Raw genomic sequence first — 57,671 nt, forward strand, 5'->3', positions numbered from 1 at the left:
GTAATACCGACGTACACGGTATCATCTTCGTAGCCCACCTCAATATCTGCATCCAGTTGATCCAGCGGCAGGCCACTGGCCGGGTCCTGCAACTGACCAAGGCACTCTGCCAGACGCTCCAGTTCGGCCTGCACTTCCTTTGATAACTCTTCATGATCGTGGTGGTGATCGCTCACGGTATCTCCCTCTAGGTGCTTCTTGTCAGAACCGCATTGTGTCGGATGAAGCGGCCCAGCGCCAGCGACGGGCTCAATCCCGACCGCTTTATACACGAGCATGGCCCACACCTCCCCGGCATAGTACAAATCTGCTATATTTCGCCGTCTTTTGACGATCTCCGGCCACTCCAGCGGAGCCTCCGGCCGCAACCCCACAGCGATGGAAAAACCGATGCCCGATACGCGCAAAATCCTAGTCACCAGCGCACTCCCTTACGCCAACGGCTCCCTGCACCTGGGCCACATACTCGAATATATACAGACCGATATCTGGGCGCGTTTTCAACGCTCCCGCGGTAACGACTGCCTGTACATTTGCGCCGATGATGCGCACGGCACCGCAATCATGCTCAAAGCTGAGCAGCTGGGTCTGACACCGGAGCAACATATCGCCAATATGCAGGCGGAGCACGAGCGGGATTTCGCCGACTTCCTAATCGGCGTGGACAACTACCACTCCACCCACTCGGAGGAGAACCGCGAGCTGTCCGCTATGATCTATCGCCGCCTCAGTGAAAATGGCCACATCGCTTCGCGCACCATCACTCAGGCCTTCGATCCGGAGAAACAACTCTTCTTGGCGGATCGCTATATCAAGGGCACCTGCCCCCGTTGTAGCACTCCCGATCAGTACGGTGACAACTGTGAGGCCTGTGGTGCCACTTACAGCCCCACGGAGTTGATTGATCCAGTGTCCGCCATCTCTGGCGCCACGCCGGTGGAAAAAGAGTCAGAACACTTCTTCTTCACTCTCCCCGCCTTTACCGAGTTCCTGCGCAACTGGACCCGCTCCGGAACCCTGCAGGATGAAGTAGCCAATAAGCTGGCTGAGTGGCTCGAAGAGGGATTGCAGGAGTGGGACATCTCTCGCGATGCGCCTTACTTCGGTTTTGAAATCCCCGATGCGCCGGGCAAATACTTTTACGTATGGCTGGACGCCCCCATCGGCTATATGGCCAGCCTGAAAAATTACTGTGATAAGAATGGCAGCGACTGGCTCGATTACTGGAAAAAAGACAGCGATGCCGAGGTATATCACTTTATCGGCAAGGATATCGTCAATTTCCACGCCCTGTTCTGGCCGGCCATGCTGGACTCCGCCGATTTCCGCACCCCCAATAAAGTGTGCGTACACGGCTTCCTCACCGTTAACGGCAAGAAAATGTCCAAGTCCCGTGGCACCTTTATTAATGCCCGCAACTACCTGGACCATCTGAGCCCGGAATATCTGCGCTATTACTTCGCCGCCAAACTCACTGCGGGCGTGGATGACCTGGACCTCAACCTCGACGATTTTATTGCCAAGGTAAATTCCGATCTGGTGGGCAAAGTGGTCAATATCGCTTCGCGCACCGCCAAGTTTGTCAGTAAGGCCGGCGGCAAGCTCGCCACCGAACTGGCCGATGAACAGCTGTGGAATCAATTTGTCGAGGCCGCACCGCGTATTGCCGATTACTACGAGCAGCGCGAATACGCACGCGCCATGCGCGACATAATGGCCCTGGCCGATGCCGCCAATGCCTGGATCGCCGACAAGGCACCCTGGTCCCTTGCCAAACAGGAAGGCACTGAAGCCGAAGTACTGGCGATTTGCTCTCAAGGCGTAAATATGTTCCGCGCCCTGATCACCTGGCTGGCACCGGTACTACCCAATACCGCGCAAAAGGCAGCGGAATTCCTCAACAGTGAGCTGGATTGGACCCAGGCCACCACACCGCTAGCGGACCACGAGATCAAAAAATTTAAACCGCTGCTACAACGGGTGGAAAAAACCCAGGTAGATGCGGTGATGGAAGCCGCACAGGAATCACTGGCCCAGCTACAGGCTGAAGTCAAAGCGGCCAGTGGCCCGCTGGCAGAAGACCCTATCGCCGAGCAGATCCAGTTCGACGATTTTGCCAAAGTGGACTTGCGTATCGCCCTGATCGCCGAGGCGGAACACGTCGAGGGCGCCGGCAAACTGCTGCGTTTGACATTGGACCTGGGCGGAGAGACCCGCCAGGTATTCGCCGGTATCAAGAGTGCCTATGCGCCGGAAGACCTGGTGGGCAAGCACACCGTTATGGTAGCAAACCTGGCTCCGCGCAAAATGCGTTTTGGTGTGAGTGAAGGCATGGTGCTGGCCGCCGGTCCAGGCGGTAAAGACCTGTGGATTCTCGAACCCCACACAGGCGCCAAGCCCGGTATGCGCGTAATGTAATTTATTTTGGAGGTGGACACTGTCCACCTTAGCGCAGCGATACCGCAATTAAACCGGCGCACACCAGCCCTACGCCTAACAGCTGGGGTCTGTGTGCCGGTTCTCCCAACAGCCAAATAGCAAATCCCACTCCCAATGGAATACTGAGCTGGCGTAAAGCGACCACGTAGCTCACATTTTCCGTCATCGTCATCGCCAGCAGCACCAGTCCATAAGTCGCTCCCATCATCAGGCCGGTCAAGATACCAACCTTCAAATCCCGCAGATTTTCTAATAATTGTCCACGCCCCACTCGACTCATACAGCCACACAGTAACCAGACTCCACTGACAAAAAACTGCAAGCCCAAGTAGCTATACGCCACCACCGCAGGTGTTACCGCGTCGCCAAGCGCCTCTTCCAAATAAAGCAGTGCGCCCTTATCCGCCAATGAATATCCCACCGTACCCAGTGCCGCTACCAGAGCCCAGGCGCAGTCCGCTCTCCAGTACACGCTCCAGTGCCATTGACGAAAATACACCAGCGGCACCAGCAAACAGCCGATCGTCACCAACAACATGCCCAGCCAGGCTTGCCAGGGCAGAATCTGTCCTAACAACACCGTTGCCAGTGCCACAAGGAGTACCGGCAGAGCCCGTGCGATGGGGTAAACCAGGCTGATATCGGCGCGCTGATAGGCCAATGCCAGCCCCCCCATATAAATCATCTGAAAAAAACCGCTGGCCAGTAACAACAACCAGAAAGCACGCGGCAGTGAATGAGCCTGTGACAGGACCCAGAGACCAAGGGGGAGAAGTAGTAAACCCACACTAAGGGTGGCGATACAGAAAAAAGCTGGGGAGGGGGTGCGGGATTTTCCCAGTAAATTCCAGCCCGCGTGAAGAAATGCCGAGATTAAAACCAATGATGCTGCAGTTATCGATATTCCCATAAAGGCCCTCTTCATTTGTGACAGAAAGGCCCGTAAACAAACCGTAGCCAACCCTACAAGATCTGCAGCCGTCCTATAAAAGCCATTGCATTCGACCTCTGCTGACGTAGCATGCCGCTATCTCACACAGGAAATTGAGGAGATTCCATGCGCGGAGTATTTCTGGACGCAATGACCATGAAACTTGGGGAGTTGAATATACAGTCCCTAAAAAACAGTCTAGATCATTGGGATTTCTATGAGACCACCTCAGCCAAGCAAACCGCCGAACGTATCGCCGATGCGGACGTAGTTATTACTAATAAAGTGGTTTTGGACCGCACGCTTCTGGAGCAGGCCCGCTCTCTCAAGCTGATCTGTGTGTGCGCTACAGGCACGAATAATATTGACCTGCAAGCCGCACAGGACTTGGGCATTCCCGTGCGCAACGTGCAGGGATACGCCGGCGCTTCGGTACCACAGCACACCCTGGCACTAATTCTCGCCCTCGCTTCCCGCTGGCATCACTACCATCAGGACGTCATGACCGGCCGCTGGAGTCAGTCGGAAATTTTCTGTTTACTCGATCATCCTGTCGTAGAACTAGCTGGTAAAACCCTGGGAATAATCGGTTATGGTGAATTAGGGCAAAGGGTCGCCAAACTGGGGGAAGCCCTGGATATGCAGATTTTGGTGGCGGAATCCTTCAGTGGAGAAAAACGCGCTGACCGGGCACCATTGGCGCAGCTTACAAAGGAATCTGATGTAATCAGTCTGCACTGCCCCCTCACGAAGCAGACGGAGAAATTGATCGATCGCGATTTTATCGCCAACATGAAACCCGGCGCACTGTTGATCAATACCGCACGGGGCGGCTTGGTGGATGAGGAGGCCGTGGCCGACGCACTGCGCAGTGGAAAGCTCGGCGGCGCCGCACTGGATGTTTTGAGTGAAGAGCCCCCACCGGCGAGTCACCCCCTACTGGCCACTGATATTCCCAACCTGATTGTCACGCCTCACAACGCTTGGATCAGCCGTGAGAGCCGCCAGCGCTTACTCGATGGTGTGGTAAACAATATTGAGGCCTGGAAACGGACACTCACACCATAAATGCCATCAGCCCCCTGTAGAGACACCGATCAATAGCGATATAACTAAATTCACCAAAACAGTTCGGAGTTATTTTTTATTACCCTAAATAAAGAGCCAATGCTTCTGTGAATTGATTGCTGCGACTATAGAATTCTGCGGCAATCATCCCCTGAAAAGGAGCAACCCGATGGCAACTGCAAGATCTCCACATAACTCCAGCAGGGATAAGCTGCAACAGGCCTATAATCTCGCAGGAGAGGCCGCTTCTGATGCTGCTGAAAACCTGAGACAGAGAGCGAGATCTTCTGTCCAGCAACAGAGGCAACGCGCTTCAGAGGTTATGGAAAAAGCGGAGTCTTCCCTGCGGGAAAGACCGATCCTCGCAGTCGGCTGTGCTTTTGTGGTCGGCTGGGCAATCGCCAAGCTTTTTAAATAAAGCCAAAGCGTTTGCCGTTTTAACCGGTAAGGAAACCGCCGATGGGCAATGGAGAAAAACGCCAGGGAACTGACCAGAATTCCGACCCGACCGCGCAACAGCGCGGGCGGGACGGTTCCGCTGAAGGCAGCGGTAACGGTTATAGTAGCGACACTGGCGGCAGTTTAGAGGAGACTATGGCTCGTGTTGAAGCCACTCTCACTCTTATAACTGCATGGATGGGTAATATTCAGCGCTTATTTCAGCTAGAGCTGGAGAGAACCCTAACAGCCGGGAAAAGACTGATTATTCTGCAGTTGATGCTGGTACCCCTGGGAACCGCACTACTCGTCAGCCTTTGCGGTGGCATTGGTTTGATTGCCTACTATTTTAGCCAATCGATCTATATCGGTTTCCTTGTATTTGTACTGATACAAATTGCCCTTTTCCTCGGTGTGTTGCTTTATCAGCAAAAGCTGCGCCCTCTGCTGGGATTTGAAGAAACCAAACGGCAGGTAAAAGAGGCCCTACAAGATGTCGCTGAGACAATTAAATAGAGAAATTACACAATGCCGTGTGGACGCTGAAAAACAGCGCCGCAGTGCGTTGCGTTTGTTTGATCAACAGCAAAGGCAAGTCAACCAGCAGCTGGGCAAAATTCCTATAGTGGCCATTCTCGGCTTCGCTTTTGCCGCCGGCTTTATTACCGAAAAACTCTGGCAGCTGCCACACACCTCACAAATCATTCAATTCGCACTCTCTATGCGCGCCCTATAAGCTATTTCGCTAAAGCTAAATAAGCAGAGAGACAACCATCTCACCCTGGGCGTGCAATAGAAAAAACTGCCATTCAATACTGCTCAGCTGTCTTTTTGCGCCATTTTGTCCTGGGTTTTTTCCTCAAAATCACTGGCGTCATGGCGTTCATGGAGCTGCTTACTGGGATCCCCCCAGGTGCGGTTCACCATACGCCCACGCTGTACCGCCGGTCGCTGTGCAATTTCATCAGACCAGCGCACAAGGTGTTTGTAACTCTCGGTCTGCAGGAATTCGCTGGCATCATAGGCCTCATTACGGATCAGGGCTCCGTACCAGGGCCAGATGGCGATATCTGCAATGGTGTATTCACGCCCAGCGATAAACTGGTGCTTAGCCAGTTGCCGGTCCAACACATCCATCTGACGCTTTACCTCCATGGCGAAACGATTGATGGGGTACTCCAGTTTCTCGGGCGCATAGGCATAAAAATGCCCAAAGCCTCCACCGAGATAGGGCGCCGCCCCCATCTGCCAAAACAGCCAATTGAGAGTCTCGGTACGCTGCTCCGGTGTATGCGGCAGAAAGGCGCCAAATTTCTCTCCCAGATACAGAAGAATTGATCCGCTTTCAAAAACCCGAATTGGTGGTGTCGTACTGTGGTCCACCAGGGCTGGGATCTTTGAATTCGGATTGATATCCACAAAACCACTGCCGAATTGCTCGCCCTCAGTGATGCGAATCAAGTGGGCATCGTATTCCGCCCCTTCAACCCCCAGTGCCAGAAGCTCCTCCAGCATAATCGTAGCCTTGGCACCATTGGGGGTTCCCAGGGAGTACAGTTGCATCGGGTGCTTGCCCCGAGGTAATTCTTTATCATGGGTGGCTCCCGCTATGGGGCGGTTAATTTTGGCAAACTGCCCACCACTTTCCGCATCCCACTTCCAAACCTTGGGCGGAGTATAGGGTTGATCCGGCATTACAGAGCTCCAACTGGTGTTACGGGTTAATCCAATAGAGATAAGGGCATACTCCCCGAGAGTAAAGGGTCGCGCCAATAAATCCATGGAAACCTTAAATCGCCTCTCGCAAGCATCGCGCCCTAGCCCAGAGGTACCAACTATTCTCAAAGCCAGAACCTAGCTTGGCACCTTACGGGGGTCCTCTGCTGCCAGAAGATCCCCCTCTGAGTTGAAGGCCCCCCGCGACTCACCCATAATACCGGCCCTGCGCGACATTCGACGGAGCCCCAGGCCCTCTGCCTCTCACCGGGGCACCTCGACTCCGCCAAGGCGCTTGCATCATTTTGTTCCTGGGCTTCAACCGGACCTGATATGACCGAATTTGCAGTCATCCTGCTCAGCACCATCCTGGTCAACAACTATGTGTTGGTGCAGTTTCTTGGGCTATGTCCCTTTATGGGTGTCTCCAACAAACTGGAGACCGCCGTGGGTATGGCTGGCGCCACCACTTTTGTACTCACACTGGCCTCAATCTGCTCTTACCTGGTGAATACCTATTTGCTTGAGCCCTTTGGCATCGAATACCTGCGCACTATTTCCTTTATTCTGGTGATCGCGGTAGTGGTGCAATTCGCCCGTATGTTTATCGAAAAAACCAGCCCACTGATGTACAAGGTTTTGGGCGTTTTTCTGCCGCTAATTACCACTAACTGTGCCGTACTGGGCGTAGCGCTGCAAAACACCATGAAGGCCCACACATTTATACAGTCCACCCTGTATGGCTTTGGCGCCGCGGTAGGTTTCTCCTTGGTATTGATTCTTTTTTCCTCCATGCGCGAGCGATTGTTTGCCGCGGATGTACCGCTGCCATTTCGCGGCGCCGCTATTGGCATGGTCACCGCAGGGCTGATGTCCCTGGCATTTATGGGCTTTAGCGGTCTGGTATAGGGTTACGTGATGCTGGACTGGATTTCTGAAATTTCCTCCCCCCTGCTGGTACTCGGCGGTATGGCTCTGGTGTTTGGCGCCCTGCTGGGATTTGCCGCCATTCGCTTTAAGGTGGAGGGGGACCCTCTGGTAGAACAGGTCGATGCCCTGCTGCCGCAAACTCAGTGCGGGCAGTGTGGCTATCCCGGTTGCCGTCCCTATGCCGAAGCAATTGTGCATGGCGACGCCATCAACAAATGCCCCCCAGGCGGTCAAGCCACCATCAACGAGCTGGCCAACCTGCTGGATATGGAACCCATGCCCCTGGATGCAGAGCACGGGGTCGAAGATGTAAAAAGAGTGGCCTTTATTCGCGAAGCCGAATGTATTGGCTGCACCAAGTGCATTCAGGCCTGCCCTGTGGATGCCATCGCCGGCGCAGCCAAATATATGCACACCGTAATTGCCGACGAATGCACTGGATGCGATCTCTGCGTAGAGCCCTGCCCCGTGGATTGTATTGATATGGTGCCCGTAGATATGCCGCTACAAGATTGGCATCCACAAAAGCCCGAAGACGGTATCCAGCTGATTGCCACCGACCGTCGCCCGCAGCAAACAGATCAACGGGGAGGTGCAGTTTGAACCCCGAAAATGAAATCCGCACAGCGCTACAGGAAAAAAACCAGCGGCGCGAAGCGGTAGAGGAGCGTCGCGCCGCCCGCGAGGCACAGCTAATCGCCAGCGAAAAGGCGCGGGAACTGCGCCCCAATGATTTCCACGGCGGCGTACATCCACCGGAAAACAAGCAACAGAGTACCGGCGAACCCATTGGCAGCATTCCCCTGTCCGAGGATTTGATTGTGCCTCTGCTGCAACACAGTGGTGCCACTGCATTGCCCCTGGTCAAACTCGGCGATGACGTACTAAAAGGCCAAAAAATTGCCGAGGCGGATGGCCTGATCAGCAGCCCTGTGCACGCCCCCAGTTCCGGTAAAGTCGTGGCCATAGAGCCCTGCGCCGTCCCCCACCCTTCGGGGCTCGCCGAGGACAGTATTGTGATCCGTACTGACGGCGAGGAGCACTGGTGTGAACTGCAACCCTGTGAGGATTACACCCAGCTTTCACCTGTTGAGCTTCTGGAAAAAATTCGCGACTGCGGCATCGCCGGTATGGGCGGTGCGGGCTTCCCCACCGCGGTAAAGCTCGATCCCCACGGCGGGGCGGAAATCGACACACTGATCATTAACGGGACAGAGTGCGAGCCTTACATTACCGCCGACGATATGCTGATGCGCGAGCGCGCTGAAGAGATTATCGCCGGGATTGGCATCATCTCTTATATCCTTGATGAGCCCGAGCGCGTATTGATCGGGATTGAGGACAATAAGCCGCAGGCCATTGCCGCCATGCGCGAAGCCGCCAGAGATACCCGCTTTGATATCGTGGTGTTCCCCACCAAGTACCCCTCTGGTGGGGAAAAGCAACTTATCCAGATTCTCACCGGCCGCGAAGTACCCAATCAGGGCCTGCCGGCCAATGTCGGCATCGTCTGCCAGAACGTGGGTACCGCCAGGGCCATTTATCGCGCCGTTCGCTTTGGTGAACCTCTAATCAACCGGGTAACCACGGTTGTTGGGCAAGCCCTGGAGCGCCAGCGCAATATCGAAGTGCCCATCGGTACTCCCATTCACCATATTCTCAAACACCACGGTATCCACCGCAATCAGATGCAAAAGGTGATTATCGGCGGTCCCATGATGGGTTACACCATCGACGATGAGCGCGCCCCTGTAGTCAAAACCACCAACTGCCTATTGGTGCCCACCAACCAGGAGTTGCCACCAGCACCGGTAGCCAAGGCTTGTATTCGCTGCGGTTACTGCGCCGAGGCCTGCCCAGCTTCACTGCTGCCACAGCAGCTGTATTGGTATGCACGCGCCGATGAGCGCGAAAAGCTGCAAGCTTATAACCTGTTCGACTGCATCGAATGCGGCGCCTGCTCCTATGTCTGCCCCAGTACCATTCCGCTGGTGCAGTATTACCGCGCTGCCAAAGGGGCAATACGCTTGGCGGAGGAGGAGAAAGAAAAGTCCGACCGCGCCCGCGATCGTTTTGAATTCCGCAAGCTCCGTCTGGAAAAGGCCGAGAAAGAAAAAGAAGCCAAACGTGAGGCACGCCGCAAGGCAGCCGAACTGGCGCGCCAACAGCGCGAGCAGAGCCCCGAGTCCGAGGAAGCCAAAGAGAGCAAGCAACAAGCAGATATCGTCGCCGCTGCCCTGGCCCGGGTTAAATCCCGCCAGGAGGATCCCCAGCAGCTGCTCGCCCGTGCCCAGCGCACCTTCTCCAGCGCTGAAAGCCGCGTCGAACGCCTGCGCAATAAGGTGGAGGCCGCAGAAGAAGGTCAACGCGACCAGCTGGCAGCCCAACTCAAGGCTGCCGAGTTAAAACTGCAGGAAGCCGAACACAAGCTCACCCTGGCCAGGCGTCGCGCCGATCGCGATCCCGCCAGAGAGCCCAGTCAGGAAGAGACCAGTGCCGCCGTGCGCGCTATCACTAAGGCGCGTGCCTCGGCAGAAGCTCGCTCTCAAATGAGCGACGCCGAGCGACTCGCCGCAGATATCGAGGCCCTGCAGAAGCGTCTTGGCAAAGCCGAGGCAAGGTTGCAAAAAGCCAAAAATGAAAATGATGCCAACCTGGCGGCCTTTGAGACTGCCTTGGAAAAGCTGCAGAAAAAGTTGGAAGACAAGATGCGAGAGCAAAAAGCCGCACAGGATGGTCGCCAGTAATGTCCTTGATGCGAGCCACCTCCCCCCACGCCCGCTCCGGCGATAACACGGCCAAAGTGATGTTGCAGGTAGCGGCCGCCACCGCACCTGGTGTTCTGGCCATGGTGATTTATTTCGGCATCGGCGTGTTGATCAATATTGCCTTCTCTGTAATTACCGCTCTGCTGTGCGAAGCCGCAATCATGAAACTGCGGGACAGGCCCGTGGCTTTCTACCTGCGTGACTACAGTGCCATGGTCACGGCACTCTTACTGGGCATTGCTCTGCCTCCATACTGTGCCTGGTGGTTGCCGGTAGTCGGCAGCGCCGTGGCCATCGTATTGGCTAAACAGCTATATGGCGGCATGGGGTACAACCCTTTCAATCCGGCCATGGTGGGTTATGTGGTATTGCTGATCAGTTTCCCGGTGGATATGACCCGCTGGGTTGGCGCAGCGGATGTGATCGGTGGTGCACCGGATATTGGCGAGGCCATCTCCCTGGTCTTTGGCAGTTACAACGTGGATGGTTTCACCCGTGCCACCCCCCTGGAAATCGTGCGCCTCAACGAGTCAGTGTTGCTGTCACAACTCTACGAGATGGAACCGGTTTTCAGCCAGGGGACTTTTGCCGGGGCCGGCTGGGAAACCATCAGTTTCGGGTTCCTGTTGGGCGGACTTTTTCTATTGTTTCGCGGCATTATCACTTGGCACGCGCCAGTAGCCATGCTCGCAACCCTGACCCTGATCTCTCTGTTTTTCTACGACAGCGGCAGCTCTCTTTCCGAAGGCTCACCACTGCTGCACCTGTTCTCCGGCGCTACCATGTTCGGGGCCTTTTTCATCATCACAGATCCGGTCAGTGGCTGTACCAGTAATAAGGGGCGCCTGATCTTCGGTGCCGGTGTTGGACTCTTCACTTATATTATCCGCGCCTGGGGCAGCTACCCGGATGCCGTGGCCTTTGCGGTACTGCTGATGAACTTTGCCGCACCCACCATTGATAATTACACCCTGCCACGCACTTATGGCCACAAGCGGGCGCGTCGCGCTACTGACTTGGAGGAGCACTGATGCTCAAGCAGTCTATGGCCACCAATGCCGTTGTGCTGACCCTGTTTGCCCTGGTCACTGCAGGCACTCTGGCAGTGACCCAGATCACCACCCGAGAGCCCATTGAACGGGCGATACGCGCAGCCTCTGCCAAAGCCCTGCTGGAAATTATTCCTCTGGATCGCCACAGCAATGACCTACTTGTGGACACCTATCCAATTCCCAAGACCTACTGGAATCAACTAGGGCTCTCTCAGGGTGGCGATATCAACTTAGCGCGTGGCAAAGACGGTAAGATTTCAGCGGTCATTGTACCGGCGGTGGCACCAGACGGTTACTCGGGCCCAATCAAAATGCTGGTAGGCGTCAACCGCGATGGCACCATAGCTGGTGTACGGGTCACCAGCCACAGTGAAACGCCGGGCCTTGGTGATAAGGTCGAACTTAAAAAAAGTGATTGGATTCTTCAGTTCGATGGCCTCTCACTGAAAAACCCTCCCTCTAGTGAGTGGAGAGTTCAAAAAGATGGCGGGGTCTTCGACCAATTTACCGGTGCAACGATCACCCCCCGCGCAGTGGTTGCTGAAGTACATCAGGTGCTGGAGTTTGTCGCCAACAACCATCAGCAAATATTCAGTGCACCTGTGTCCAAGCGAGCCGTTGAGGTGGAAAATCCTGAAGCGGAAAATACTGATGAGGCTCAGCCCAATACGGAGCAGAATTAATGGCGACCCCCGGTTACGCAGAAATTACCCACAACGGACTCTGGAAAAATAACCCCGCCCTAGTTCAGCTTTTGGGGCTCTGCCCCTTATTGGCAGTTACCGGCTCAGTGGTCAACGCTATTGGTCTGGGGCTCGCCACCACTGGTGTACTCACCTGTTCCAACTTGGCAGTTTCCCTAGTACGGAAACAGATGCCCGACACCGTGCGTTTACCCGCCTCGGTAATGATCATCGCCACCTTCGTCACCTGTGTCGAACTCTTGATGAAGGCTTTCACTTATGAGCTCTACCTGGTGCTGGGAATTTTTATTCCATTGATTGTTACCAACTGCGCCATCCTCGGCCGCGCCGATGCCTTCGCCAGTAAAAATCCAGTGCTGCCGTCACTGGTCGATGGTTTTATGATGGGGGTTGGCTTTACCGCAGTGCTGATTGCTATCGGCGCCGTGCGGGAAATACTCGGCCAGGGCACTTTGTTTTCGGATATGGATTTGCTATTGGGGCCTATGGCCAAAGACTGGAGCCTAAACTTGCTGGGAAGTAATTATCCCGGTGTGCTGGTGGCGGTGTTACCGCCCGGTGCATTTCTGGTAGCCGGTCTACTGATTGCAGCGAAAAATGCTATTGATGCAGGTATTGAACGGCGCCGCAGTCAGCAAATCAGAATTGTACCTGGCTCCAAACGGGTGCGCGTTACTGGAAAAATCTCTTAAGATTGCCCCAAACAAGCCCTTATTCCCTACGACAATCGTTTAGTGTAGCGAAAGCTATTCGATTGTCGCTGACCTACTTGCCGAGTAATTGTCATATTCCGGTGAGAAAAAGACCTAGGATTGACGTCTAAATCTTTATTTTCTGATTCAATAAAAGCCCCCTACACAAAAGTGCACCATATTGAGGAGATTCACGTAGAAAAACCACAAGTGAAGCCTCTGACTTGTGCAATCTTCGTGTAATCGAATGTAATAGCTTTATTCTCTCTTTTTGAATTCGTTTGGCTAGAATGGCACGACCGAACAGCTTGCTAGAGCGATCGGAGCCAACACAAAAAGAACAGGGATACTGCTATGACTGTAGACAATGGAAAGTCTGATCTGGTCTATCACGGCCGCCGCGCACAGCGAGCCGACAGCCGCCTGCGCCGCAAGGCCATCCTAGAGGCCACCCTGCGACTAATCGTAAAAGAGGGGATTCGCGGTATCCGCCACCGCGCCGTAGCTCGCGAAGCGAATGTACCACTGGCCGCCACTACCTACTATTTTAAAGACCTCAACGATCTGATCAGTGATTCATTCACTTACTTCGTTGAGCAGGGATTAGAAAGCACACGCCAACTTCAAGAAGAAAGTTTCAATGCGGCTCGCAACCTCTCTTCACAAGAGCGCGCATCGAGTAGTAGTCACAAACTGTTGGTGCAGCAGCTCACCCGCTTCATCCTCACACATGTGCGCAACCAGGCTGAAGATCGTGACCGCCGTTTGGTTGAGTTGGCCTTCCGCAATGAGGCGCTGCGCAACGAGCAACTGACCAGGGCGGTACGCATGTCAAGCCATGCGAGAGAGTCCCTAATTCAGGAATTCTTCCACTTGCTGGGCGTTGTTGATCCAGAAGCCGCTGCGCAAATCGCTCATGGCACTATTCTCAAGTTGGAATATGAAATTTTGAGTGGCTCCATTGCACTGGATTCCCCATTGCTTGAGCGCACAGTCACCATGATGGTTCGCGGCTTAATTCCTACAACAGCTACCCAAGTTGCCGAGACCGCAGCATACGGCTGAAATATAAAGACTATCTCACAGGTTAGCGGCACGGTGCCCAAACACTGTGCCGCCTTCTTCCTTAAGTGGCCAGCCTGACATCACTCACTGCACTATGAGCAACTCCCCGACATAGCCGCCACCCACTGGCGTAGTAAGCTCACCCCCTCTTCATGTACCAAACTTCGCCCTAACTCCGGCATCATCGCGCCCGGATCGCTGGACTCTACACGGAAATTCAAAATTGAGTGATCCGGCTCTCCCGGTACTATGGCAAATACCCGCCCTCCACTGCCAGTACCCGCCGCTACTGGTGGTTTACACAAGCCCATCTTGCGCCAGTCTGTTTCACTGTGATGAAGCATCAGCCCCGATGTGTCAGCGGCACCGGCCGGGTTATGACAGTGACCGCAGTTGATATCGAGGTAGGCGCGAGCTCTATCTTCTAGCGATTTTGAAGTATCTGCATAACTAGCCTGGCTTGGTAGTGATATCAGCGCGGGAAGCCCTTTGAGATATCCCACTTTCTGCCAGTGGGATAACTGATTCTCTGTTCCACTAAGATAGGTAAAATCTCGATTTAAGTGTCTTGCTCTCGGGCCGAGTGGGGAAATCTTCTTTCCAGTAAAGTTGTCAGCATGGCAACCGGCGCATTGATTGGCATCGGGCACCACATAAGTAAATTCTGAGACATCCCCAGAGTCGTTCACCAGTTTAAAATGTGTGGTATCACCAGCGATTTCATAAACGGCTTCAGTTTGAGCCGCATTCCAAATATAGGGGATCGCCTGCCAGCCCCTCTGACGTTTTACTAACAGACGGGTCTCAATCAAACGCACAGCCCGCATATCCAAAGCTTCTCCACTGCGCCCCTCAAGGTAGTCCCGAGTAAAATTATCGGTGCGCAGAACTGTATTACCCTCTCCTCTTGGATAGTAAAAAGTCTTGGTAAGTACCGTGCCCACCGGATACTCAAACTGCTCCTCACCATACTCTGCCGAGGTGCCGGCGGGCATCCACACGGTTCGCAGTTTATGGGCGTAATCGGTAAAAAGCCCAGTATTTAAATCGTACGGCAGCACACCTGCGTTGGGGATCAAACCGTTATCAATAATATTGACCAGATTCCAGTCACTAAGCCTCTCAGGAATAGCATCTTCGGCAAATAGTTGAACTGGGGCTTGGGCTTTCTCGCAGCCACTGAGGGTGACCATTAATGTAGTAATAAGGAGAAGGAAAGAGCCCACCAAGTAATTCCACTTATTCATTCCCCCCCCTCCAAGACAGCCAAATGATCTCCCGCGCTTTTTTCTTCATCCGGCCGGTCAAATTTCAAAACGACCTCTGGTAGCTTTTTCAGACGGCACTGATGAGCAGAAATATCGGTGGAAATATTTTGATAGTTATTTTGGAAATCAATATTCAATATGCCCACATCCGTGTTATCGATGCATAGCCGAAGGTGGTCTGGCAGGGCGCCCTCAAACATTTTCTTGCTATCCACAACACCATCCCAAAGTACATCGGGCAAGCTTCCACCCAGTCCAAAACGCGCTAACTTTAGCGCCTTAAGTTCTAAGTGGTCTGGTGATGAACCACCTCCTGCAAAGTGATTGTTATAGATATAAATACCTTCCGGATATGGATCGAAGTCTGCCTGAGTCGACTTATCGCTGTAATAACCCGCAGTAAAGTAGCTACTCACAATAATATTGGCAGTATCATTATCCGCAATCTTGTTATCAAATATCTCAACCTGATCATTGGAATTAATCACGATACCCGATCCTGCAGGAACTGCAGCCACAGGGGTTCCTTCATGCCCAAAGTTTTTTACATTGTTTTTAAATATATCGTTATCATAAATACGCGTACTATGCCCAGGCTGAGGCAAATTTGGCATATTAAAAACCAGAATACCCCCCGTATTATTGGTTGCCACATTACCATACACATCAGCACCGATAGTATTTTCTATTTCGATACCCGCCACATTAAACTCAGCGCGATTGTTCCGCACAATCACATTGCGAGACTGACCGACATAAATGCCAGCATCTGAGGCGCCAATAGCTACTGAACCTTCCACCAAGGTGTTTCGTGTCTGCACCGGATAAATTCCATAGGCACCATTTTCTGTAGATGGACCATTAGTCCACTCAACACGAATATTACGAATAATAATGTTTTGCCCTTCATTAATTTTTAAGGCATCACCCACCGTATCCTCTATTGCCAAGTTTTCTATCGTGAAATCGTTGGCATTGACCAACAGTCCCTCAGCCCCTTGAATTTGACTCTTAAAGGAGAGGATAGATTTATCCATTCCCATACCACGAATAGTGACATCATCAACATTTAGAGAAAGACTACGATCAATCTGAAATTCCCCTTCAGGAACAATAATGACATCACCTGGCTTAGCAGCAATAAGTTGCCTCAACAGTTTTTTCTGAAAATCAACGTCATTAGTTGCAGGATTTGATTGAGGGGCTTTCTTCTCTCCGCAGGCGGAGACTAGTAATAACGTGAGAGCCACCCCGATGTAGGACAAGGTCTTCATGCTTCACCCTTTGTTTGAATTATTGTTTGTAGCTACTACATCTGGCTTTGGTAGGTACGAATGTACCAATTAAGTCGCGCAAAAAAACTTGCTAGGCAAGCTTCTGCATACTATCTGACCCCTAGATACCCTTCAAGACACTATTATTATTTGAAAGACTAGAAAACATGCAGGGCTACCAGCTTGGCGCTTCATGCAACCAATTATTGAAAGCACGTTTGCCCGTACCCCACATTCCCTAAGGAATCGCAATCAAGATGGAATTTCGCAAGTTGATTTTAATGCCATTTGCCTTTCTAAGTTTTCAGGTGCTTGCTCAACCGACTTTAAAAATTGAGATTACAACTCCAGAGGGATGGCAGTTTCATACTCGACAGATATTGAGTGAATTAACCCTAAGTAAGGAATCTAAGTCTACATCTGCCCAAACAGCGCCCTCAGAGTACCAGGCAATTCGCTGCGATGGCCCCTGGGGGGCTGTAAAATATACTATCCCCCTATTAAAGGGCCCCGGTATTAAAATCTTATATGGAACAGATAGTCTTTTTCTGCAAGTTATTGAATATTCTGTTGACAGTAAAGAAGGTGCCATTTATTCAATGAGTATTCAATGCATTGATGTCGAGCCCACACAGATAATCAATGCGATCACTGAAATTGAACTCTCTATTGGAAAAGAAGCTTCTGAGCAATTGGAGCTCAGCAATGGCTATATTCTTAAGTACCATTACAAGCCTGGCTGAAGAATTTACAATAATTTAGCTGTTCAGAAACCTACCTATTTTTTCATAAGCTTCTGCACAAATATCTTTGAGCAAATCTTCAACATTTAAAAATCCATGTATAACACCCTCAAAGTGTATATACTCAGCGTGTGCACCAGCCGACCTCACCCTCTCAAAGTAAAATTTACCCTCATCACACAAGGGACAAAACTCTGCTGTAATCACCAGAGTTTTTGGCAGCCTTTGAGTAAAATCCATATAAAGTGGAGATGCCGACTTTCTACACTGGCCATCCCGAAAATATTTTTCAAAGAACCAGTAACATTTCTCAGCTTCTAGAAAATATCCTTTCCCATATTTTTGGTAAGATTGACAGCCTGCCGTATAGTCAACACAAGGATAAATGAGAACCTGTTTGTCTATATAAATCCCAGTGTCAAATTGTGCTATATGCGACAAAGTTGCCGATAAAGAACCACCTGCAGAGTCTCCCGCTACTGAGAGTAACTTTTGATAGTCGATCTTGTGTCGGGCAAGACTCGTCCAGACTCCACGAGCTACAGCGCAAGTATCTTCAACATTGGCTGGATAGGGGTTTTCTGGAGCAAGCCGATATTCTGGTGCCACCACAATATGCTGTGTAGCTATCGCCATTTTACGACAAATAGGGTCATAGGCTTTAACACTATCCAGCATATGACCACCCCCGTGCAGATATAAAAGAACCGGTAGTGCCAAGCTCGAATTAGGGTTAAATATCCTCACGGGGACATTGTATCCACTGGTATAGATTTCATCATCTATCACCTGGTCAATGCCTGGGATGTCTGTAACATATTCCTGTATCATCCTTTCCGACCTCTCGCGAGAGTCGATAACACTAAAGGCATGACCTTTGGCTGTACGCTCTGATAACAACTCATTGCATACTCTGAGAAATTCAGAGAGGTGCGGATTTACTTTCCTCAAAAGAGACCTCCAAAGAGTAACAGCACCCATAGTGTTTTGGTGCAGAAAGGAATATTACAATTGAGTTGAGATAAAATAGATTCAAGACAAGCTGATAAATGAAGGGGGTAAGCCAGCCGGCTCAAGTAAAACCGACTGGCAGATAAACACAAAAATTCACAGGTAGTGATCTGTGAAAAATAAAATCAGTGGAAAACAGGAGCGGACACATAGCTCCAAAACAATACCGTGCCCACCATTATTATTACAGCGATAACCAGGGAAACAGTAATAATTGCACTGGCAAAAAGAAATCCTCGCTCCTCTGAGACACCCATAACAATAGGAATCCCCAGGTAAAGTAGATACACCGCATAAGCTACCGCCACAGTTGCCAACAGAATATCCAACCACAACACCGGATAGATTCCCGCAATACCTGCCAAAAATATTGGAGTTGCTGTAAACCCTGCCACGACTACACCTTTCATCGGGTGCGTTTCTGCACCATAGGTTCTCGCCATCCAGTGAATTAAGTAACCAATTGAGACAACCGCCAATACCATCGTACAATAGAAAACCGCTACCAATTCCAACGCACTCTGGCCGGTTATTCTTACCGGATTCCCATTGCCGATACTCCAACCCACCTGAGTAGTGCCAAAATACCAGGCGATTGCAGGGAATAGTGCCAAAATAATAACGTAGGAGATTTGTCGGCGAAGTTTTTTCTCGGGGAGGCAGCTAATCAACTCCCACTGCTTGCGAGGTTGGAGCATCAGGCCGAACATATGGGTCAACATTCTGTTTTCCTCAGGTTCTAGGGAACTCTGAGTGCGACCTATCTAGTCAAATTGATCTTGGAACTGCCGGTCAATATGAAGGTACTACCAAAAGGCCACCCCAAAAGCTCCAGTGCGTTTCTTCTTGTATCGAGTTACTTGTAGGAGCAACAGTCGTTCAAGTCAACCGTAGAAAAGAGATTGGCGGGAATGCTTACATGCACGTTTCTCGCGGAAACATTTTTAAAGCATGAGGTGATACCAAACAACCCCAGACTAAAGGGAAAGAGACAGAAGTAGAGAAAAATCAAATGCTGCCATGCTAATTTTGCTAATTAAAAAAAGTAACCAGCCACCAACCTACAGCCGGTTACTTTTAATTATTTAGCTAAGCTCAGAAGCTCGCAGGTTCAACAGTCTGCATCCAGCCAAAGCGATCCTCTGCCCGCCCCTCTTGAATATCCAGAAGCGCCTGACGTAAAGCTTCGGCCACAGGACCTGGAGCCTGCTGCAGCTCATAGCAATGCTCTGCATCACCAATAACGCTAATAGGGCTGATAATAGCAGCAGTACCGCAGGCAAAAGCCTCTGTGCAGCTGCCAGAAGCTATCTGGCTGAGTAATCGATCAACCGGAATAGACTCCTCTACGACCTGATAGCCCAGGCTTTCGGCCAGCTCCAATAGTGAATAACGGGTAATACCCTCCAGGATGGAGCCGGTCAGTGCTGGCGTATGTAATGTCCCTTCAATTACCGCAAAGAAATTCATGCCAGAGAGTTCATCTACGCTGTTTCGGTCAGACGGATTGAGCCATAGAGACTGATCGTAACCGCGCTCCTTGAGCCGCCCTACGCTCAACAGAGAGGCCGCGTAGTTACCGCCAACCTTGGCATCCCCGGTGCCACCCACTGCGGCGCGTGCATCTTCCCTCTCCACCCAAAGACGCATGCTACCGGAGTGATAAGCCTCTGAGGGACTGGCAATCACATAGAACTCATAAGAGCTGCTAGCAGATACGGTAAGGTCCGCCTGGGTGCCAATCAGAAACGGCCGCAAGTAGAGAGACTCGCCGCTATTACCGGGTACCAGGTTGGCACAATAGGAAGCAACAGTACGCACGGCATCGAGAAACAGGGGTTCTGGCACCGGGGGCATACACAAGCGTTTGGCAGAAAAGGCCATTCGCTCAGCATTTTTCTCGGGACGGAATAGAGCAATACCACCAGCCTGGGTCCGGTAGGCCTTCATTCCTTCAAAACACGATTGAGCGTAGTGCAGCACTTTTGCTGCAGGATCTATCGACAAGGGTGCATAGGGAATCAACTCACCCTGACTCCAACAACCGTCCTGATAGACTGCACGAAACATTATAGGGGCCATTGCCGTCCCGAAGCCCAGCCTCTCGGGTATTTCATATCCACGCAGGCTTGCGGCCACTTCGGGATCGATATAGATGCTCACCGGCACTCTCCTCTCATTCGAATCGGCTGATTATGGCGCCTGTCGGCCAGCAATCCAAATGTAGTGACCACAGACCCCATGGCTTTAGCCGTTTTCACCTAATCAAACCTATTCATATAGGATGAAAATCCAAATACTCCTGTTTTTACCCCTGCAGCGCAGAGCCATCGAGTAGTCACTTAAATTTACTCTAAAAATTTTTGGCACTTACTTGCCGACCTTCGGCACTGCTATTTCTCCCCAGCTGCTAAACCGAAAGAGTGCCCGCAGGCATCCCGGTAACCTATTCACCGGTTGGTTGAAGTCTCCGTCACAATCCCTCTGATGACAGACTGTGCTGGCTATACTGTTTAATACGCAGCCAGGAGCGCAAAAATAAGCCTCCGGATGCGGCTTCTCTGAGCGGCTATGAGTAAAAAGACGTGCCTTCAGAGTTGTAACAGAACCACATTTCAGGAGAGAGCTTCCACCGTATCTGTCGGTTTTCCGGCGATCGGGCGGAGACGAGATCCACACCCCTGCGTGATGGCTAAGGCCTATTGCACAGCTGTGGGCAAAGTAAACCGGAATGGAAGTGGTTCAATCGTGACACAGATAGATACCTGCAATCGCCTTGCTATCGGCTTGATGTTTACAGCCACAGCACTGCTGTGTAACGGCGCCATTGCCGCAGATGACGCCACTGCGAATCCAGATCCGAAAGGCCCTCCCCAGGCCTTTATTGAAGCCGCCTCCAAACCGCTGAAAAAAAACCGAAGACAACTGCGCCCCTCAGAGGCTGTCGAATATTACCGTGAACGCATTGAAGATCTTGAAGCTGAGTATGGTGCCTATGGTATCGGTATTGATGAGCAGCTGCTGGGCCTGGCCACTGCACTGCAGAAAGCTGGAGCCCATGAGGAAGCCGCCACCGAATTCCGCCGTGCAATGTTAGTTAATAGAGTGAATGAGGGCCTCTATTCCCTCAGCCAGATACCGATGATTGAACGCTTAATAGAAAGCCAGATTGCGTTGAATCAATGGGAAGAAGCCAACGACAACCAACAGTATCTCTACTGGTTGCACGAAAAAAATTACGGTAAAAAAGATCCTCGGATGTTGCCTGTAATCAATAACCTGAGTCGCTGGCACCTACAGTCTTATGTTGAGAAGAAAGGTGAGACTCTGGTCGAGCACCTAATCAACGCCACCAAGCTCTACACCCTCGCAGTCGATATCATCAGCAAAAATTTTGGCTCCAACGATCTGCGTCTTGTGGACGCACTACGCGGGCTGAAAGCAACGAATTACTATCTCGCCAATTACAAAGGAGAGGCCCAGGCGCCGCTCGTCGTCAATACCAGCTTTGGCGGCGGCCCCGATGTAAGTCAGCGCAGTATGGTAGACCACTATCGAATGAAGAGCTTCAATACTGGTAAAAAAGCGATTACCCGAATCGTTGATGTCTACCAGCGTAACCCTCAATCGCCCCCGGCCGCATCTGCAAAAGCAAAAGTCGAGTTGGGCGACTGGTATATGATGTTCAATAAATGGCATTCCGCGCGCCGCACTTATGGAGAGGCTTATAAATCTCTGTGGGACAATGGTGCCTCCAGCGATGAAATTGAGGATATTTTTGGTCGCCCGATCGCACTTCCTGCCCTGCCGATTTTGGAATCGGAAAGCAAAGCCCTGGCCAACTCACATATCACTGTTTCTTACGATGTCACTGCCTTTGGCAAAGCACGCAATATTAAAATCCTCAGAGCCTACCCATCCGATAAAGTACAGATTCGCTCCAAAGTCCGAAACATACTTAAACGCGCCAAATTCCGGCCGCGCTTTGAAGATGGTGAAGCGGTAGCAACACGCGGTATTGTTCAGCGCTTTGTTTTCGATTGAGTGATTCACTGAAAAGACACTGAGTGATGTGTTGTGGAGAGCGCGCAAATAATCAAATAACAACTACTTTTAAATTTCCACACCAGCCATTTTCCGGGCAGCCGGGGAGTCGCAGAATTGATCGCGCCCTCCCGGCATAACGCCAAGCCCTTCTAGGAGAAAAGAGATGACAACTCGGAAAGCGGTACGAAAAAGTCACCGCCAGGGCATTAGCTGGCACACTCTGTTCTCTGTCGTTGTACTGACTACAGTGATTACTGGATGTAAAAGCCAGCAAACCCAATCACAACCACCGGCGATGCCCTCTTCCAGCTCGCAATCTCAGTCTCAGAGCAGCGCCTCATCAAGCAGCAGTTCTAGCAGTAGTTCACAGAGCTCTAGCCAGTCACAGTCCAGTAGCAGTGGTGGGCAACCCAGTAGTCGTTCTTCGAGCCAACCCAGCGCGAATATGCCAACGGCACAGCGAGAGTCCCAACAAAAGTCCGGAACAGCTTCCAGTGAAAATCAACGTTCCTCCCGTGAACCCTCAGCAGGTGATAGCATGCCGGAGGCAGATTCCCGCAATCGCTCTCCATCATCCCCTGTCTACACTGATTCACAGCAATCTCCGGATGAAAGACGTACGCCTCCAGATCCCTCTTCTAGCCAGGACGGCACCCCGCCGGATGAGATCGACTTCTCCGAGGAGGAGCAAACAGCTTCGGCTTCAAGTAGCTCCCCATCAAGTAGCTCCTCATCAAGTAGTTCTTCCTCGAACAGCTCCTCGTCGAGTAGTTCGGCCTCAAGTAGCAGTGCGTCCACCAACGGTCAACCCAGTAATGGCTCTACTCGCGCTGGCAGTGCGCCCAATGAAGTTCCCAGTACAGCCGCGGAGAGAGTCGCAGAGCTTGAGGGCCGCTTCGAATCCACCATGGTGAGCTACGACGGCATGATCCTGCGTGAACGGGACTATGTCCGTAACAGGCCTGGTTCCGCTTCAAAAGAGGGCGAGGAAGAGGCAATGGATGAAGCGCCACCGGGAGAATCACTGGAAGATCTCATTGAATCTGCGGAAGCCGAAATCCCCCCTCCACCCGGAAGCGGAGCACCCAGCGGCGGGGGCCCACAGCAAAACAATTCCAGCGGCCAGGTAACAGGCCCCGGTTTACCCACTAAGGGGCGCCAAGGGGAGTACAACCACAGCGGCTCACAGCCAGTGGTGCCTGCAGATATTCCCAGTGGTACCGATGACGATGTAGTGGCAAGACAAATTCGTGAAGCCGCCACACGGGAGACCGATCCTGAATTACGGGAAAAGCTCTGGGAAGAGTATCGAAAATATAAAAATGCGACGAAGTAGTTACAGAGGACGCATAGATGGCACTTTTAACTCGAAAAAACTATCGCTGTTTATTTACAGCTCGGCTCGCATTGATAACTGCTGGGTTACTGCTAGCACTACTTAGCGGATGTACCACAACCGAAGTACGAACTACTGCATTTACTCCCCTCACCATTGAGGACAAAAATATTGCGGAAGAGCGCCTGCTGGACGTCGGCGTTATCCAGTTCGATCCCGGTATAGACACTGTTGAAGTTGACGAAGACACCCTGGTCTTTCCCGAATTACGCCAGGCTGAGTCCCGCTTTATGGCAGTTACCCTGGCTGACTCATTGCAGTCCAGCCTGGGTTGGGGGGCAGTGAGAGTTATCCCATCTGCCCGCACCAATATTGATGTAACAGTTTCTGGAAAGATAATCCAATCCGATGGTGAAATTCTCACCATGGAAGTGACCGTTACCGATTCCCGTGGTCAACGCTGGTTTACCAAGGAATATTCGGAATACGCTTCTCACTACGCCTATGATCGTAAGCACCCTACTGAAGGAGATGCCTTTCAGGGAATCTATAACCGGGTTTCCAATGACATGTTGAATTATCGACAAGGGCTATCCAATCAACAGATTGCTGAAATCCGCACTATCTCTGAGATGCGCTTCGCCAGGAGCTTTTCCCCCGAAGCCTTTACGCGCTATCTGCAGCAAAGCCAAGAAGGTATTTATTACCTGAGCGCTCTACCTGCAGAAAATGATCCTATGTTGCAGCGAGTACGAAAAATCCGTGAGCGCGATTATCTATTTGTGGACACACTCCAGGAATACTACGGCACTTTTGCCAAAACCATGGAAGTACCCTACCAGGAGTGGCGAGCACGGAGTTATGAGGAAGTTCGGCAAATGCGCGAACTCAAGCGTAAAGCCCGCAACCACACCATCATGGGGGCCGCGGCCATTATCGGCGGTATTGCCGCAGCCGGTGCAGGAGGAGGCAGTGCCCAGGCTGCTGGACAGGTAGGTATTGGTGCTGGCGGTTATTTAATTAAGAGCGGCTTTGATCGTCGTGCAGATGCCAAGATGCATCTGGAAGCTCTGCAGGAATTGGGAGACTCGATGGAGGCTGAAGTCGAACCACAAATTGTCGAACTGGAAGATCGCACCGTCACCCTGAGCGGCACAGTAGAGAACCAATATCGTCAGTGGCGGGAAATCTTGAAAGAAATTTATGAAGCCGAAACAGCGTCTTCCGAAACCAGTATATGAAGTGCAGACCTTATCGAGGTAAACCGGTCAGATTTTAACCCTTAGCAAGCACCCAAGATCTTCACTGGGTAACTTAATAAAACGGCGGAATCACTATGCAGCACCGCAATAACACCAAGGAAGATTCAACTCCGATCGAGCCCGCAGAGTTTAGCTTTGGCGGTGAGGAAGCTCGCATCCCCAAGAAAACCAGCCCTAAAACTGACAAGCCGGAAAGAGAAAATTCATACTGGCCTTTTTTGCTGGGGGCAGTAATGCTCAGTGGCTTGGTAGGGGTTTTCTGGGGACTTCCCCAAATTGTGCAAACTCCAAAATTACAAACCGATAAAATGGCTGTTGCCAAAACAATAAATACACCAGAGGAAGATCCGGCACAGGCATCCCCCTACTCCGATGCTGAAATCATGCAGCAACGCAGGGATGTGCAAAAAATTCTGCAAGATATTCTCGCCCTTAAAGAGGAGCTACAAGAACGTCAAGTTGAGTTATGGGCATTCGAAGATTACTACTCCGCTGAAGACCTAGCTCTAAAGGCTGATAGCCTTTATCGAAAAAGACAATTCATGCAAGCCCTGGAAAAGTACCGGGAATCCTTACAAGCACTAGAGACATTGCGTGACAGTATTCCCGAGCGAATTGAGTTACACCTTAGCGAGGGTAAACGTGCTTTGGATATAGGGGATAAGGATTCTGCACTAGATGCATTTAATCTAGTACTTACTATCTCTAAAGATCACCCAAGAGGTCTCAAGGGACTTGAGCGGACCGATAAATTACCCTCTGCCTGGTGGAGATATATTCAGGCAAAAGACGCCTACTCCGATTCCGACCTAGACCAAGCTAAGTCATCTCTTGAGCAATCACTCTCGGTTGACCCTGAGACTGTTGAAGCTCAAGCATTACTGGCAAGGGTTGAAATAGAAATTACTGAGAGAGACTATCAAAAGGCTATGTCTTCGGGCTACGCAGCGATTGCCGATAAAAATTACACATCCGCTAAACAATTCTTCAATCAAGCGCAAGCATTAAAGCCTACAGCTAAAGCACCGACCATTGGCTTACAACAGGCAAAAAATGGTATGGAGCGGGAGAAAATTAATAAACTACTGAGCTTGGCACGCTCACAGGAAAAAAAAGAAGATTGGCGTGATGCTCTTAAAAGTTATACGGCCTTGTTGAAAAAGGATAGTAGCCTGGTTGCTGCAGTTACGGGGAAGGCACGCTCTTCTGCCAGGGCCAAATTAGATGATCAGTTACAAGAATTACTCAAAGACCCCCTTACCCTTAGCGAAGGTAAGCGCAACCACTTTGCCCGCACTGTCTTAGCCGATGCACGTAAAGTAAATGGTCAAACACCACGCTTAGTTCAGCAAATAGAAGACCTAGAAAATGCGCTTACCCAAGCTCTGATACCTCTACCCGTTCGTTTCAAATCCGATCGTAGTACCAGTGTCACGATTTACCATGTTGGACGTCTGGGTAATTTTGACCAACGAGAAATCGCCTTAAAACCCGGTCGCTACACAGCCATTGGTACCCGCGATGGGTATCGGGATGTACGGCGTGAGTTCATTGTAAAACCCGGAAAACCTGTCACCGAAGTGGTCATTCAGTGCGCAGAGAAAGTAAACGGCGCTAATAATAGCTGAAGACAAGAACCCCTGAGCGAGATGAAAATCCAATAAAGAAGATATTCGCAAGGGGCAAATCCTGAGATGAATCAGAAGATTCATTCACAGGAAAAGAGGTGTTCTGTGACAAACGGCTCGCTGATCGCCAACCCTCCGGTGGCAGCGAGCTAAGCTTTATTTCACACAAAAAAACATCCAACCCAGCCTTGGTATCGGCTGCGCTTTAGCGTGTATTTCATCGGTGCCAGATTATTGCGATAACTCCATAACGACACAGCAATAGGGAAGTGTAAATGGCAGTGAAAGAGGCGGTCTCAGTTCGTGATAATGAGCCTGTAGTCGATGACTCACCTCTCATCGAACCTATAGGTTTCACACCGGTTCAAGTCAGCTCTAACCGTGCTCGCCTGTTCCTGTCCAAACGTGCACTGGTAGTAGCGGCCTGCCTGTTATTAAGTCTCTTGGCGCTGACCTACTTAGTCATCGCCCGCTCCCTCATATTTGAAACCGTGCCTAACAATGCAAAAGTCAATATTGATGGCTTTGCCCTGCCACTGGGAGATGGACATCTGGTGCTTCCCGGCAACTACAGTTACACCATCAGTGCAGATGGTTATTTATCCAAGAGTGGTGAAGTTGAAGTCGACAGCGATGGGCACAGCCGCCATGCAGTGACCCTGGATAAGCTGCCAGGCCATCTGCAAGTTGAAACAATCCCCCCGGTTCCAGTCAAAGTAATAATCAATGGCAGTGAAGTGCCCAATACAAACGGACTGGTGGAAAATATACGCCCAGGTTCCCTTCGGGTAACAATTCTCTCCGATCGTTATCTCCCCTATACCCAAGTAATCAAAGTCGAGGGGCTCGACAACACTCATCGCTTGCAAGCAAAACTTCGTCCAGCCTGGGCCAATATACGTATTAGTAGTAATCCCCCAGGTGCCACTGTCACCTCCAATGGAAAAATTCTTGGCACAACACCTCTCAATACAGAGCTGGTGCAAGGGGATAGGGTTGTCTCCATCTCCCTACCAGAACATAAAACTGTCGATGTCTCAATAGCCGTTACCGCCGGTGTGGACCAAGCCCTTCCCACGGTAAATCTGGGCCCAGCCGATGGACTGTTACGAGTTGTTTCAATTCCCGAAGGCGCCAGTGTAACTGTTGATGGGGAGTTCCGCGGACACACTCCTCTTGAACTTGAATTGTCATCAGGAGAAGCTCATCGATTACGCTTTTTTAAAGAAGGTTACGCCTCTGTAGTACACACCATAGACCTTTCCGCCGGAATGGAACGGGATCTCAGCGTTAACTTAAATGCCGTGTACGGTAGGGTATTTGTAACGAGTGTACCCACTGATGCAGAGGTTTATATTGATGGGCAATATGCGGGTAAAAGCGGACAGTCATTCAACCTCCCAACGAAAAGTCACAAAATTGAAGTGAGGAAGAATGGCTACCAAGCATTTGATACCAGAGTAATCCCAAGCGACAAGCTGGAGCAGACGGTACGCGCAGTATTGTTGACCAAAGAGCAGGCTCGCTGGCAGCAGGTTCCGGCATCCTATCAACATGGCGCGAATGGAACCATGAAGTTAATGCGCCCCAATGCTGTATTCACCATGGGATCCTCACGACGTGAACAAGGGCGCCGTGCCAATGAGGTGATGCGCCAAGTCGCTCTCAATCGTCCTTTTTATATCGGAGCCACCGAAGTCACTAATGGAGAATTCAGGCGCTTTAAACGTATGCATACCTCAAGGCATGTGAATGGAGTTAGTCTGGATAATGACAACCTGCCTGTCGTCAATGTCAGTTGGGCCGATGCGGCTTTATTTTGTAACTGGCTCAGTGAACGTGAAGGTCTAAACCCTGTATACCTAACCGAGCGCGGTAAAATAGTTGGGTTTGATTCAGCGGCAGATGGCTATCGCCTTCCCACAGAAGCCGAATGGGCCTGGTTAGCACGCTATGATAAGGGCATCATGCGTAAATACCCCTGGGGCAATGAACTACCTATCGGCGCCAACTCTGGTAACTATGCTGACAGCCACGCTGCCAAGCTGGTCCCGGCAGTATTACGCACCTATAGCGACCGCTATGCAGCCACCGCTCCCGTCGGCAGTTACAGTCCAAACCCTCTTGGTATATACGACTTGGGTGGCAATGTTTCTGAATGGATTCACGACCTCTATACCATTGGTACCGGACTCTCATCGCGCCTGGAAGAAAATCCGATTGGCCCACAGGATGGCGACTACCATGTAATTCGCGGCTCCAGCTGGCGTCATTCAGGGTTAACCGAACTGCGTTTATCTTACCGTGATTATGGCGAAGCTCCCCGCAATGATATTGGATTTAGGGTCGCGCGCTGGATTAATTAAAGAAGGAGTGAAGATGTTCAGGATCATTTTAATACTCATCATTCTTTTACCCTCTTACTTATTTGCCCAGGAGAAAGAAGATACCAATGAGATGACCGTTGCTCAGGCGAACAAGGAGAAAACAGAAAAAAACAAACGCAAGGGCAATCGTTCAGATGATTACAAGTCTTCAGAAGAAATTTCTGAAGACTTATCTGTTTCCTATCCTGTGGATATTTAAAAGAGAAGCCGCCAAGGGCACCACCATGAAATTCAAATCCTCAGACTTTGTGTTCCAGATATTTGCTCTGCTGGGATCCATTATCCTGGTTCACGCTATTTATGTTGCCATCATTCGCCCTAACGCAGATGCCTTGATAGAAGAACAGCTTGCACGGGAGGCAGCAGGAGAAACCTACGTTCAGCAACGTTCCATTTATATTGTGATGAAAGACTACGAGCAGGAAGCTTGCTTTGTACTGATGCTGTGGGCCATGGCAATCATGGGCCTAAAGGCACACCGCAGCATACGCGAGCGCAAACTGCTCGATAAAGCCCTTCTTAATATCAGCGAAGGCACACCTATATTACCCGAAGACACCCGCGACCTGTCCCGTCCCATACAAGCACTACCCGAAGAGGAACGCAGTTATCTCGTGCCAAGAGCACTGCTCACCGCGCTACAAAGATTCGGTTCTACCAAAAATGTGGCTGCGGTTTCCAATTCGGTGAAAGAAGTGTGCGAAACAGAGGGCGATCGGCTCGACTCGGAATTAGCAATGGTGCGCTATATCACTTGGGCAATTCCCTCGATCGGGTTTATCGGAACCGTGCGCGGCATCGGCGAGGCACTTTCTCAAGCCCATAAAGCAGTAGAGGGTGATATTGCCGGGGTTACCGTAAGCCTTGGGGTCGCCTTCAACTCAACCTTTATTGCCCTGGTGATCAGCATTGTCATTATGTTTTTTACCCACCAGTTACAGCTTATGCAAGAAAGACTGGTCTTGGATACACAGAACTATTGCGATAACCGCCTGCTGAGATTTCTCAAAATCAGCTAGCCGAACTCAAAATTATCATCTCGGATATTCGCCGCGAGGAATACTCCATGGGACAAGGTGTCCTTGAAATCAATGACTGTGGTTTAAGAGTTTTTATCGATACCACGGAAGTTCTGGAAAGCCCCGGTATTGCGGTAATTGAACCGGGACGTATTCACATAGGCACCGCAGCGCAAATGCGTGCCCGCAGTCACCCCACCCAAGTCAACAACCAGTTTTGGCGAAGGCTGAGTTTAGAATCCTTAAAATCAACCAACCAGCGCTGCCGCCACCATGCCGATCTTGCCTACTGCCACTTACAAGAAATATCTGAACACTGTGATCTTCCCGAAGAATTGGTGCTAGCAGTACCAGGCAATTTTACCCGCGAGCAATTAGCGCTGTTACTCGGGATTATTAAAGAAAGCAATATGAATGTGGTTGGCCTGGTTGACTCTGCCAGTGCTGCTATTGGTGACTTGGCCCCCGCTGGATTGCAAATGCATGTAGAACTGCAACTACATCAAACTCTCGTTTCCCGTATTTCGGTGGATAACCAAGCCACCGTAAAATCATCGGAGAGTGTTGCAGATGCAGGCCTATGTCATTTTCAAGAGGCCTGGGCAAGAGTTTTCACGGATGCTTTCGTTATGCAGTGCCGTTTTGATCCACTGCACTCTGCAGAATCCGAACAGCAACTCTATGATTTGATGCCCCAGTGGGTCAGCCGCGCAATGAGTCAGGGGGAAGTTCTTGCAGAGTTAGATGATCGTACGGCAAAAATATCTTTGCGCCAACTTCAGGACGCTACAGCTCCTATTCTTTCCCGTGTTCGGGCAATGATTGAAAACCTTGCAGATAGTGGCAGTGTGAGCTTTATATCCCATCGCTGGGCAGAAATTCCCGGTGGTCTGCAGATAGCCCAACGTATGCATCTTCTATCCAGGGACAGCACTGCCCAATCTATTAAGAATCGCTGGAAAGAGTTGCGCAGTCCTGACTCTGCTTTGCGATTAGTGAGCAGTGTCAGAGCCGCCCCAGAAAGTGAAATCAGCCTGCATTTAGAGGCACCTTCAGAAGCCGTAGCCACACATCTTTTATATGGCCATCGCGCCCTTGCCGCACAACAGCCACTATTTGTTTTCTGGCACGAAGATAAATTTCAGGTTACTCCCACCCCTCCTGAGCACCCAGCAGCAACGGTTACCAACCATGCGGGGCGTCTTGCATTAAGAGTAGATGCGGGAATTCGTCTGATGCTTAACGGTGAGGAAATTGCAGCACCGGTTAACCTAAACGCCGGAGATAAGATCGGAATTGCGGATCGCCATGACGTCATAACTGCAATCAGTGTGGAACGCTATGAGACGTAAACAGCGTCGCTTTTCTACCTTCAGCTTATCTTTTCTAGACATCATGTCCTGTGGATTTGGTGCGGTTGCACTGATTTTTCTAATTATCAAGCATGGCTCCGATCACGAAATCGAAGTAGAAACTGAGGACTTGAGCGCTGAAGTCAACCTGCTACAGGAAGAGGTTGAAATTGGGGAGGAGCACCTTGTATTGGCACGCAACACCTTGGATATCGTCAGCGATGAACTCGCAGAGGCACAAGGACTTGCACGTCGTATACTCGAACAAATAGAGGAGGTAAAAGGCAATATTGCCGAAGTGGACAGTATTGATGAAAAGGAAGACATAAAAAGATTACAAGACAAGCTCAAAAAATTAGAACAGGCCAAAAAGGACTTGGAGGAAGAAAATAAGAAGCTCGGTAACAATGTGCGCAAATATAGTGGAGATGGTGACCGTCAGTACCTTACAGGGCTGCGACTTGGTGGTAATCGCATCCTGATTTTACTTGATGCCTCTGCTTCAATGCTCGGTGATGAACTTATCAAAGTTATTCGCGCCCGCAATATGTCATCAAGGGTTAAACGTCAGACAGAAAAATGGCGTCGGGCCATCAATACCGTTTCCTGGCTCACCGCCCAGTTACCACCAGACAGTCAGTACCAGATCTATACTTTCAATACATCTTTTCGCGCCGCAATCACCGGGACGGAAGATAGCTGGCTCAATGTAGATGATCGTGACCAGTTGGATAAAGCAATCAAACAATTGGATGAAATCGTGCCAGAAAATGGCACTAGTTTAGAAAGGGTATTCAATGCCATTCACGCCATGACACCTTTACCCGATAACATTATTTTGATCACCGATGGCCTGCCTACACAAGGTATGAAGCCACCCAGAAGTGCCACTGTCTCAGGTAGGGAACGCCGTAATTTATTCAAACGTGCGGTTAAAGTGCTTCCCAAGAATGTTCCGATCAATATCATTCTCACTCCAATGGAAGGTGACCCTTTCGCGGCCAGTGAATACTGGAAACTGGCCATGCAAACTCAAGGATCTTTTCTCGCCCCATCAAGGGATTGGCCATGATTGGTTCTTCAAAGAAAAAGCGCCAAGAAGAATTCAGCATCTCCTTTCTCGATGTCATTTGCTGTGGATTTGGCGCTATTGTATTGCTGTTAATGATTGCCAAAACAGCCGAGCCCATTGTATTGGAAGAAGCTGAGATAGATCTGGAAGCTCAGGTTATAGAGCTTCAAGAACAAATCGCAGAAATTCGTGGTGAAACCACCGTCCTCAACCGGGACCTCAATGCTAAGCGCGAGCAGATTGACATTGAGCGCAAGCGCATTGCCAATCTACGTGGAGAACTTCAAGCTCTGCAGGCCGTCTACGCCAGTAAAACGGAAGGACAAAGCCAGGAAGGCAAGTTGAAGGGTGAATTGACTATCGCTCTTCAGACGATGACCGAAGAAATGCGTCGCCTACTCGGCGAAAACTACCAGCGTAAAAATAATGTCATAGGTGGTATACCAGTCGACAGTGAATACATTCTTTTCATTATCGACACCTCCGGCAGTATGTTTAACTATGGTTGGGACCGCATGATGGCGGAAATGGTCAATACTTTAGACCTGTATCCCAACGTCAAAGGTATTCAGGTAATGAATGACATGGGGGATTACATGTTTTTCAATTACCGCAACAAGTGGATCCCCGATACCCCTGGACGTCGCCAGGCGATCCTCCAACGATTAAAAACATGGAACCCTTTCAGTAACTCTAGTCCTGTAGAGGGCATACAAAAAGCCGTGCGTAGTTTCTACGATCCCAGTAAAAAAATTAGCATCTATGTATTAGGTGATGAATTTACAGGGAAATCAATTCGCAATGTCATGTTGGCTGTGGATCGAGTCAATGCCCAACATGGAGAGGGAAAACGCAATATTCGCATCCACGCAGTAGGGTTCCCAATACAGTTTTCCAGGCCTCCGCATTTGCAAACTACCGGATTACGTTTTGCCGCGCTGATGAGAGAACTAACCTATCGTAATGGTGGCACTTTTGTTGGACTTAATGATTTTCGCTAGCTGATTGTTATCAGGAGTCATGCATGAAGCACAGGATAAAGGAGACACCCACATTTCATCTGGCGATTGTGGTTTTTCTCTCTCTAATTGTTACGGCCTGCTCCCATACGGTTCAGGTTGAAGGAAACTATCCCGCCCCTGTAGGTCATCAATTTCCACTCTCAGTGGGTATCTATCTGAGCGAGGATTTCAAAAATTATACCTATCAGGAGGATAGTGAGGACCGAGAGGAATGGAAAATAAATACTGGCAGAGCACAGGGAAATCTATTTGAAACTGTTCTCCGCTCTATGTTTGTCAATACTATCTCACTTTCTGAATACCCTAAGGATGTCCCCGCTAATGTTGAGCTTGTTATAGTTCCGGAAGTCCGTGAACTTCAGTTCACCATGCCCAGAGAAACAAGAGTCAATATTTTTGAGGTGTGGATCAAATATGATATGAACGCCTATGACTCCCAGGGGAACCAAGTTGCCAACTGGGTGATAACTGCTTACGGTAAAACACCAACCGCCTTTTTACAGTCCCAAGAGCAGGCCTTAACCCAGGCAATCAATATTGCTCTTCGCGATGCAGGTGCAACCTTATATACAGGTTTCGAAAAGGTTCCCGAGCTACAGGCATTTCTCTCTGGCAGGATTAGATCTGCGTCATTACAGGAATTTAAAGTAAAGTCCCCACAGGCTGAATAGAGGGTTTCATCGTGTTCAAGCCATTAATTGTTATATCCCTGCTCATCCTTAGCGGATGCACCACTGTAGTTATTGATGAATACAGACGTAGCGATGGTGAACTTGCGGCTGGGGATTCCGTGGTGATATTAGGGCGTCGCCATTCCAGTGATTACGAAACGGAACCCAATCTTATCGACTGTGTCGGCAGAGAATTACACAATCCTGAGATGGGGGTTAATATTATTCCCGAAAAAGAGTTTGTCGATCTTATGTATCCCTGGTTCGAGCCAAGAACCGCCCCCATGCATGTACGTTCACTCGATCGCCTTATGGAAAACAAAGAGGTCCGTGAACGTATGGAGTCTTATGGAGTGAAATACATCGTCTGGATAGACGGCTCCACAGAAACCACTGCCAGTGCCGGCTCAATAAGCTGCACGATCAGTACTGGCGGAGCTGGTTGTTTCGGTTTCGGTACCTGGGATAAGGAATCTGACTATGAAGCATCAGTATGGGATTTTCGCGATCGAGAGCTGTCCGGAAAGCTGAGCGCAGATGCCAAAGGCACATCTTATATGCCCGCCATCGTAATACCAATCCCCCTGATCGCACGGGTACAAAACAATGCTTGTAAAGGGATGGCCGTGCAACTACAGCAATTTTTGGTACCCGCAGCAGGCACCAGTTCTTAAACAATAAATAAGCAGGGAGGCAGGGTTAATGCAAAATTTCTTTCGGTGGTACGTCTTTTTATTGGTCCTTGTATGTACTGCATGTGCTTTCAACCCGGCCACCAACCGACCCGATCTGGTCTTGATGTCCGAGGATAAAGAGATTTCTATCGGCAAAGAAATGCATGAAAAGCTGATCGAAAGCACCCCTATCTACCAGGATCCAGTACTCACCGCCTATGTTGACCACGTAGGGCAAAAAGTAGCGGCAGCCAGCGATAGGCCCGACATTAAGTATCACTTCACGATTATCGATAGCCAGGATATCAACGCTTTTGCCCTACCTGGAGGCTATGTATATATCAATCGCGGCCTGCTGACTTACCTTCACTCCGAAGCAGAAATGGCAGCTGTGCTCGCCCATGAGATAGGCCATATCACTGCACGCCATGCCGTTCGTCAAAAAACCGCTGCCACTGGTGCCAGTGCCGCATCAGTATTATCTGTATTGGTAACAGGCAGCCGCGTTGTTGGTGATGCAGCAAATCTCTGGAGTACTGCTGCGGTGAAAGGTTATGGGAGGGAAATGGAGTTGGAGGCAGACCGCTTTGGTGCGCAGTATATGTTCAAAGCCGGTTATGATCCCACCGCAATGCTCAATGTAATTGGCATACTAAAAGATCAGGAAATCTTCGCCCGCAGACGGGCGCGTGTGGAGGGTAAAAAGCCGCAGACATATCATGGCGTTTTTTCTACTCACCCACGCAACGATATTCGTCTACAGGAAGTAGTCAAGGCCGCAGGTACCCTACCTGAAGAGAGCAAGGATGTTAAAGTAGCCTATTACCGTGAAAAAACTGATGGTCTTGTTTACGGTGATAATGCCAGGCAATCCAATAAAAATCGTTTTAATCATAAACGTTTAGGCTTCTCACTGCTGTTTCCTGATGGTTGGACAGTAGCCAATCAACGCTCCTCCATCGTAGGCACAGCTCCTGACCAATCAGCAACAATTACGATTAAGGTCGCTAAGCGTGAGGGGAATCAACCCGCAGATATGGCCTTGCGTGAGCAGTACGATTTACGCAAGCTGGAACAAGATGAAAAACTAAATCAATACCGACTAGAGGGACACACAGGTAAAGTCCCACCACTTGAAAAGAATAATATTGATCTAGATCGAGTTGCAATTATCTACTATGGCAGCCGTCAATTTATGCTGGAAGGTAAAGTGGCCAATGCATCATCGCAGAAAAAGGATGATCTTGAACATTATGACACACTATTTTTAACCAGTATTCGCAGTTTCAGACCCTTGCGGGAAACCGATATTGTAGAGAAGGATATAAGACGACTGCGCTACGTAAAAGCCACAGAAAAAACTACCTTTTCCTCCCTGGCACGACACATGGAAATTGGTGAATATGCTGAGGAACAGCTCCGACTTCTCAATGGTTATTATCCTCGGGGCGAACCAGAGCCCGGTGAATGGATCAAAATAATCCAGTAAAAAAGCTACCACCTTTCAATTATTCTTGGCATTTGTAGCAATATTCTGTATACCTGAAAAATACCGTATGGAAAATTAAATAATAACTTACGGAATTCACTATACGTGCAGAATTTTTCATTCTCCATAAAGACCCATTGGTCTACCTTACTCACAATTGAAGAACACTCTATGCCAGTAACATCAGTGGTGTATGGATACTTTAATTAAGTGTGTAGAAACATATTCACAACTTATGCACAGTACAATGTATTCTTTTTATTCTTCATTCATAGCAAGGCATAAATATCGATCCGCACAACCCTATATAGATCAAGTGCTAAAAACCATAATAATAGGAGCTTTAAATGAACGGCATGATGATGCAGTCACAACTTACCCTAACCGGTATCATGCAGCACGCCTTGAGTAATTCACCCAATAGTGAAATTGTCTCCATTACTACGGATAATCCTCAGTTTCGCTACACCTACAAAGAGGCCTTTAAACGCTCTGCCCAACTTGCCCAGGCCCTAGCCAGACTTGGAGCTAACAATGGAGACCGTATCGGCACTCTGGCCTGGAATGACCATCGTCATTTTGAACTCTACTATGCGACTTCCTGTAGCGGATTTGTTTGCCATACCATCAATCCACGCTTATTTCCTGAACAAATTCATTATATTGTCGAGCATGCCGAAGATCGCTGGCTGTTTATCGACCCAATGTTTGTTCCGCTTATTGAAAAAATGGTTGATAGACTCAACAGCGTAGAGGGTTTCATCGTTTTAACCGACAGGGCTCATATGCCCCAAAGCACTCTACATAATTACTATTGCTATGAAGAGCTTCTCGATAATCATTCTGGCGATTTCCACTGGCCGGAACTGAATGAGCAAAGTGCCGCCGCTCTCTGTTATACCTCCGGCACCACAGGGAACCCTAAGGGAGTCCTCTACTCTCACCGAGCAATGACACTGCACACCTACGGGGTACTAATGCCCGATGTCTTCGCCATACGCCGCGATGAAGCCATCCTTCCCGTAGTGCCCATGTTTCATGTTAATGCTTGGTCCATTCCCTACGCGGCACCTGCTGTTGGCGCTAAGTTAGTTTTACCAGGCCCTAAAATGGGTTGTGGTGAAACGCTTAGTAGACTTATACAACAAGAGTCAGTCACCATCGCCGCTGGCGTGCCCACCGTTTGGCTAGCACTTCTCAAATATTTACGTGAAAGTGGAGAAAAGGTCTCTAGCTTGAACCGTGTGGTCGTCGGCGGCTCTGCCTGCCCTTGGAGTATCATGGAAGAGTTCGAAGAAAAGCATGGTGTCTATACCCATCATGCCTGGGGTATGACAGAGATGAGCCCACTTGGTACCTACAATGCCCGCATAGATGAATATTTACCTAAGAATGAAGCCAAGGCCCTGCGCCTGAAGCAGGGCCGTGCGGGGTTTGGAGTAGAAATGCGAATTGTAGACCCTCTCGGCAGCCCCCTTCCTCACGATGGTATTGCTTTTGGCACACTACAGGTAAGAGGCCCTTGGGTTTGCGAACGCTACTATAAAGACGAAGAGTCTGCGCTCACGGTGGACGGATGGTTTGATACCGGCGATGTGGCCACTATAGACTCTTTAGGCTATCTGACCATCACCGACCGAACCAAGGATGTGATTAAATCTGGGGGAGAATGGATATCTTCCATTGAGCTTGAAAATTTCGCTATAACTTTTGATGGTGTTGCCGAGGCAGCAGTTATAGGTGTCGCTCATGAAAAATGGGCCGAACGGCCACTATTGATCGTGGTGCCAGAGACCGACGGAAAGCTCGAAGCCAAGCACATTCTCGCCGCCTTTCACGGGCGCTTCGCAAAATGGTGGATTCCTGATGACTGCATCATCACCTCAGAAATCCCCCATACCGCCACGGGAAAAATTAGCAAGAAAGACTTACGGCAGCAATTTGCACAACACCTCTGGCCTCAAGAAGTATCAGTATAAATTGCCATCAGAAAGGCAAGCATCTTAGCAACCCGTTCAACCGGGCAATAAGCCCGGTTTGCCGCTTGAAACCGTTGAGCAAATCTAAATGCCCTATGGTTCACACTATATTTAACCTCTTAGGCATTGATATATCTCTGTCATATTCTTTTGCTAGAAAGCTTCCCACACTTATTTGGGATCTCTTGCAAATGTTCAAAAAAATTCTGTCTACCTTATTACTCATTGGCTCTGCCAGCGCAAATATCACATGTGCTGAAAACAGTACCGCTGGAGCCGAATCCCCCTTGGTTATCGCTCATCGTGGTGCCTCTGCTTACTTACCAGAGCACACTCTCGAAGCAAAGGCCATGGCCTATGCTATGCGACCAGATTATATTGAGCAGGATCTGGTTCTTAGCAAAGATAATCACCTGATCGTGATGCATGATATCTACCTCGATAGCACCACCAATGTTGCAGAGATATTTCCTGGACGAGCTCGTGAAGATGGGCATTACTACACTATCGATTTCACGCTGGAAGAATTAAAAAAGCTCCGTGTTAGCGAAGTTTTCTCAATAGGCGAGGATGGGCCTCAGGCAAAATATCCGCATCGCTTCCCCCTATGGAAATCCAGTTTTCAACTATCCACTTTCGAAGAAGAAATAGAACTCATCCAGGGTTTAAATAAATCCCTTGGATATGAAATTGGTATTTATCCAGAAATAAAAAAACCATACTTCCACCACTGGGAAGAAAAAGATATCGCCACAATCGCTTTGCAAAAACTTAAGGAATACGGCTATAGCGACAAACAACAAAAAGTTTTTTTACAGTGCTTCGATGCAGAAGAGTTACAACGTATCAAGTTTGAACTAATGCCCGCTATGGGGATGGATCTTTCCCTCGTTCAGCTTATTGCTGCAACCAGCTGGGGGGAAAAACTGATTGAGATTGATGGCATAATTCAAAAATATGATTACGATTGGATGCTGGAGCCTGGCGGCATGCGCAAAATCACCAGCTATGCCGATGGCATCGGCCCTTGGTACCCCATGTTAATAGAAGTTGAGGATGGCAAGCCAAGGGCCAATAATATCGTCCGCCGTGCCCATCGCAGGGATCTCCAAGTTCACCCCTATACTTTTCGCGCCGACCCGGAGAAGCTTCCAGAGGAATTCGATAGTTTTAACCAATTCCTCCACTTTGCCGCCTACCAACTGCGCGTCGATGGAATTTTTACTGACCAGCCCGATCAAGCTGTCGATTACCTTTCCCGCCCTCACCATAGAAAACGCAGATATTAAGCAAACAAAAAAGTGGCCGCATCAGCGGCCACTTTTTTAATCGAACTTTGAGAAATCTGCAGGGCGCTTCTCCATAAAGGCAGTAGCCGCCTCTTTAAACTCCTCAGAAGTGAGGCGGTCCTGGAAATGGCGACCCTCCTCCTGAATAATCTCCAAACCCTTTTCCTGGGTTGCGCGACGCAATAACTGCTTGGAAAGCCGCACGGCAGCCGGTGCCTTCGCCGCTAGCTCAGCGGCCACCTCTCGGGCCCGAACAATCGCCTGCTCCGGCTCCACCGCCGCATTACAGATACCGATCTCCACAGCTTCCTGAGCACTAAACTTTTTGCCCAATAGCAATAATTCCGATGCTTTTGCGTGGCCGGCAATACGAGGCAATAAGTAACTGGAACCATACTCAGGGCATAACCCCAGGTTGACAAACGGCATTTGGAACAGGGCATCGTGTCCGGCAAATGACAAATCACAGTGCAACAGCATAGTGGTACCGATACCCACTGCAGGGCCATTCACTGCTGCAACCACTGGCTTGGGAAAGTTGTAAAGTGCGCTCATAAACTGGAATACCGGGGACTCCTCACCCTCTGCAGAGCCACCGAGAAAATCTGTCAAATCGTTGCCACTGGTAAAAATGCCCTCGGCACCAGTGAGAATAACTACGCGGATTTCACTATTATTGACTGCACTATTGAGCAACTCTGCCATGGCGGTATACATAGCCATAGTCAGTGCATTTTTGCGCTCAGGGCGATTGATGGTTATTTCCAGGATACGCTCGTTTACCTGGGCCTGAATTTCCGCACATGCGCTTTGCATAATGTTCTCCGGGTTCGAATCATTTAAGACTGATAGACAGCCGCAGCGGCCAAAAAACAGAGCTTTGAGTAAACGCAGAGCTTCTGATAGTGCTTCCGGAATACTAATAGGATCTTGGCCTAAGTGTGCAACCGCAAATAAACAGATTTCCGTTGATTAGCGCGAATTTTCTATGCCTTCCCCGAGGGAAACCACTTTTATCTTATTAGTTAGCACAAAAGGCTTGATAACCGGGTGTATAGCCGCGAGCCGCCTTTGACAGGCGATTCATATTAACGACTATAAGCCCAGAGGCGAGTTCATAACCAACCACATTCGTTGACGGGAATAACCCGGTGGCTCATAGATCACCGAGCTATTCTTTCAGGGCACTTGTTAGGGCTTTCGCGCGGATTCTCTACGCAGAGGCTGGCACATACAGTGAACACCACCACCTCCGGGAGTAATCATGGAGATATCCGGATCAATTACCTCAAGACCATGGGCCCGACACTTCTCCGCGAGGCCAGTATTGGCTTTGGGTAGCATCACTCGATCATTCCCCAGGGCCACCACATTAACTCCCAGTTCCAGTACTTGCGGGAAAGGAATATCGATAATCTCTATATTGCGACTCTTAAACCACTGCACCAGCTCCGGCTCGACGGCATCAACACAGATGGCCGCAAGCTTTTCCGCCAGCATTGCCACCATAACATCGATATGCAGGAAGAAGGGGTCAAACTGGTAGCCCTTTACCTCCCAACCCTCCTTCTCTACCCAGCTCTTCATCTGCGCAAAGCCCTGAGGACTGGTGCGCTCACCAGAATAACCGCACAGAATCACTCCCGGCTCAAGCACCATAAAGTCACCACCTTCCAGAGAGCCGGCGGTGATGACATCATAAATGGGGATATCCAGTTCCGCATACTTCTTAACGATAGGGGCCCACTCCCCCCGGCGCCAAGGGCTAAACATTTGCGTAACAATAGGTCCCCAGGGCGTCATTACCGAAGAATCACGTCCGTAGATCTGATAGGGTAAGCTGCTGTCTGCCGGAATCAAATGGGTAGTCACTCCCGCATGGCGATAGGCATCCAGCATTTCTTTATGCTGCATCTCAGCCACTTTGTGATCGAACTGCATGCCTAAGCGTTCAGCTCGGCGTGCACTGGCATTTCCCGTGCGCCAGCTGAAGTTATCCACCGGCCCGATGAGTACATCGCGCAATACGCCGTACTCCGAGTCCATTCCCCAGTTAGTCAGTGGAGCTGTACCACCGTTATCCTTGCGATACTTCAAGGTAAATTCACTCATGATCAACCTAAATCTATTGATAGGAACCCAGCCAACCTTTTAGGCTTACCAGGCGTTCTTATTGCATCTTGGCTAGTAAGGATAATCAGCCCGCTTCGGCGCTATTTAACATGGCGTGCAATAAAACATTACAGCCCGCTTCCAGGTGGCCTGGCTCAGCCGACTCCGCTTCATTGTGTGAAAGCCCCCCGGCACAAGGAACGAAAATCATGGACACGGGTGCAACCCGCGAGATATAGACCGAGTCATGCCCAGCTCCAGAAACCATCTTACGATTGCTATAACCCAGGTTTTGTACCGCACTGTCAACCGCCTCAATACAGTCTTTATCAAAAGCCACCGGTGGTGAGAACCACTCTTCGCGTACATCGATGACAACACCGCTGGCCTCTTGCGCCTGCTCGGCTACCCGGTAGAGAGTGCGGTGTAAATGCTCCAACCCCTCCGGTGTTGGGTGGCGTAAATCCAATGCGAGCACTACTTTTTCCGGTACGGTATTGCGGCTACCCGGTTCTGCACGCAAGTCGCCACAGGTAATCCGGGCATCCTCGGAGTAAGCCTTCACTTCCCCATATAGTTTCTCGCACAGCCACGCCATGGCCTGGACAGGGTCGCGACGATCCTCCATTGGGGTGGGCCCTGCATGACAGGGGGTACCAAAGAAGGTCACATCGTACCAGCGGATTCCCTGCACCCCGGTAACGACTCCAATCACTTGATCCTGTTTTTCCAGAATAGGTCCCTGCTCAATATGCGCCTCAAAGGCCGCTTTGATAGGTGCCGGCTGGACCGGTTCAGGACCTAAATACCCAATACGCTCCAGCTCCTGGCCAATGGTTATGCCAGATTTATCCATGCGGCTGTGGCCATAATCGAGGCTAAACTCCCCCGCCCAAACACCGGATCCGACCATGGCTGGTGAAAAGCGAGCCCCTTCTTCGTTAGTCCACACCACCACTTCCAGGGGTGCCTTGGTTCGAACCCCACCCTCCTCAAGGGTGCGCAATACTTCGAGGCCGGCCAGCACACCGTAAACTCCATCAAACTTGCCGCCAGTGGGCTGGGTATCCAGATGCGATCCTGTAATCACTGCGGGGAGGTCATTGTCGGTACCGGAACGGCGAGCAAAGATATTCCCCATGCGATCCACGCGAATTTCACAACCGATTTCCCGGCACCAGCGTACAAACAGGTCGCGCCCTTTACGATCCTCATCAGTCAGAGCCTGCCGGTTACAACCCCCAGCAGGGGTTGCACCAATTTCAGCCATTTGCATAAGACTTTGCCAGAGACGTGTGCCATCAATACGCAATTGTTGTGCGGGGTTTTCCATTCAAAAAGCTCCGGGCCTGATATTGAGGATCATATTAATCACTTTGGCAAAAGTTATGTTTTGATCCTTACAGATTAAAGAGAGCATTATTTCGCCGTTGATCAAAACTCGACCAGAATTTACCAAATGACTCTCACTTATAGCTCATACTTGAAAATAGACGAGCTGCTAGGGTGCCAGAAGCCCCTATCAGATGGCTCTAAGCACGATGAACCTCTGTTTATTGTGAAACACCAGAGCTTCGAGCTCTGGTTTAAGCAGATGTTACATGAACAGAGCTTCCTGGTATGGCTCTTCAGTTGACCGCGCCTTACATCCGCTTAAGCGAGTGGGTAAAATTTACCGCACGCTGATTCAATAAGTGGATATTCTTGAAACGCTGACACTACTGGAATTCTTATCCTTCAGGGACCGGCTCTCAACCGCTAGCGGCTTTCAGTCATTTCAGTTCTGCGAGATAAAGGTTCTGATTGGTATCTATCACAATGATCCCCTGCTGAATGAGATCTGTGCAGGCTGCTCGATATCGACTGTTCTTTACAACAATAATGGTAGAGCGAAGGATGGAAGCAAAGCAGGCACTGGCGGATCGGCCATGAGCGGGCAAAAAGCGATTTTTACCGTTTGCCTTTCCTGCGCTATTGAAGGCTCCCGTTGCGGGGTCTCAGTAATTAGCAGCAGGCATAAAAAAAGCCAGCATATTGCTGGCTTTTTTTATGCAATGCGAAGGCTCGCTCGCTTCTCTCTGGTTTACTTCTCGAAAGGCACCAGGGAAACTTGAATAGCCGGATTCACTTCCTTAGCAGCATCCGCGATCTGTACATAAGTATCCGCACTCGACTTGTTATGCGCACGTACAATCACAATAGCTTGAGGGTTCTCGGCATACAGCTGCGCGATACGGGCACGAACAGCGCGACTATCAATACGGCTACCAGCAAGACTGATCTCATCGTTGGCGTTCACAACCAGCAGGATGTTTTGCTTATCTGAATCAGGCGGGTTGTCCTGGGTCTGGTTCGGATCAGGCACATTTACGTCCAACGCTTTCTCTTTTACAAAGGACGCCGTTACGATAAAGAAGATCAACATGATGAACACTACGTCCAGCATGGGCGTTAGGTCGATATCCGCCTTCTCTTCTTCTACGGCCTTTCCGCGTCGTCTACTCATAAAACACCGTGCTGTTATCAAATACCAAGGGTGCCGGTTTAACCGGTCTCATCTGGTGGGCAAGATTGCCGCGAATCGCCAGGCATTGCAAGTACAACCTATAACCAATAGAAATAATCCTTTAAAATCAATACGTTAAGAAAGCAAGCTGAATAATCAGATCATTTTTTGATCGAAAGATCCGACTATCGCTGCTGCAGATAACGCTGGTAATCCGGTACCTCCCGGTCAAACTCACGCTCCATTAGGGTCGACTGAACAATCATGTCTGCACTACTCGAATTGCAGGCCACGGGTATATTCCAAGCAGCAGCAATACGTAACAGTGCTTTGACATCTGGATCGTGAGGCATAGGCTCAAAGGGGTCCCAGAAAAAGACTAGCAAGTCTACCTTGCCTTCACTGATTCGGGCTCCAAGCTGCTGATCCCCCCCTAGGGGACCGCTCAATAGCTTCTCTACTTTGAGACCGGTAGCTTCCTCTATCTTACCGCCAGTTGTGCCCGTAGCCAGAAGACTGTGCTTCTCCAGAAGATAACGGTGACGAAGACACCACTGTATCAAGGTCCCCTTGCGGTTGTCGTGGGCGACCAGGGCGATCCGTTTACTCGCGGGTAACGCCTTAGAGATAAATTCCATAAGGACCTCAATAAAAAGTAACTCTTCTATATTATCTCAATCACACGGAAGTTGTTCCCTCTACTCCACCCCACGAAGTATTAAGGAATTGCTCCCCACAGAAGTAGGTTCACCTCGGTATAATGGTGAAAACCTCGTACCTAAGTAAGGAGAGAATATGAGTGTAGGAGCCTGGGAGCCACAGGTGAGTGGCCGGCAAGAAGAAAACCAGTGGGAATTCGACCGGGATCAATTGCAGAGGCTTATCAGTGTTGCCGCCTCTGATAACAGCCTAAGCGCAAATCTAAATAAAGATGACTTAAAGGCCTCAAAGCTGATTCGCCTGCCGTCACAGCAATGGTTAGAAGAGAGCCAACACTGGGACAACGAGCAGTTATGGCAACTCATACGCTTCTTCACCCTTGCAGAAATGGAACTGACCGGCTGGGATGCCGGGGCAGAGTCTGCTGTCATTCCCCTGGCAAAAGAGCTGCGCCAACGCAAAGCACCATTACAAAAAGAACAACTTCTCTGGATTCGTCAACACTCCAATAACCGCTACCTTCCCTACGGGCCACTGTAACCTTTAGATACCAAGACACGGTGATAGAGCCGCAATCCCTTCCTCTATCACCAAAGTCTCTGCTTAAGTTATCAACTCTTTATAAAGAAGAATCCATCTCCAAGCGCTATTAAGATAGCTTGAAAACTTTCAGCTAATTCACCGCAATCGCCATCACTATCAGAAACCACTGCAAGGGAATATCTTGTTAACCTAGAATTCTCTGCCCAGCATTAAACTGAGCCCCCTAAGGCTATTCATAGCAATGCCTACTTAGGAAGCATACTTTTAGCTCCAGGAAGTGATGACTCTACAAAAGACTCAACCTGTCACTAGATAACAAAGAATTTACTTTAAAGCCTTCATTATCCCAGTTACCCAAGTGAATGTTCTTGAGCGTTTTAACACTCAGCAAATACCCACTAACTTTTTGATACTTAGTTAACAGACCAGTTGAGTTAGTCTGCAACAAAGCGATTAGTTCCTACGACTATTTCAAGATAGCCACAAACACTCAAAACTCAACCAGAATTCAGATCGGCTGTTGGCATCAATGGGAAAATTCTTGGCCAATATCCAGCTTAACCACCGAGCTTTTCTCTTAACTCACCTAAACAGAGTAATATCCCCATAAATAAAGAGGCTATCTAATTAATCAAAGCCTACATGTACACGTATAAGAAGTGCCTTACTGATCCGCGACGGCTCAGCTGAACTTTGAAGGCGTTGTACATCACTAACCTCTCGCAGGTGCAGGATAGTAATATCCACGGCTTTCGAAGTTCTTCTGTTAGACAGTGCATCCAGACTAGAAGCCCATGAAAAGAGTGGGCATTTCTCCAGAGCCAGCCACTACTTTTACTCCACTTAAGAAGCCAGAGCTTTCAAGGCATGGTTAGAGTCACTTTCACTATAGTGAAAACAGTATTCAGCCACATTAACTCAGCGCGGTAGGGTTACATCTGATAAAGACTGCAATGATTCATAGTCGCAGGCTCCGAGCTTAAGCATTTGTCGATAACAGTCCGTTAAGTTTTGTTAACTCTTTACTTGCTCAACACACTAACCCTACTACCTGGGTTTGCGCTAAATCGGAACTGTAAGTGCTCTCTAGTTTAATCTCTTATACAAAAACGAGAGTCATCAATAAACCATAGGAAATTACTCAACTATTCACTTGCAATTACACCTTTCAGTTTATGCAACGAGAGTAAAACAAAAGTCTTCTTTACTGCGCAAATACCTACTACGACTCTCTTTTTAGGTCCTCAAATTGAAAATATATAAAAAAAAACGATTTTTTTTACATGAAATAGCAAAATTCCATATAAAACACTTGCATTTAGGTATACAAATAAGCTGCAATTAGCGCCGCTCACTTGGGGGGACTCACTATCAATTGTTTTCTGCCGAAAACAGACGTCTTCGACAGTGCATTTCACTGGGAAGATGGCTGAGAATAATTGATAGGAATGCCCCCATTTAACAAAACAATACATTTGCAGGGAAATTTAAATGGCTACAAAAAAAGTATCCGCAGTCGCCACTAGCGATGTTGCACAGCTGGAAGCGGAGCTGCGCTCCCTTACCGCGAAACTGGAAAGTGCCCGTCTCAAACAAGAGAAGGACCTGACCGCTAAAGTAGAAAAGTTGGCAAACAGTGCCAAGAAAACCGCAGAAAAAGCTAAAGCGACTCAAGAAAAAGTTGCCGCTGTCCGCGCTAAGAAGAAAACCCCGGCCCAGCAAAACCAGCTGAAAAAAGCGCGTGATGCTGCTGCTGCAGCCAAAACTGCCGCTGCTGAGGCCAAAACTGCCGCTGCAGAAGCAAAAGAAGAGCTGGCCAGCATTAAAGCTGCAAACAAACTTGCAGCTAAAGTAGCCAAAGTTGTCGCTAAAGAAGAAGCCGCCATCGCTAAGAAGCTGGCAGCCGAAGAGAAGAAGCAAGCTACAGCAGAAGCCAAAAAAGCTGCAGCTGCTGCCAAGAAAGCTGCCACTGCAGAGAAGAAAAAAGCTGCTGCGGTAAAGAAAAAGCCCGGTCGCCCAGCCAAAGCTGACTCAGCTAAGAAGAAACCAGGCCGTCCTCCTAAGGCTGCAGCCACTACTGAAGAGCCCAAGAAAAAGCCGGGTCGCCCAAAGAAAACCGAAGAAGCTAAAAAGCCCGGTCGTCCAGCCAAAACCGAAGCTGCCAAGAAAAAGCCTGGCCGTCCAAAGAAAGCAGAAACAGAAGCCGCAGCAACTGAAGCTGCTCCTGTAAAACGCGGTCGCGGCCGCCCGCCAAAGGCAGAAACTGCGAAAAAGAAGCCCGGTCGCCCGGCCAAAAGCGAAGCAGCCAAGAAAAAGCCAGGGCGCCCCAAAAAAGTCGAAGCCGCAGCCCCAGCTGCAACTGAAGCTGCTCCTGTAAAGCGCGGCCGTGGTCGTCCGCCCAAGGCTAAGTAATAAGTAACTCACTTAGCTTGTTCAGCGGGAACAACAGCGCCCGCTGAACCGCCCCCGGCAAGCCCGGGGGCTATCCTTTGCACTCACCGATTTGAACACCAATACTGACCGCGCGTATGTGGTGATCCTCCCCCAAATACAAAATGCAATCGGCCCAGTTAGGCATATCAATTAACAGATTTCGTGTTATCCGTTCATAGTGCTCAATAAAGCGGTCCAGCTCAGACTCCTCCATCCCCGCCCCTGTGCGTTTACGTAACTTTTGTTCCTGTAGTTTGCGCCACTCAAAAATTGACTCCATTCCAGGAGCACACAGCATCACCATGATATCCACGCGCTGAAATAGTTCGCGATAGATCCCTTCCAATTGCTGATTAATAAAACGTCTCCAGCTGCCGGAAGTGTCCTCTAACCTCTCCAATGAATTAATAGGCTGAATTGGTGTTATCGATGCCTTAGCGCCGAGACACCATCCCTCATGTAATACAATATCCACCTTGCCACTATGCACAGGCCAAAGGTTACTGGGCACCCTGTCATCTTTGGATTTATCAAAACGCGGCAGAGAAACTTGTGACTGATCTCCAGCACTGCAAAGAGCATCCAGAGTATCTAACCCCAATTGAACATCGTGAGTGCCCGGTACTCCGCGGGTGCGCAAGAGCGGGTGAACCTCTTCGGAGAGCTGCAGCCGCTGGGAATGAGTCAGGTAAATGTCATCCAAAGAAAAAGTGCAGCAGTTGAACCCCTGTTTCGCCAGTATCAGGCAAATAAAGTCTGATAACGTTGACTTGCCAGTGCCCTGCCCACCACTAATCCCCACAACCAGGGTCTGCCCTTCCTTGTGTCTTTTCATGAGCCATAAAGCCAATGGCAAGTAATAGGCCTCTATCTCATGAGAAAAATCTGCTGGCAGTTGGTGCTTCTGGATAAAACTACCAATCACTTGCCGTAGACTTGTCCCTGCTAATTCACGGCTAAGTTTGATAATTTCCTCCGGCCAGCGACATATTCCAGTCTCTAACTTGTTTCCCAACCTTCCCTCCAGATTCGGCTCCAATTTTTAATCAAGCCTCTTATTCACCATAAAGAAACGGGGGCCATGGCCCCCGCAAAAAGTGATCACAAGAATAATTTAATACTGAATATGCTAGCTCAATCGAGGACCTGCTAACTTTCTCCAAGAGAGTTTGCTGCGCAAATGCCCAGGCAAAACCAAAAGAACCGGGGTCACCAGTAACGTCAGGAGTGTGGAGAAGGACAATCCATAGACGATAGCACTGGCCAGTTTGACCCAGAATGATGCGATTACACCGTCGACCACAACATTTCGTCCTACCATGTCGACACTCACACCTAGGGCTAGCGGCAACAAACCTAAAATCGTCGTCGCAGTAGTGAGAAATACCGGGCGTAACCTCTGCGTGGAAGCTTTGAGGGCCGCCTCTGCGGGGCTAAGGTTAGGCTCACTTTTACGTACAAAGTTATAGGTATCGATCAAAACAATATTGTTGTTAACCACAATCCCCGCGAGGGCAACGATCCCTACTCCAGTCATGATGACACTGAAGGTGCTCTGGCTAAGTAACAAACCCAACATCACACCAATCGTCGACATAATCACCGAAGACAAGATCAGCAATGACTGATAAAAACTGTTGAATTGGGTTACTAACAAGATAAACATCAAAAACAGTGAAAGTAGAAAAGCCACCCCTAGAAACTGAAAGGACTCACTCTGCTCTTCATCCGCACCGCGAAATAATAACTCCACGCTTGGATCTACCGGATTCTGCTCAAGCCAAGCCCGGATTTCTTTGACCTTATCGTCTGGCAACACACCCTCCTGAGCGTCAGCTTTTACTTGCATGCGGGTAATGCCGTCGATCCTTTCAATTTTGTCTACTTTCGGCATGGCCACTGTATGTACAAAGCTGCTGATAGGCACTGTACCGCGCGGAGTGTTGACCTTGAGTTGATCAAGAGCGGCTATACCGCGAGCACTCTGCGGGTAACGAATACGAATATCCACCTCTTCATCAGTATCATCGGGACGGTATTCAGCCACTCGCACACCGTTGGTTACCAGCTGAACCGCTCGTCCTACTTCAGTCAGATCAGCTCCATACAAGGAGGCCTTGGCACGATCCACCCGCACCTCCCACTGAATCCCTGGGAGTGGTGCAGTATTGACAATATCTCGTAAACCACCGAAATCATCTTCCATTGCCCGGTGTAGTCGCCAAGTCTCGGCCAATAATTTTTCATAGTTCTGCCCGCGTAGCTCTAACACAATATCTTTGCCAACTGGCGGGCCGCCTTCCATTACGTTAGCCGTAACCTTGATCCCTGCAAAATTTGCTGTGCGTGCACGAATATCTTCGAAAACTTCCCGGCTGCGCCGCTCGCGCTCCTCAGCCGGCAGCAGCTCCACCAACATATTGGCAATCTGGTCCGGGGCACGATCGGAGTTACCGGAAATTCCACCGGAACCGATTGTCGTGTGCGCTATACGTACTTCTGGAATACTCAGGACCGCTTTTTCCACTTGGGCGACCAGCACTTTCTTCTCCGCCATGGAGAGATTGCCCTGCGCTCTAATCTCAACATTGCCGTACTGCTCTTCGGTCTCGGTGAAAAATTCAACCCCGGCACCAAAGCGGCCAAAAGCAATAAATATGCAGACCAAGAGAACAATTGTGGTGGTAAAGGCCATCCCCGGGCGACGCAAGACAAAAGCCAAGAGGCGGGCATAGTAACCGGTAATTCCCGGTAGGAGCGTGGGCTGCCCCTCCTCTAACTGCTTTAAGTAACTACGCGTTGAAGCTGTTAAATTACTTTTGCCAAATAAAGCGCCCAGCACCGGAGCAAAAAACAGTGCATAGAGCAGTGATCCCGCTAATACCGCAAAGACAGTCACCGGCAGGTAGCGCATAAACTCGCCGACCACTCCCGGCCACAGCATTATCGGAAGAAAAGCGGCGAGCGTAGTTGCCGTTGAGGCGACAACCGGCCAAAACATACGACTGACCGATGCGATATAAGCGTTACGAGCACTCAAACCCTCTGCCATTTTTCGATCGGCAAATTCGGTAATCACGATGGAACCATCAATCAGCATACCGAGGGCCAGTAACATGCCGAACATCACCATAAAATTAAAGGAGTACCCCAGATACCAGGTGACGATAGAACCGAACAGCAGCGAGAATGGCACCCCCAATCCAACCAGAATGCCTGAGCGGAAACCCAGGGCAGCCACCACAATAATCATTACCAGCAGCATTGCAGTAAGAATATTGCCCTGCATTTCACTGACCATATCCCGCGCAAAGTTGGACTGGTCAAAAACAAACTCCACTTTTACGCCTTGGGGTAAAGCTCCCAGCTCCTCTTGCACAACCGATCTGACCCGATCTGCCACATTTACGGAGCTGGCGTCATTGCGTTTCTCGACATTAATAGCGAGACCGGGGCGACCGTTGATGCTGGTAAAACTCACAGCATCCTTGAAGGTGCGGCGAATATCGGTCACATCACCCAGGGTAACAACGCCATCTGCCGAATTCTTTAACGGGATCTCATAAACATCCTGTGCACTCTCAATCAGGCCGGGAACTTTGACAGAAAAGCGCCCGCGATCTGTATCCAATTCTCCTGCGGGAATCAGCAAGTTATTACCCAGCACCGCGTTAATCAGCTCTGCACTGGTCACCTGATAGTGCTCCAGGCGCACCGGATCAATAGTTGCCTCGACTACCTCTTCGCGATTGCCGTGTAGATCTGCGCTCAATACATCGCTGATATTTTCTATTTTGCGCTTAAGTAACTGGGCACTACTGAGCAGTACCCGCTCACTAACTTTTTCCCCAGAGAGGGTAACCACAATGGTGGGAAAAGGTTGCGCCGATGCCTCCTCAACGGTGGGTTCTTCCGCATCCCTTGGCAGCTCTGCACGGGCCCTCTCCACAGCGTTGCGTATATCATCCACCGCATCATCCACATCAATTGCGGAGTCAAATTCCACCACGATATAGGCCAGGGACTCACGGGCGACCGCAATCACCTCGACAACTCCCTCAACCGCACGGATTTCCTGCTCCAAGGGGCGAACCAAAAGGCGCACGCCATCCTCGGGAGAAATCCCCTCATGGGTAACCTGCACCATAACAAATGGCGGATTCACTTCAGGGCTAGATTCAATTGTCATAGCACCGCGGGCCACAAGCCCCACTAAGACAATCAGCAACATCAGGCAAATGGCACTGCGATTGCGCGCAATCGCATTCTCCAATAATTTCATCGCTAGTTACCTTCCTGATCATCCTGTGCACTGGGCACTGAAACCGGCTCAGGGGTGATATCCACAGGCTGGGATTGCACACTGAGTGCAGGTTCTGGTGGAGACATTTCCACCTTGACAATATCGCCCTGGCTCACATATTCCTGACCGACGGTGATCAGAGTAACCGGGTCCGGCAGGCCACTGACCCAAACACCCCCGTCTCCATCACCCACCAAAGTGACATTGATAAAATCGACCTGATTGTTTTCATTGAGCACCCGCACACCCAGTGTGCCGCTGTCATCCAGAGTCAGTAGTGAGGAGTTAATATGGTGTGCCAGTATTTCACCGGTGGGCAGAGCCAAGCGACCACTTAAACCACCGCGCAGCAAGTTGCCGGGATTATTCACTGCCACCTCGACACGGTAAGCGCGGGTGATCTCTTGTGCCTGCTGGCTGATGTAACGCAATTTACCCTGAACCGGAATACCACGTTGTAATTCTGCACTGGCCGGGCCCGCGGGCACTAAATTGCCCACTTGATTCTCGGAGACCTCACCAACTACCAGAATTGGATCCAAATCCAGCAGGGTCGCACATTCTTCTCCCCGGCGAATAAAATCACCCAGCTCTACTGCGCGCTTATTGACCACGCCGGCAAAAGGCGCGCGGATTTTCAAGTTATCCACCATCACCTTGGCCGAGGTGAAATCCGCCTGCGCTTGCGCCAGAGCAACATTCTGCTGAGCCATGGCCGTATCGGACTGCAAGCCTTTCTTTTTTAGCCGCTCAGCGCCAGCATAATCCAGACGCGCTTTATTGAGCGCGGCTTCGGCCAGGGCCAGTTTTTCCAGACGGTCCTCCGCTTCGATTTCACAGATCACCTCACCCTGTTGTACTTGGCTTCCCTCTGGCACTGGCAGCCGGGCTATCACACCATCCAGTTCCGCTCTCAGGCGCACGCTGCGATTTGCTTCGGTATGCCCATTGACCAACACCCGTGTCGCGTAGGACTGAGCCTCAATCCGCCGGGCCTGAACCCGCATCGCCGCCTCGGGAACAATCCCCGCTTTTTCGGCGGAATTCGCACTCTCACTATCCTCTTCAGGTAGCAAAACTCCACTGAATAGCCAGGCAAGGGCCAGTAGGGTAACGAGTAATGCGATTCGATAATTTCGGTTAGACCAGATAGATACCAGTGCACTCATAAATAGAAACCTGTCAGGCACAAATAAAGCGGCCGGCAGCAACGCTGGCGCAGTGTTTTGAGTAGGCCAAATTTTACACAGCCCAGTCGTATTCCTAAATTGAATTTTCAGAGAAATAGACCAGCTGACAAGGCTGCGAGGCCGGTAACATCAGTCGATGTCTGAGTAAATTGAGTATAAGAAGGGGCAGGTGCTTCGCGTGGGGCAAAGAGGGGAAATCGGTCAGACTGTCTTCACAGGGCACTCCGACCGCATCATTTAGTGAGAATTAAGACAGCATCGATTCCAAAAAGCCCAGCATATCTGACTCATCATCAATCAGTTCACCGGAACCAAATTCCGCATTCCAATCGAGAAGTATTCTGGCCAGAGCCCTTGCCTGTTCGGCCAGGGCAACTAACTCTTCGCGGCTATTCTTCGGCCCTGTGTAAAGCTTTAATTTGCGATGGCTATCGGCCAGTTGATGGCTGGGGTACTTAGAGCGATACACTTCCAACTTCCAGCGCAGCGAATGCACCATATTGCGATAAAACGTCAATTTTGTTGGCAACTGCAGCAGAGTGAAATCTTCAAGATCCCCAAACAGGGAGCAATCGAGCCCGAGCACCTGGGTCTCGCGGCTATTGTGCGCAGCAAAAATATTCGCGCTACGAGGCTCTGCCAACAACATAGAGAGGTCGCCAAATAATTCCCCTGGGCGAATAACCGCCAGGGGACGCTCGCCATTAAGCCCATTGCCCTCCACTTGAACCTGCAGTTCTCCCCGCAAAAGGAAAAAAACCCACTGATCCACATCGCCGGCGCGCAGCAGCTGTTCGCCAGGTTCCAAACTCAAAAGTCGGGAGCGCTTTAACAATACATCGTACTGCCACTCACTGGCCGCACGAATATCTCGAAACAGATGAATGACGTTAAGAAGCTTATCGACAGCTTCCCGCGGATAGTCAATAAGGGGCTTGGTTTCCATAGATACCGCAAAATTAGTGAAAACTTTTCCATTTTTTCTAAAAGTGTGGCCGATGCCACTTGGCGATGCCGGATTCTAAACGATATCGATCTGCCACACACATCGTTGGCTATGACAATCGTTTCCCACTCGGCACCCGCGATCCTGCGAAGGGGGGCATTCTAACCTCTCCAGGCTTGAACTCCATTCCAGTTGCAGTAGAGTTAGGCGAAGTGTTGAGTACAGTGTGCTCACTCACACTTTGAATGCGCACTATTTCATCTGATTTGTGTGCACCGGGGAGGGACACCTCAATCTTAATTACCGGGACCCGAGTGTCCGGATATGCAGACACCATAGAACAATGAAATCGATAAAAATTGTCTTCTCACTTTGGGTGTTAACATTTGCTGTAACTACCTCAGCTGCACCGCTCTTAAATGGCCTTGCGCTCGAACAACAATTTAACAAAGAGCTCTATATAGCCGCTGTCTACTCGGAGAGTCTTTCCAGTGATTCAGCCGGCCTTTACAACCCAGAGACACCGCGGCGCCTGGAAGTACGGGTGCTCGCCAAAAGCCTGCCCGCGCGCCGTTTCCGCAACCAGTGGATGGAAAGTATCGCCATCAATAACCGCGGTGACACCCTGAGCAGTCAGGCGGAGGATATGGTGACCTTCGCCAACCTGTTTAAAGGCCGCCTGCACCGCGGGGACCAGTTAGCCATCGATTTTGCCGCCGACAGCGGTATCACCTCGGTTTCCCTGAATGGCATTACCCTCGGTGAGATAGCCAATCCGGATTTCTTCAATACCCTGCTACGCGCCTGGATCGGCCCTGTCCCCCCCTCGACAGATTTTCGTGACGGACTGCTCTCTGCCGGAAATATTCCCGACTCCCTGCGCTCCACTTTTGAGAGCCTAGAGCCCAGCAGCGAGCGGATCGCCGAACTGCAGTTGAAGTTGATTAGCCAAGAGGAAGCCCTGGCGGCGGCGCAGGCACCACAGAAAGAGGAGGAGCTATCCAAGCCCACACTGGTTGAGGTGGATCTCGCCCCGCCCACCATGACTCTGACTCCGGCAAGCTCCGAAGTGTTGGAGGTGGCCGAGCAAATCACAGAGCAGGTAGCTCAGACTGAAGCCACCGATGGGCTCTCACAGACAGAGGAAGCCCCCCTGCAGCAGGAAAACGAAAGTAGCGGCGAGCCTATCCAACTAGCCGCAAACAGCCCCGAGGATATAGCGCTGGCAGAAATGGATGAGGAGTTTGAGGAGGAAGAAGAGGCCCCCCTAACCGCCGGTATGATCTTGGCTCGCCAAATTTACACTTCCAATCTACTGCGCCACACCTACCGTCATATTCGCTATCCGAAACGCGCCCAGGAGCGGGGCCAGGAAGGTAGTGTGCGCCTGAATGTGGTTATTAACACCCGCGGCGAAGTAGAGGAGATTCAGGCAGTGCAAGAATCCCGCTTTGGTACTCTCAACCGTGAAGCTCGCGCTGCGGTAGAGAGAGCGGCGCCATACCCCGCAGTACCCTCCCAGCTGGGCGAGGAGACTTTCAGCTTCTCACTGCCGATTACCTTCAATCTACCCGACTGACCCACTCTTTCGCAAAAGCCCCACTCTGTGGGGCTTTTTACTAAGAAATTTCGCTAAATTTGTAACTCCTAACCAAATTAGCCAAGCCACCATCTGCCGCAGTCCATCCGCCGCTAAACGCAGCCCTCTTGCCCAACCTTACTGTCCCCTTTTACCATGTACGTTTGACACAACTGTACAAAATTTAGCCAAAAGAGCCGAAATGAAAAAACTATTACTACCTGTCGCTATTGCAGGCATTCTCGCCGGCACCCAGCTGTCACTAACAGCCCACGCCCACGATCACAGTGGCTCCAGCCACCATAAGGCCACTGCTGAACAGCAGCAGCTCACTTCCGGTATCGACCTCACCGCGATGGATACTAGTGTTCGCCCACAGGATGACTTCTTCGCCTATGTAAACGGCACCTGGCTAAAGAACACCGAAATTCCAGCAGATAAATCCCTCTGGGGCGGCTTTACAACCCTGAGAGACAAAAGCACAGAACAAGTTAAAACACTGATCATGGAGGCCAGTAAAGGCGCCAGCAGCAAAGATGCCAAGCAGATCGGTGACCTCTACAACAGCTTTATGAATGAAAAGCTGATTGAAAAGAAAGGCATTACCGCTGTCTCCTCCGAACTCGCCAAAATCGACGCAATTAAGACCCGCAAGGATCTGACCAACTATTTCGCCTACGCTGATATCGCTGGCTACGACGTACCCTTCGGTGGCGGCATCTACCAAGACCTGAAAGAGGTCGAGAACTATATTTTCTACCTGTGGCAGGCCGGCCTGGGTATGCCGGACCGCGACTACTATTTCGAAGATACCGAGAAGAGCAAGGGGCTGCGCAAGGCCTATAAAGAGTATCTGGTAGAAATCCAAAAGTTAGGCCAGCTGGATAATGCCGAAGCGTTCTCCAAGAAAATCTTCAAGCTGGAAGAGAGCCTCGCCAAGCATCACCGTACACGCCTGGACAACCGCGACCCCGAAAAGTATTACAACAAGAAATCCGCTGCGGAACTGAAGAAGCTGATGCCTGCAGTTGACTGGAACAGCTACCTAAGCACAGCCAAACTGGCCAAGGCTGACAGCTTTATTGTGGGCCAGCCCGAGTACCTGGAAGCCGCTAATCAGATCATTGTCGACACCGATATGGCCACCTGGAAGCGCTACCTGAAGGTCAAGGTACTTTCCGCCATGGCGCCTTACATGCACAGTGAGATTGCCCAGGCACATTTCGATTTTTTCAACACCAAACTCCACGGCGTAGAGCAGATGGAACCCCGCTGGAAGCGCGGCACCCAGTTTGTGAATGGCGCAGTGGGTGAGCTGGTCGGCAAGCGCTACGTTGAAAAGTACTTCCCACCGGAAGCTAAAGCGCGCATGACTGTGCTGGTAGACAACCTGAAAGCCGCCTACCGTGAATCCATCGAGTCCTTGGAGTGGATGGGTGAGGACACCCGCAAACAGGCATTGTTTAAGCTGGAAAACTTCACCACCAAGATTGGCTACCCGGACAAGTGGCGCGACTACTCCGCCCTCAAGGTAGATGCCGATAACCTGGTGGGCAATGTGCTGGCAGCCAATATGTTTGAGGCCAGTTATGATCGCAACAAGCTGGGCAAGCCCATCGACCGCGGTGAGTGGGGCATGAGCCCACAGACCGTGAATGCCTACTACAACCCGGCAATGAACGAGATCGTGTTCCCCGCAGCCATTCTGCAACCGCCATTCTTTAATATGAATGCCGACGATGCAGTGAACTACGGCGGTATCGGTGGTGTGATCGGCCATGAAATCGGTCATGGCTTCGATGACAAGGGCAGTAAATTCGATGGCAAAGGCTACCTAAATAACTGGTGGACTGACTCTGACCGCAATAACTTTGAGAGCCTTACCAGTAAGCTGGTCTCCCAATACGACGCCTACGAGCCCTTAGAAGATGAGCACATCAACGGCAAGCTGACTCTGGGTGAAAACATCGGCGACTTGTCCGGCCTCGGCATCGCCTATAAAGCCTACAAGATGTCCCTGAACGGCAAAGAAGCACCGGTCATCGACGGTTTCACCGGCGATCAGCGCGTATT

Annotated in this window: 51 protein-coding genes (2 of these 51 running past the window's edge); 34 read left to right on the forward strand and 17 right to left on the reverse strand. The window is 50.2% G+C overall.

What is annotated here, in order from left to right; all coding sequences use genetic code 11:
• Window positions 1–176: the start of an iron-sulfur cluster carrier protein ApbC gene (gene apbC, locus ACJJH9_RS16445; RefSeq protein WP_252085959.1), read on the reverse strand. Its footprint begins 976 nt before the window's first position; 176 of the gene's 1,152 nt are visible here — the first part of the coding sequence; it begins with the start codon at window positions 174–176; the stop codon falls past the left edge of the window.
• 214 nt (window positions 177–390) lie between these two features.
• On the opposite strand from apbC, the gene metG reads away from it, so the two are divergent.
• The gene (gene metG, locus ACJJH9_RS16450) at window positions 391–2,418 is read left to right on the forward strand and encodes a methionine--tRNA ligase (RefSeq protein ID WP_444883785.1); all 2,028 of its coding nucleotides are present in this window, start codon (window positions 391–393) and stop codon (window positions 2,416–2,418) included.
• A gap of 28 nt (window positions 2,419–2,446) precedes the next feature.
• Here the strand turns inward: metG and ACJJH9_RS16455 are convergent, their stop codons facing one another.
• Window positions 2,447–3,349, reverse strand: coding sequence for an EamA family transporter (locus ACJJH9_RS16455; protein ID WP_444883784.1), 903 nt, complete (start codon window positions 3,347–3,349; stop codon window positions 2,447–2,449).
• Window positions 3,350–3,496: 147 nt separating this feature from the next.
• On the opposite strand from ACJJH9_RS16455, the gene ACJJH9_RS16460 reads away from it, so the two are divergent.
• From ACJJH9_RS16460 to ACJJH9_RS16475, 4 genes are all read left to right on the forward strand, one after another.
• On the forward strand, window positions 3,497–4,438 hold the full coding sequence (locus ACJJH9_RS16460) for a D-2-hydroxyacid dehydrogenase (protein WP_444923402.1): 942 nt from the start codon (window positions 3,497–3,499) through the stop codon (window positions 4,436–4,438).
• A 169-nt stretch (window positions 4,439–4,607) separates the two neighbouring features.
• A complete protein-coding gene (locus ACJJH9_RS16465; RefSeq protein WP_252084591.1) occupies window positions 4,608–4,856 on the forward strand; it encodes a hypothetical protein in 249 nt (82 codons plus the stop codon).
• Window positions 4,857–4,897: 41 nt separating this feature from the next.
• Entirely contained in the window at window positions 4,898–5,392 is a 495-nt protein-coding gene (locus tag ACJJH9_RS16470; RefSeq protein WP_444883782.1) for a hypothetical protein, read from the forward strand.
• Window positions 5,370–5,612: a hypothetical protein gene (locus ACJJH9_RS16475; RefSeq protein WP_444883781.1), complete on the forward strand. Its 243-nt coding sequence runs from the start codon at window positions 5,370–5,372 to the stop codon at window positions 5,610–5,612. The genes ACJJH9_RS16470 and ACJJH9_RS16475 overlap by 23 nt, the downstream gene beginning before the upstream one ends.
• Window positions 5,613–5,695: 83 nt before the next feature.
• On the opposite strand, the gene yghU is transcribed toward ACJJH9_RS16475, so the two are convergent.
• The gene (yghU, locus tag ACJJH9_RS16480; protein WP_444885955.1) at window positions 5,696–6,571 is read right to left on the reverse strand and encodes a glutathione-dependent disulfide-bond oxidoreductase; all 876 of its coding nucleotides are present in this window, start codon (window positions 6,569–6,571) and stop codon (window positions 5,696–5,698) included.
• Between the two features lie 354 nt (window positions 6,572–6,925).
• Between yghU and rsxA the strand changes: the two genes are divergently transcribed.
• The 7 genes from rsxA (at window position 6,926) to ACJJH9_RS16515 (ending at window position 13,803) form a co-directional block, all read left to right on the forward strand.
• The gene (gene rsxA, locus ACJJH9_RS16485) at window positions 6,926–7,501 is read left to right on the forward strand and encodes an electron transport complex subunit RsxA (protein WP_444883780.1); all 576 of its coding nucleotides are present in this window, start codon (window positions 6,926–6,928) and stop codon (window positions 7,499–7,501) included.
• A 9-nt stretch (window positions 7,502–7,510) separates the two neighbouring features.
• On the forward strand, window positions 7,511–8,125 hold the full coding sequence (gene rsxB, locus ACJJH9_RS16490) for an electron transport complex subunit RsxB (protein WP_252084588.1): 615 nt from the start codon (window positions 7,511–7,513) through the stop codon (window positions 8,123–8,125).
• 116 nt (window positions 8,126–8,241) lie between these two features.
• Window positions 8,242–10,269: an electron transport complex subunit RsxC gene (gene rsxC / locus ACJJH9_RS16495; RefSeq protein ID WP_444925231.1), complete on the forward strand. Its 2,028-nt coding sequence runs from the start codon at window positions 8,242–8,244 to the stop codon at window positions 10,267–10,269.
• Window positions 10,269–11,321: an RnfABCDGE type electron transport complex subunit D gene (locus tag ACJJH9_RS16500; RefSeq protein ID WP_444883778.1), complete on the forward strand. Its 1,053-nt coding sequence runs from the start codon at window positions 10,269–10,271 to the stop codon at window positions 11,319–11,321. Before rsxC ends, ACJJH9_RS16500 begins: the two co-directional genes overlap by 1 nt.
• Complete coding sequence (gene rsxG / locus ACJJH9_RS16505; protein ID WP_444883777.1) at window positions 11,321–12,025, forward strand: electron transport complex subunit RsxG; 705 nt, start codon at window positions 11,321–11,323, stop codon at window positions 12,023–12,025. The genes ACJJH9_RS16500 and rsxG overlap by 1 nt, the downstream gene beginning before the upstream one ends.
• Window positions 12,025–12,738, forward strand: coding sequence for an electron transport complex subunit E (locus ACJJH9_RS16510; protein ID WP_252084585.1), 714 nt, complete (start codon window positions 12,025–12,027; stop codon window positions 12,736–12,738). The genes rsxG and ACJJH9_RS16510 overlap by 1 nt, the downstream gene beginning before the upstream one ends.
• Window positions 12,739–13,092: 354 nt before the next feature.
• Window positions 13,093–13,803 carry a TetR/AcrR family transcriptional regulator gene (locus ACJJH9_RS16515; protein ID WP_444883776.1) on the forward strand — a complete coding sequence of 237 codons (711 nt, stop codon included), beginning with the start codon at window positions 13,093–13,095 and terminating at the stop codon, window positions 13,801–13,803.
• A 92-nt stretch (window positions 13,804–13,895) separates the two neighbouring features.
• Here ACJJH9_RS16515 and ACJJH9_RS16520 read toward each other — a convergent pair whose 3' ends face one another.
• Together ACJJH9_RS16520 and ACJJH9_RS16525 are read right to left on the reverse strand one after the other, a co-directional pair.
• Window positions 13,896–15,050: an SO2930 family diheme c-type cytochrome gene (locus ACJJH9_RS16520; protein ID WP_444883775.1), complete on the reverse strand. Its 1,155-nt coding sequence runs from the start codon at window positions 15,048–15,050 to the stop codon at window positions 13,896–13,898.
• The gene (locus ACJJH9_RS16525; RefSeq protein ID WP_444923403.1) at window positions 15,047–16,345 is read right to left on the reverse strand and encodes a parallel beta-helix domain-containing protein; all 1,299 of its coding nucleotides are present in this window, start codon (window positions 16,343–16,345) and stop codon (window positions 15,047–15,049) included. Before ACJJH9_RS16525 ends, ACJJH9_RS16520 begins: the two co-directional genes overlap by 4 nt.
• Before the next feature lie 257 nt (window positions 16,346–16,602).
• On the opposite strand from ACJJH9_RS16525, the gene ACJJH9_RS16530 reads away from it, so the two are divergent.
• The gene (locus tag ACJJH9_RS16530; RefSeq protein ID WP_252084581.1) at window positions 16,603–17,088 is read left to right on the forward strand and encodes a hypothetical protein; all 486 of its coding nucleotides are present in this window, start codon (window positions 16,603–16,605) and stop codon (window positions 17,086–17,088) included.
• Window positions 17,089–17,103: 15 nt separating this feature from the next.
• Here ACJJH9_RS16530 and ACJJH9_RS16535 read toward each other — a convergent pair whose 3' ends face one another.
• The 3 genes from ACJJH9_RS16535 to ACJJH9_RS16545 form a co-directional block, all read right to left on the reverse strand.
• Window positions 17,104–18,069 carry an alpha/beta hydrolase gene (locus ACJJH9_RS16535; RefSeq protein WP_444923404.1) on the reverse strand — a complete coding sequence of 322 codons (966 nt, stop codon included), beginning with the start codon at window positions 18,067–18,069 and terminating at the stop codon, window positions 17,104–17,106.
• A gap of 155 nt (window positions 18,070–18,224) precedes the next feature.
• A complete protein-coding gene (locus ACJJH9_RS16540; protein ID WP_252084579.1) occupies window positions 18,225–18,821 on the reverse strand; it encodes a Yip1 family protein in 597 nt (198 codons plus the stop codon).
• Between the two features lie 373 nt (window positions 18,822–19,194).
• Window positions 19,195–20,262, reverse strand: coding sequence for a branched-chain amino acid aminotransferase (locus tag ACJJH9_RS16545; protein ID WP_444883772.1), 1,068 nt, complete (start codon window positions 20,260–20,262; stop codon window positions 19,195–19,197).
• Window positions 20,263–20,847: 585 nt separating this feature from the next.
• On the opposite strand from ACJJH9_RS16545, the gene ACJJH9_RS16550 reads away from it, so the two are divergent.
• The 15 genes from ACJJH9_RS16550 (at window position 20,848) to glpQ (ending at window position 39,326) form a co-directional block, all read left to right on the forward strand.
• Entirely contained in the window at window positions 20,848–22,143 is a 1,296-nt protein-coding gene (locus ACJJH9_RS16550; RefSeq protein WP_252084577.1) for a tetratricopeptide repeat protein, read from the forward strand.
• Window positions 22,144–22,309: 166 nt separating this feature from the next.
• The gene (locus ACJJH9_RS16555) at window positions 22,310–23,482 is read left to right on the forward strand and encodes a hypothetical protein (RefSeq protein ID WP_444923405.1); all 1,173 of its coding nucleotides are present in this window, start codon (window positions 22,310–22,312) and stop codon (window positions 23,480–23,482) included.
• A gap of 17 nt (window positions 23,483–23,499) precedes the next feature.
• Window positions 23,500–24,723, forward strand: coding sequence for a hypothetical protein (locus tag ACJJH9_RS16560; protein WP_444883770.1), 1,224 nt, complete (start codon window positions 23,500–23,502; stop codon window positions 24,721–24,723).
• 95 nt (window positions 24,724–24,818) lie between these two features.
• A complete protein-coding gene (locus tag ACJJH9_RS16565; protein ID WP_444923406.1) occupies window positions 24,819–26,372 on the forward strand; it encodes a tetratricopeptide repeat protein in 1,554 nt (517 codons plus the stop codon).
• 275 nt (window positions 26,373–26,647) lie between these two features.
• Complete coding sequence (locus tag ACJJH9_RS16570) at window positions 26,648–28,738, forward strand: PEGA domain-containing protein (protein ID WP_444923407.1); 2,091 nt, start codon at window positions 26,648–26,650, stop codon at window positions 28,736–28,738.
• Window positions 28,739–28,751: 13 nt separating this feature from the next.
• The gene (locus tag ACJJH9_RS16575) at window positions 28,752–28,958 is read left to right on the forward strand and encodes a hypothetical protein (protein ID WP_444888021.1); all 207 of its coding nucleotides are present in this window, start codon (window positions 28,752–28,754) and stop codon (window positions 28,956–28,958) included.
• 25 nt (window positions 28,959–28,983) lie between these two features.
• A complete protein-coding gene (locus ACJJH9_RS16580) occupies window positions 28,984–29,778 on the forward strand; it encodes a MotA/TolQ/ExbB proton channel family protein (RefSeq protein ID WP_252084571.1) in 795 nt (264 codons plus the stop codon).
• A gap of 47 nt (window positions 29,779–29,825) precedes the next feature.
• Window positions 29,826–31,130 carry a hypothetical protein gene (locus ACJJH9_RS16585; RefSeq protein ID WP_252084570.1) on the forward strand — a complete coding sequence of 435 codons (1,305 nt, stop codon included), beginning with the start codon at window positions 29,826–29,828 and terminating at the stop codon, window positions 31,128–31,130.
• A complete protein-coding gene (locus ACJJH9_RS16590; RefSeq protein WP_444923408.1) occupies window positions 31,120–32,202 on the forward strand; it encodes a VWA domain-containing protein in 1,083 nt (360 codons plus the stop codon). The genes ACJJH9_RS16585 and ACJJH9_RS16590 overlap by 11 nt, the downstream gene beginning before the upstream one ends.
• A complete protein-coding gene (locus ACJJH9_RS16595; protein WP_252084568.1) occupies window positions 32,199–33,203 on the forward strand; it encodes a VWA domain-containing protein in 1,005 nt (334 codons plus the stop codon). Before ACJJH9_RS16590 ends, ACJJH9_RS16595 begins: the two co-directional genes overlap by 4 nt.
• A gap of 23 nt (window positions 33,204–33,226) precedes the next feature.
• Window positions 33,227–33,895, forward strand: coding sequence for a hypothetical protein (locus ACJJH9_RS16600; RefSeq protein WP_444883764.1), 669 nt, complete (start codon window positions 33,227–33,229; stop codon window positions 33,893–33,895).
• Between the two features lie 11 nt (window positions 33,896–33,906).
• A complete protein-coding gene (locus ACJJH9_RS16605) occupies window positions 33,907–34,569 on the forward strand; it encodes a hypothetical protein (protein ID WP_444899086.1) in 663 nt (220 codons plus the stop codon).
• Window positions 34,570–34,597: 28 nt separating this feature from the next.
• Window positions 34,598–36,058: a M48 family metalloprotease gene (locus tag ACJJH9_RS16610; RefSeq protein WP_444923409.1), complete on the forward strand. Its 1,461-nt coding sequence runs from the start codon at window positions 34,598–34,600 to the stop codon at window positions 36,056–36,058.
• Window positions 36,059–36,405: 347 nt separating this feature from the next.
• Window positions 36,406–38,037, forward strand: coding sequence for a long-chain-fatty-acid--CoA ligase (locus ACJJH9_RS16615; protein ID WP_444923410.1), 1,632 nt, complete (start codon window positions 36,406–36,408; stop codon window positions 38,035–38,037).
• 191 nt (window positions 38,038–38,228) lie between these two features.
• A complete protein-coding gene (gene glpQ, locus ACJJH9_RS16620) occupies window positions 38,229–39,326 on the forward strand; it encodes a glycerophosphodiester phosphodiesterase (protein WP_444923411.1) in 1,098 nt (365 codons plus the stop codon).
• Between the two features lie 36 nt (window positions 39,327–39,362).
• Here the strand turns inward: glpQ and ACJJH9_RS16625 are convergent, their stop codons facing one another.
• The 3 genes from ACJJH9_RS16625 to ACJJH9_RS16635 form a co-directional block, all read right to left on the reverse strand.
• Complete coding sequence (locus ACJJH9_RS16625) at window positions 39,363–40,142, reverse strand: enoyl-CoA hydratase (RefSeq protein WP_252084561.1); 780 nt, start codon at window positions 40,140–40,142, stop codon at window positions 39,363–39,365.
• 375 nt (window positions 40,143–40,517) lie between these two features.
• Window positions 40,518–41,438 carry a dimethylarginine dimethylaminohydrolase family protein gene (locus ACJJH9_RS16630; protein ID WP_444923412.1) on the reverse strand — a complete coding sequence of 307 codons (921 nt, stop codon included), beginning with the start codon at window positions 41,436–41,438 and terminating at the stop codon, window positions 40,518–40,520.
• Window positions 41,439–41,523: 85 nt separating this feature from the next.
• Window positions 41,524–42,771, reverse strand: coding sequence for a Zn-dependent hydrolase (locus tag ACJJH9_RS16635; RefSeq protein WP_252084559.1), 1,248 nt, complete (start codon window positions 42,769–42,771; stop codon window positions 41,524–41,526).
• A gap of 126 nt (window positions 42,772–42,897) precedes the next feature.
• On the opposite strand from ACJJH9_RS16635, the gene ACJJH9_RS16640 reads away from it, so the two are divergent.
• Together ACJJH9_RS16640 and ACJJH9_RS16645 are read left to right on the forward strand one after the other, a co-directional pair.
• The gene (locus ACJJH9_RS16640; protein ID WP_444888016.1) at window positions 42,898–43,074 is read left to right on the forward strand and encodes a tryptophan 2,3-dioxygenase family protein; all 177 of its coding nucleotides are present in this window, start codon (window positions 42,898–42,900) and stop codon (window positions 43,072–43,074) included.
• A gap of 58 nt (window positions 43,075–43,132) precedes the next feature.
• A complete protein-coding gene (locus ACJJH9_RS16645) occupies window positions 43,133–43,552 on the forward strand; it encodes a tryptophan 2,3-dioxygenase family protein (RefSeq protein ID WP_444923413.1) in 420 nt (139 codons plus the stop codon).
• Here the strand turns inward: ACJJH9_RS16645 and ACJJH9_RS16650 are convergent.
• Together ACJJH9_RS16650 and ACJJH9_RS16655 are read right to left on the reverse strand one after the other, a co-directional pair.
• Window positions 43,522–43,944 (reverse strand): ExbD/TolR family protein, encoded by a 423-nt coding sequence (locus ACJJH9_RS16650; protein WP_252084556.1) that lies wholly within the window; start codon window positions 43,942–43,944, stop codon window positions 43,522–43,524. The genes ACJJH9_RS16645 and ACJJH9_RS16650 overlap by 31 nt on opposite strands.
• A gap of 185 nt (window positions 43,945–44,129) precedes the next feature.
• On the reverse strand, window positions 44,130–44,582 hold the full coding sequence (locus ACJJH9_RS16655; RefSeq protein ID WP_444883759.1) for a methylglyoxal synthase: 453 nt from the start codon (window positions 44,580–44,582) through the stop codon (window positions 44,130–44,132).
• 157 nt (window positions 44,583–44,739) lie between these two features.
• On the opposite strand from ACJJH9_RS16655, the gene ACJJH9_RS16660 reads away from it, so the two are divergent.
• Both ACJJH9_RS16660 and ACJJH9_RS16665 read left to right on the forward strand, forming a co-directional pair.
• Window positions 44,740–45,144: a hypothetical protein gene (locus tag ACJJH9_RS16660; RefSeq protein ID WP_444923414.1), complete on the forward strand. Its 405-nt coding sequence runs from the start codon at window positions 44,740–44,742 to the stop codon at window positions 45,142–45,144.
• 1,494 nt (window positions 45,145–46,638) lie between these two features.
• On the forward strand, window positions 46,639–47,559 hold the full coding sequence (locus tag ACJJH9_RS16665; protein ID WP_444923415.1) for a hypothetical protein: 921 nt from the start codon (window positions 46,639–46,641) through the stop codon (window positions 47,557–47,559).
• 70 nt (window positions 47,560–47,629) lie between these two features.
• Here the strand turns inward: ACJJH9_RS16665 and ACJJH9_RS16670 are convergent, their stop codons facing one another.
• The 4 genes from ACJJH9_RS16670 to ACJJH9_RS16685 form a co-directional block, all read right to left on the reverse strand.
• A complete protein-coding gene (locus tag ACJJH9_RS16670; RefSeq protein ID WP_444923416.1) occupies window positions 47,630–48,595 on the reverse strand; it encodes a phosphoribulokinase in 966 nt (321 codons plus the stop codon).
• 114 nt (window positions 48,596–48,709) lie between these two features.
• Window positions 48,710–51,862 carry an efflux RND transporter permease subunit gene (locus ACJJH9_RS16675; RefSeq protein WP_444923417.1) on the reverse strand — a complete coding sequence of 1,051 codons (3,153 nt, stop codon included), beginning with the start codon at window positions 51,860–51,862 and terminating at the stop codon, window positions 48,710–48,712.
• Window positions 51,863–51,864: 2 nt separating this feature from the next.
• Entirely contained in the window at window positions 51,865–53,052 is a 1,188-nt protein-coding gene (locus ACJJH9_RS16680) for an efflux RND transporter periplasmic adaptor subunit (RefSeq protein ID WP_444923418.1), read from the reverse strand.
• 268 nt (window positions 53,053–53,320) lie between these two features.
• Window positions 53,321–54,019 (reverse strand): cyclic nucleotide-binding domain-containing protein, encoded by a 699-nt coding sequence (locus ACJJH9_RS16685; protein WP_252084550.1) that lies wholly within the window; start codon window positions 54,017–54,019, stop codon window positions 53,321–53,323.
• Between the two features lie 343 nt (window positions 54,020–54,362).
• On the opposite strand from ACJJH9_RS16685, the gene ACJJH9_RS16690 reads away from it, so the two are divergent.
• Together ACJJH9_RS16690 and ACJJH9_RS16695 are read left to right on the forward strand one after the other, a co-directional pair.
• On the forward strand, window positions 54,363–55,598 hold the full coding sequence (locus ACJJH9_RS16690) for a TonB family protein (protein ID WP_444923419.1): 1,236 nt from the start codon (window positions 54,363–54,365) through the stop codon (window positions 55,596–55,598).
• Window positions 55,599–55,800: 202 nt separating this feature from the next.
• A protein-coding gene (locus ACJJH9_RS16695) for a M13 family metallopeptidase (RefSeq protein ID WP_444923420.1) crosses the window boundary here: on the forward strand, window positions 55,801–57,671 show its 5' portion. The gene runs 199 nt beyond the window's last position; 1,871 of the gene's 2,070 nt are visible here — the first part of the coding sequence; its start codon is at window positions 55,801–55,803; its stop codon lies beyond the right edge, outside the window.

It is taken from the genome of Microbulbifer mixtoriginis (SeqCode) (genome assembly GCF_052466715.1).

What these genes read in the sequence shown, in the direction of transcription:
- metG (WP_444883785.1), top strand. Translation starts at nt 391, where the DNA reads ATGCCCGATACGCGCAAAATCCTAGTCACCAGCGCACTCCCTTACGCC.
- ACJJH9_RS16455 (WP_444883784.1), bottom strand. Translation starts at nt 3,349, where the DNA reads ATGGGAATATCGATAACTGCAGCATCATTGGTTTTAATCTCGGCATTT.
- ACJJH9_RS16460 (WP_444923402.1), top strand. Translation starts at nt 3,497, where the DNA reads ATGCGCGGAGTATTTCTGGACGCAATGACCATGAAACTTGGGGAGTTG.
- ACJJH9_RS16465 (WP_252084591.1), top strand. Translation starts at nt 4,608, where the DNA reads ATGGCAACTGCAAGATCTCCACATAACTCCAGCAGGGATAAGCTGCAA.
- ACJJH9_RS16470 (WP_444883782.1), top strand. Translation starts at nt 4,898, where the DNA reads ATGGGCAATGGAGAAAAACGCCAGGGAACTGACCAGAATTCCGACCCG.
- ACJJH9_RS16475 (WP_444883781.1), top strand. Translation starts at nt 5,370, where the DNA reads ATGTCGCTGAGACAATTAAATAGAGAAATTACACAATGCCGTGTGGAC.
- yghU (WP_444885955.1), bottom strand. Translation starts at nt 6,571, where the DNA reads ATGCCGGATCAACCCTATACTCCGCCCAAGGTTTGGAAGTGGGATGCG.
- rsxA (WP_444883780.1), top strand. Translation starts at nt 6,926, where the DNA reads ATGACCGAATTTGCAGTCATCCTGCTCAGCACCATCCTGGTCAACAAC.
- rsxB (WP_252084588.1), top strand. Translation starts at nt 7,511, where the DNA reads ATGCTGGACTGGATTTCTGAAATTTCCTCCCCCCTGCTGGTACTCGGC.
- ACJJH9_RS16500 (WP_444883778.1), top strand. Translation starts at nt 10,269, where the DNA reads ATGTCCTTGATGCGAGCCACCTCCCCCCACGCCCGCTCCGGCGATAAC.
- rsxG (WP_444883777.1), top strand. Translation starts at nt 11,321, where the DNA reads ATGCTCAAGCAGTCTATGGCCACCAATGCCGTTGTGCTGACCCTGTTT.
- ACJJH9_RS16510 (WP_252084585.1), top strand. Translation starts at nt 12,025, where the DNA reads ATGGCGACCCCCGGTTACGCAGAAATTACCCACAACGGACTCTGGAAA.
- ACJJH9_RS16515 (WP_444883776.1), top strand. Translation starts at nt 13,093, where the DNA reads ATGACTGTAGACAATGGAAAGTCTGATCTGGTCTATCACGGCCGCCGC.
- ACJJH9_RS16520 (WP_444883775.1), bottom strand. Translation starts at nt 15,050, where the DNA reads ATGAATAAGTGGAATTACTTGGTGGGCTCTTTCCTTCTCCTTATTACT.
- ACJJH9_RS16525 (WP_444923403.1), bottom strand. Translation starts at nt 16,345, where the DNA reads ATGAAGACCTTGTCCTACATCGGGGTGGCTCTCACGTTATTACTAGTC.
- ACJJH9_RS16530 (WP_252084581.1), top strand. Translation starts at nt 16,603, where the DNA reads ATGGAATTTCGCAAGTTGATTTTAATGCCATTTGCCTTTCTAAGTTTT.
- ACJJH9_RS16535 (WP_444923404.1), bottom strand. Translation starts at nt 18,069, where the DNA reads ATGGGTGCTGTTACTCTTTGGAGGTCTCTTTTGAGGAAAGTAAATCCG.
- ACJJH9_RS16540 (WP_252084579.1), bottom strand. Translation starts at nt 18,821, where the DNA reads ATGTTGACCCATATGTTCGGCCTGATGCTCCAACCTCGCAAGCAGTGG.
- ACJJH9_RS16555 (WP_444923405.1), top strand. Translation starts at nt 22,310, where the DNA reads ATGACAACTCGGAAAGCGGTACGAAAAAGTCACCGCCAGGGCATTAGC.
- ACJJH9_RS16560 (WP_444883770.1), top strand. Translation starts at nt 23,500, where the DNA reads ATGGCACTTTTAACTCGAAAAAACTATCGCTGTTTATTTACAGCTCGG.
- ACJJH9_RS16565 (WP_444923406.1), top strand. Translation starts at nt 24,819, where the DNA reads ATGCAGCACCGCAATAACACCAAGGAAGATTCAACTCCGATCGAGCCC.
- ACJJH9_RS16570 (WP_444923407.1), top strand. Translation starts at nt 26,648, where the DNA reads ATGGCAGTGAAAGAGGCGGTCTCAGTTCGTGATAATGAGCCTGTAGTC.
- ACJJH9_RS16575 (WP_444888021.1), top strand. Translation starts at nt 28,752, where the DNA reads ATGTTCAGGATCATTTTAATACTCATCATTCTTTTACCCTCTTACTTA.
- ACJJH9_RS16580 (WP_252084571.1), top strand. Translation starts at nt 28,984, where the DNA reads ATGAAATTCAAATCCTCAGACTTTGTGTTCCAGATATTTGCTCTGCTG.
- ACJJH9_RS16585 (WP_252084570.1), top strand. Translation starts at nt 29,826, where the DNA reads ATGGGACAAGGTGTCCTTGAAATCAATGACTGTGGTTTAAGAGTTTTT.
- ACJJH9_RS16590 (WP_444923408.1), top strand. Translation starts at nt 31,120, where the DNA reads ATGAGACGTAAACAGCGTCGCTTTTCTACCTTCAGCTTATCTTTTCTA.
- ACJJH9_RS16595 (WP_252084568.1), top strand. Translation starts at nt 32,199, where the DNA reads ATGATTGGTTCTTCAAAGAAAAAGCGCCAAGAAGAATTCAGCATCTCC.
- ACJJH9_RS16600 (WP_444883764.1), top strand. Translation starts at nt 33,227, where the DNA reads ATGAAGCACAGGATAAAGGAGACACCCACATTTCATCTGGCGATTGTG.
- ACJJH9_RS16610 (WP_444923409.1), top strand. Translation starts at nt 34,598, where the DNA reads ATGCAAAATTTCTTTCGGTGGTACGTCTTTTTATTGGTCCTTGTATGT.
- ACJJH9_RS16615 (WP_444923410.1), top strand. Translation starts at nt 36,406, where the DNA reads ATGAACGGCATGATGATGCAGTCACAACTTACCCTAACCGGTATCATG.
- glpQ (WP_444923411.1), top strand. Translation starts at nt 38,229, where the DNA reads ATGTTCAAAAAAATTCTGTCTACCTTATTACTCATTGGCTCTGCCAGC.
- ACJJH9_RS16625 (WP_252084561.1), bottom strand. Translation starts at nt 40,142, where the DNA reads ATGCAAAGCGCATGTGCGGAAATTCAGGCCCAGGTAAACGAGCGTATC.
- ACJJH9_RS16630 (WP_444923412.1), bottom strand. Translation starts at nt 41,438, where the DNA reads ATGAGTGAATTTACCTTGAAGTATCGCAAGGATAACGGTGGTACAGCT.
- ACJJH9_RS16635 (WP_252084559.1), bottom strand. Translation starts at nt 42,771, where the DNA reads ATGGAAAACCCCGCACAACAATTGCGTATTGATGGCACACGTCTCTGG.
- ACJJH9_RS16640 (WP_444888016.1), top strand. Translation starts at nt 42,898, where the DNA reads ATGACTCTCACTTATAGCTCATACTTGAAAATAGACGAGCTGCTAGGG.
- ACJJH9_RS16650 (WP_252084556.1), bottom strand. Translation starts at nt 43,944, where the DNA reads ATGAGTAGACGACGCGGAAAGGCCGTAGAAGAAGAGAAGGCGGATATC.
- ACJJH9_RS16655 (WP_444883759.1), bottom strand. Translation starts at nt 44,582, where the DNA reads ATGGAATTTATCTCTAAGGCGTTACCCGCGAGTAAACGGATCGCCCTG.
- ACJJH9_RS16660 (WP_444923414.1), top strand. Translation starts at nt 44,740, where the DNA reads ATGAGTGTAGGAGCCTGGGAGCCACAGGTGAGTGGCCGGCAAGAAGAA.
- ACJJH9_RS16665 (WP_444923415.1), top strand. Translation starts at nt 46,639, where the DNA reads ATGGCTACAAAAAAAGTATCCGCAGTCGCCACTAGCGATGTTGCACAG.
- ACJJH9_RS16675 (WP_444923417.1), bottom strand. Translation starts at nt 51,862, where the DNA reads ATGAAATTATTGGAGAATGCGATTGCGCGCAATCGCAGTGCCATTTGC.
- ACJJH9_RS16680 (WP_444923418.1), bottom strand. Translation starts at nt 53,052, where the DNA reads ATGAGTGCACTGGTATCTATCTGGTCTAACCGAAATTATCGAATCGCA.
- ACJJH9_RS16685 (WP_252084550.1), bottom strand. Translation starts at nt 54,019, where the DNA reads ATGGAAACCAAGCCCCTTATTGACTATCCGCGGGAAGCTGTCGATAAG.
- ACJJH9_RS16690 (WP_444923419.1), top strand. Translation starts at nt 54,363, where the DNA reads ATGAAATCGATAAAAATTGTCTTCTCACTTTGGGTGTTAACATTTGCT.